Source organism: Bacillus sp. 17RED48 (assembly GCF_019837545.1).
Taxonomy (GTDB): Bacteria; Bacillota; Bacilli; order Bacillales; family Bacillaceae_G; genus Bacillus_A; species Bacillus_A wiedmannii.
The window spans coordinates 287,635-331,660 of sequence record NZ_JADAXG010000007.1 but is presented as its reverse complement, the minus strand read 5'-3'; the positions used below and the strand labels follow the sequence as shown (position 1 = coordinate 331,660).

Here is a 44,026-nt window from a genome sequence, read left to right as displayed (position 1 = left end):
CTGAAGTAAAGAAAGAGGAGGAAGTATCTGAAGTAAAGAAAGAAGAAGAAGTATCTGAAGTAAAGAAAGAAAATGCAACATCTGAATCACAATTAGAATCTTCAGTGCGTTCAATGGTAGTGAAAACACCATTTTCTATTATTTCTGAAGTGTCAAGTTTTAAAATATTTCCAAAAATAAACATAAAAAATCAAGAAGCGTTTGTTTTTCAAAATGAAAAAGATGTAGGTAGGCGTGAATTAGATTCTAAGTTATTAACTACAGTACAACAGTATCATTCGGAGGCTTATTGTGAAATAGTTTCTTTTAATCTTCATGAAAAGAGAGTGCTTATGGAATTATATAATAAAAAAGTTATAGGGAATATTGAAGAGAAAAAGGTAGAGACATCTTCATGGACCCCAATACATAGCATAGTATTAGAGGGTGAAAATGAAGGAGAAATAAATAATGTTATAACAGCCAAGCTACCAATAGAAATAGGAAAATATAAAGGTGAAATTATTTTACGAGAAAAAGTTGTATTTAAAGAAAAAGTCATAGGAATAAAAGAGGTGGAACAGGAGATTGTTTTGACAAAAACTGAATTCTTAGTGCCAAAAGTAATAAAAAATGGACAAAATACATTTACAGTTGAAAAAGGGAGCTTATTTGTAGAAGGCTATATTTATCAATGTATTGAATACATATCAGAACAAAGTACATTTCATAATAATATGTATCAATTAATGCAAAATATTGTACTGGAATTAGTCGTTCAAGTAATACAAGAACAGGAAGTACAAGTACGAATGAAATAAAAATGAATATATTCTCTAAATGCTACAAATGGTTTTTCCTCAATAAATTCAGTGTAATATTTATGAATACTAATTTTTGCTAACGGGGATAGTTACTTTATTATATGAATCTATTTAGGTCTATAAAAAAATAAGTGCTAACATGTTTGAAAACAAACTTACTAACACTTATTAAAAACAGATATAAAATTTGGATTATATGTGGTTTAATTTAAGAATTTAATAAAAAACATTGATAATTACTTGTTATAAACTGATGTGTAAAATAAAGTGTATTCACTTCTTTTTTTACAGGACTCACAATTTAAATAGTAATACATGTTTATCATAATTTTCTAAACACCAATTATATTTTTTTAGAATAATTGGATGGACAATTTCTTTCGTTGTATCAACATCAGTAAAGCCGTATGTTTTATAAAAACTCTCGAGTTCTTCAAAAGGAAGACAATATACGTTTTGTATTTCTAATGTTTTCGCAGTTTGTATTAAGAATGACACGAGCTTCTTAGCTAATTGTAGACCTCTAAATTTAGGAAGAATAAAAATCCCGCCCATTTCTATAGTATCTTCATCTATTTGGACTAATCGACCCATACCTGCATACTCGTTGTTGTATGTAATAATTGCAACTTTATCACTTTTTAAATCACTTCGTACAAATCCTATTGAATCATATTGATTGTTAATCCATTCTAAATCGTTAGATGTGGCCAATTGAATACTCATATACATCCTCCTTCGGAATATTAGCGCTATCTTCATTATATAAAACATAAGATGCTATATCAAAAGAACCTTGATATAGCACATTTATTTAAGTTATTAGTTGAAGGTATGGGTTTACTGGTATTGAAATGATGGCTTCACCAAACAGAGGATAATAATCTTGTGAATTTAGTGTTACATAGTCAAAATGAAAATTAGTTTATGCGTATAGAGATCATAGAGTTATTTTAATTAGCAGCTACTGTATTAATTGAAACTATTAAGGAAATGTGGTAATTGCCAGCCTGAGTGATACAAATCGTATTAAGATTTGGTCAAAAACTCCTCTTGAAATAGGGGAAAAGGAAGAGGGATTTAAATATAAGAGCACTTCGAAAAGTGCCCTTCAGTAATGACTACTCATTCTAAAAAGAAAGGATGCAATATATCATATGAAGTTAAGTGTATTTAATTATGGACCCTTTATATAAAAGATTTATTTTATTCCAAATAAATAGGCGGTTGTTTCCGCAACCTCTTTTCAGTAAAACAAAGCACTACTTTATTGGATTTAGCTTTTAAATTTTAAACAGTATAAATTTGAAAAGATTATCCTAAATTAAATAATTTAAATGCAATTATGTAAAATTCCCATAAAATTATTTGTGTTATAGAAAAAATAACAATAAAAAAATGGTTAAAATGGAATGATTTTTAATAACAGTTCAAGTTTTGAAGAATAGTGCATACAATATAAAGTCTTTTCCTTTCTTCATTTAAGTTTTACGTATATAATTTAAAAGTACTATTTTTATTTTATATTTTTTATATTTATAACAGAATAGAGGTTTAAAAATGGGTGTTAAAATCATTACGGATAGTGCGGCGGATTTACCGGTAGAATTGCTGCAAGCATATGATATTGATTTAATTCCACTCCGTGTTTATGATGAAGCAGAAACAGAGTATTTAGATGGAGTTACATTAGAGTCAGTTACATTATTGCAAAACATGAGAGAAGGCGCTGTTTATAGAACGTCATTGCCTTCACTTGAAACTTTCCAAGAAAAATTTATTTCTTATGCAAAAGAAGGTAATCCTTGTATATATTTAGCTTTTTCATCTGAACTGTCTGGTACATATCAATCGTCAGTTGTTATTAAAGAAGAAGTGAAAGAAACATATGCTGATTTAGATTTAGAAATTATCGATACGAAATGTGCTTCGCTTGGTCAAGGGCTTGTCGTATTAGAAGCTGCTAAAATGGCAAAAGACGGCGCATCAAAGGAAGATATTTTAAAACGTGTTGATTTTCTAATGAACCATATGGAGCACATCTTCACTGTAGCTGATTTACAGTACCTTGTGAAAGGTGGACGTTTAAGTAAAGTAGCTGGTTTTATCGGTGGTTTACTAAATATTAAGCCAATCTTAAACGTGGAAGAAGGAAAGCTTGTACCACTTGAAAAAGTACGAGGGAAAAAGAAAGTACTTGGCCGAATTGTAGATATTATGGAAGAGCGCGGAAAAGACCTTAAAGGTCAAACAATCGCTATGACTCACGGTGATGACTTAGAAACAGCTGAGGCTTTAAAAACATTAATTACGGAAAGATTTGGTTGTGAAGTATTTATTGTAAATACAATTGGAGCAGCAATCGGTGCGCATACAGGACCTGGTGCGTTAACATTGTTCTTCTTAAATGAGGTAGAGTAAAGGATTGGTCTTTTGATCAATCCTTTTTTCTTATTAATCTGTAATAATCGGTCTATATGGTATCGGTGAAGATAATATCATCGAAGTTTTCACCGTGCCAAACGGAATAACGATATCAATTAATTCCTCTAATTCTTTCATAGAGTGAACTGCTACTTTTAAGTAATAGCTACTTTCACCTGTTACTCGATGACATTCGAGTATTCTATATTCTTCGTAGATTTTCTCCTCAAATTTTTTACAAGGAATCTTTAGATTTTCAATTCTTAAAAATGCTTGAATTGATTTTCCAACTGCATCTAATGATATCCGTGCGGTATATTTCTCAATTATTCCTGCATCTTGTAATCTCTTTAGTCTTTCGGTAACACTAGGGCGGCTGAGGTGTAAGTGCTCAGTCATTTCTGTAATTGTCATTCTGGCATCTTCTTGTAGCAATAGGGTTATTTTCTTGTCAATTTTATCCATGAATTATACTCCTTTGCAAAATTGAAAGTAAATTTCTTAAACAAATACATAATATAAAACCTTAAGTTAAATTACATACACTTTTGTATATTGAATAGACTGATAACTTTCTATAATTAAAATATAAATGGAGGTGCTTGTAATGTCTAATCATTTTGACGAAACAATTTCTATTAAAAGGGGAACAGCCTTATATGTCGGAGCAGTTTTAGGATCGGGAATCCTTATATTACCTGGTATGACCGCGAGTGTAGCAGAAGGGAATGCGATTGTTTCTTGGCTTGTTATGATATTACTTAGTATTCCACTTGCATTTACGTTCGCTTTTTTATCGATTGAGTACTCAAGTGCAGGTGGAATTGCCACGTTTGCAGAAAAAGCTTTCGGTAAAAATATAGGTGCTATTATAGGATGGTGTTTTTTTATTGCGGGTAGTGTTGGTCAAATCGTAGTCTCAATGACTGGTGGAATGTATATAGTGAGAGTGTTTGCTTTATCACCATATTTCTCTTACGTTATAGCGCTTATTATTTTAAGTATTTCAATTGGTTTTAATTTATACGGGTTAAAAATGAGTGGTTGGTTTCAAGTGTGTATTGGTGTATTAACTTTCTTTATTTTAATTGTAACGATTATTAGCTCACTACCTTATATTGAAATGAAAAATATAAATGTATATATTTCTATGCAAAAAATAAATTCGATTTTAGATGCATCTTTATTAATTTTTTGGTCTTTTTTCGGCTGGGAAGCCATTGCAAGTTTGGCTCCAGAATTTAAAACACCTAGAAAAAGAAATATTATTTTATCTACGGGATTTGCGATCGTTATTATTGGAGTTTTATATATTGGTATTGCATTATCAGTAATTGGAACGAAATCTTATCATATAAATACTGATAATACGACAGCTCTCGTGCTTGTAATCAAGCAAACATTAGGCGGCCAATTTTCATGGATAATTGGATTTGTAGCTTTTATCATTTGTTTAGGGACGACAAATGCATTTATCGCAAGTATGGGGCGCCTAGGTTATTCACTAGGAAAAGAAGAAGTTGCACCGCGTTATTTAGCACATATTAATAAAAAAAGAGAAACACCAACAAATGCAGTAAAAGTTGTAGGTTGTATTGCAATAATAGGTTTGTTAATAAGTTTCGTTTTCCATATTAGTATAGATAAAATTGTTTTAATACCGAATTCGTTAGGGATTGTTACATACATAGTAGGTACTGCTTCTGGAATGAAATTAATAAAGAATAGGTTAGGTAAAATTTTTTCTATAGTAGCTTTTACATGTTGTATAGTAGTTTATCCTTTTATTGGAGGAGTAATACTGATTCCAGTAGCCGTAGCATTCATATGTTTATGTTATGTGCGTTTCAGTAGCAGAAGAAAAGAATATAAATAAGAATGTGTTTGTATAAATCGAAATATTTAAAGATATTAAAATTTTTACATTTCGTTTATAATTGTGTGGGGAGAAACATCTGTAACTATTTGTAAAAATAGGAGGCGGCTATAAAAGTGAATGAAATTGCTAAGTGGGATTTAGATCGATTGTATCCGATTGAGGATATTCTAACTCCAATATTGGGGCTGAAAGAACAATATTATGCGACAAAAGATGTAGCGATTCTTTCAAAACTTATACAAGCTATTGAAAAAGCAGAATACTTTTTGTATTGCCGATCAGCTGAAGAAAGTGTTTCATCTGATCTTACCATATTGACTGCTACAGTAAAAAATCTGAAAAGAGAAGTGCAGCAAGTAATACAAAAAAGTGAAGTGGAAACTTCCGATAATATTAATACTAGGTTAATAAAAGATGAACTTAACGCATGGGAAAATATGTACATACAATTAAGGAATAAAATAGAAATAGAGCACGATAATAAGCAATTATCATTTGGCCAAGCAAATAATATTGAAATGAATAGTGATAATGAAAAGGAAAGATTAGAAGTATTCGAGTTATTAACAAGTGCCTTACATAAGGAAAAAGAAATCTTCGCTACTGTCTTAAATCAAATAGGGAGATTACGCAATACAAAGAGTAATGAATTAGAAGATAGAGTGATTTTAACTCAATCTCTACATGCGAATGGTATTTCTGAAACTGTATTATTACAAATGTGGAATGCGACAGAAGAAAATCTTGATACATTAGTAAGTGCTTTAAACGTGTATAAGAAGGGGGAATCTTCAATTACATGGCATGAACTTATGACAGTAAAGGAAAATAATGAGGTTAATATCCCTTTTTCAGTAGCACTTCAAAGCATATACGATGCGTTTGAAAATATAGATAAAGAATTAGCAGAATTTGCACGGAATGCAATAGAGAATGGATGGGTAGATGCGGAACCGAGAGAGAATAAACCACCAGGTGGCTTTTGTGCTCCTTTCTTCGGTGAAAAAGAATCACGGATCTCTATGCGTTATGACGGAAGTATTGATAGTGTAAGAGTACTTGCACACGAACTAGGACATGCTTGGCACTTTTATAATATGAGTTTTGAGCAATCCTCTTCTTTTTTAGATGATTATTTGCCAATGAGTACGGCTGAATCGGCGTCTATATTCTTTGAAACCGTGCTTATAAACTATCTAATTCAAACAACAGATAGTATAGATATGAAAAAGTCATTGCTTAGTTGGAAAATAAGAAACTGTTGTAATTATGTAATGGCAATTCGAGCATCATTTGAATTTGAGAAGAATTTTTATGAAAAATGTAAAGAAGGTCCTTTAAGTGCTGATGAAATCGAGAGATTATCTATAGCAGCGCAAGAAAAAGCATACGGGAATGCATTATCAGAATATCAGCCGTTTGTTTGGATGAAATATGTTCAATTTTATATTGTAGATGTTCCTTTTTATAATTATCCATACACATTTGGGTATTTAGCTAGTTTTAGTTTATTAGAAATAGCTCAAGAAAGTAAAAGTACTTTTCATTCGAAATATAAAGAGTTTTTACGAGAAACAGGAAAAGCTCCAGTGGAAGAGCTTATGAAAAAACATTTTGAAATAGATATAACAGGTTATGCGTTCTGGGATAAAGCTTTTAGACAAATTTCTAAAGATATTGATGAATATTTGAGGCTTATTTAGAGTGAAAAAGGGGACAAGATACATGAACAGAATCGGCATTATCGGAGCAATGCAAATTGAAATAGACTTACTTTTAGAAAAACTAGCTATACAAGAGGAACAGACGATTGCGGGAATGCCTTTTTACATTGGCGAATTCATGGGAACTGAAGTGATTATTACAAGATGTGGTGTAGGAAAAGTAAATGCAGCCGCATGTACGCAAACATTAATTCATAAATTTCATGTAGATGCTATTATCAATACGGGTATTGCTGGCGGATTACACCCGGGTGTAAAAGTTGGTGATGTAGTTATTTCAACGAATGTTACCCATCATGATGTAAGTAAAACTCAAATGAAAAACTTATTCCCGTTCCAAGAAGAATTTAATGCAAGTAAGGAATTAATAGAGTTAGCACGTACAGCATGCAATAGTAGTAGTTTACATATAGAGGTTCATGAAGGAAGAATTGTCAGCGGTGAATGTTTTGTTGAAGATTCAAAACTAAAAGCGAAATTAATAGACGAATATGCGCCGCATTGTACAGAAATGGAAGGTGCAGCAATTGGACATGTTGCTTACATAAATGAAGTACCGTTTCTCGTTATAAGATGTATTTCTGACAGTGCAGACGATGAAGCGCAAGTTTCCTATGATGACTTCGCGAAAACTGCCGCAAATTATTGTTCAGAAATTATCGTGGAGATGCTGAAAAATATATCGAGTAATACTTATAGTTCAAAAGGAGAGAATGACATGTTACAAGCATTAATTTTTGATATGGACGGAACGTTATTTCAGACAGATAAAATTTTAGAATTATCGTTAGATGATACATTTGATCACTTAAGATCATTACAGTTATGGGATACGGTAACACCTATTGAAAAATATCGTGAAATTATGGGTGTGCCATTACCGAAAGTTTGGGAAGCTTTATTACCGCATCATTCTCTTAAAGTAAGAGAACAAACAGATGCATATTTTTTAGAAAGACTAATTGAAAACATTAAGAGTGGAAAAGGTGCTTTATATCCGAACGTAAAAGAAGTTTTTACATACATAAAAGAAAATAATTGTTCAATATATATTGCTAGTAATGGTTTAACTGAATATTTACGAGCAATCGTATCTTATTATTCTTTAGACCAGTGGGTTACTGAAACGTTTAGTATTGAACAAATAAACTCACTTAATAAAAGTGACTTAGTAAAAAGTATTTTGAACAAATATGAGATAAAAGAAGCAGCGGTAGTTGGGGACCGTTTATCTGATATAAACGCAGCTAAAGATAATGGCTTGATTGCGATTGGATGTAATTTTGATTTTGCACAAGAAGATGAACTTGCGCAGGCGGATTTAGTAATAGATGATTTAATGGAGCTAAAGGGGATATTGCCTACTGTGCAGAGATTATAAAGTCATTTAACAAATCATATAATATTTTAAAAATCCTTCTTCCACGAACGGAGTAGAATCATTTGTGATAAATTAGTAATAGTTTGATTTTTTTAAAAACTGAGTAGAGGATTATTAAGTGTGTGCAGTTTTTTGCCAATTCCTATATATCTTATTCCACGGAGGAAATATGCTGAAAGATAATTTTAACATTAGTAATATTCCCGCGGTTTTGTGGGGAGATAAAAGTGAAAGAGTTTTTATTGCAGTACATGGAAATATATCAAATAAGGAAGATGCAGTTATTCAAATATTAGCTGAAGAAGCTAATCAAAAAGGTTATCAAGTATTAAGCTTTGATTTACCTGAGCATGGAGACAGAAAAAATGATAATACTCCTTGCAAAGTACAGTTTTGTGTTAGTGAATTATCTATAATTATGAATTACGCAAAAGAACATTGGAAAGAAGTAAGCGTGTTTGCATGTAGTATAGGAGCTTATTTTAGCCTTTTAGCTTATCAAAATGATGTGATAGAAAAGGCATTATTTTTATCACCAGTAGTTAATATGGAACGAATTATCGAAAATATGATGAAATGGTTTAATGTAACACCAGAGCTTTTGCAAAAAGAAATGACTATAGAGACACCGATTGGTCAAAAGTTATATTGGGATTATTTATGTTATGTAAAAGAACATCCTATTAATACATGGAATACAGATACATATATTATGTACGGATCCAAGGATGAACTGTGCGAATTTGAAACTATTAACTATTTTACAAAAAAACATCGTTGTAAATTAGAAGTCATGGAGACAGGTGAACATTATTTTCATACTGAAGAACAGTTCAAGATATTTGAACAGTGGTTACACAAACATATCGATTAACAAATTATAATTTATCATGAACCTGTTAGAGAAGAATAGTGAATATATAAACTAATATTATATTTGAGAGACATTATAAATGTAAAAGTATTCACTTAAACAAACAATTGCCTTAGTTCAATAAGAATTAAACAACTTTATTAATGATTTTTTGAGTACAAATATCTTTATATGTATAGAAATTAAATAACTTTAAAGAGCTTTACCACACACTAGAGTGTAGCAAGGCTCTTATATTTTCATAATAAAATAAAACAACTATATTATCGATTTACATCTGAAGTGAAGAATACGCATGTTACGAATTGAATAAAGTAACAACCATAAAAATGCTCAGAATAAATGATTCTTGAGCATTTTTATGTATTTTCAAATTAAGGGGGAAATCACTTGAAAGATATACATATTCAACAAATAGAAGATTTAATGATATACGAACACGATTACCTTGTTCAAGAAAGCAAAGACGAAGGGTTTTATTTCCTAATAAAACTAATAAGTGAATATGAAAATAAAATAAACACATTTAATAAAAATGGTGAATGCTTATTTGGGATTTTTCAAGGGGAAAAGTTAATTGGAATAGGAGGGCTAAATGAGGATCCATATACAGAAAACAATAAGATTGGTAGGGTAAGGAGATTTTATATTTCAAAGGACTATCGTCGTGTAGGGCTAGGGAACTTGTTATTAAACCGGCTATTATCTCATTCGGAAAAGTATTTTAAAGTGGTTGTTTTACATACAGATACAAAGCAAGGCGATGCGTTTTATACTGTAAATGGATTTGTGAAGGGGGAAGTATATAAAGGATTTAGTCACTATAAAGTATTATATTAGTAAAAAAGAGACCCCAGCTTCGAAAAATAAGCTTATGAAGTCTCTTTTTGCTAATCAATTATGTTTTAACATTCATTTGTTTCAATAGTAATACAGGATCACCTTTCACATAATAAAAATGCGGGTTGTTTTCATCATCGTAAAGCATAATATAAGGCTTTTGATTAAGCGGTAGAAGAATTAGTACTTCATCAATTGTTGTATGTAACCATTGATTTGTAATAGAAACTGGTTTAGATAAAGGGATCTTTATCATGTGACCATCTTTTGGAACGACGTTTAAGTTTTTGAACGGGCCAGTAATGGATTTAGCATATTGAACAGCTTCTTTTTGGATAGCTGGATCTAAAGATTGTTTTTGAACGACCATTTCTTTTTGACAATCAAACACTTCAATTTGTTGATTTGTATTTGCTAACACATTTGTTGATAATAAGAAACAAAGAAGAGTAATGAACCCGATTTTTTTAATCATAGTACAACACCTCGTCTTTACTATACCCTTAAAAAGTTTAAATATTTTTCTGTCACATTTATGTAACAAAGAAGTTATATAATACAATTGGTTTTTGTTTAAAAGCAATGGAGGATAATGTATGAAAGTATTAATAGCAGATGATGAACAAGATATGTTAAGGATTTTAAAAGCTTATTTCGAGAAAGAAGGCTTCGAAGTTTTATTAGCGAAAGATGGAGAAGAAGCACTTCAAATATTTTATGATGAAAAAATTGATTTAGCTGTTTTAGACTGGATGATGCCGAAACATAGTGGTATTACTGTTTGTCAGGAAATAAAAAAGAACTCAAGCGTTAAAGTATTAATGCTTACGGCGAAAAGTGAAAGCGAAGACGAATTAGCGGCGCTTCAAAGTGGTGCAGATGAGTACGTAAAAAAACCATTTCATCCAGGCGTATTAATAACTAGGGCGAAAAAGCTTATACAGCATAATGATGTCATTCAAGTTCAAGATTTGAAAATAGATTTCACTAAAAATAAAGTTTATAAAAATGACAAAGAGTTAGATATTACAAAAACAGAGCTAGAATTAATAAAATGTTTTTTAAATCATAAAGGCATGATTTTAACTCGTAAAAAATTGTTAGATATCGTATGGGGATTTGACTATTTTGGAGAAGAGCGAACTGTTGATACACATGTAAGAAGATTACGTAAAAAAGTAGGAGAAAATATTATAAAGACGCATCGTGGTTTAGGATATAGTTTGGAGGAGCAGAGTGAATAAACTTGGAAAAAAGCTATTTCTCAGCATTTCTTTAACTGTTATTCTTATTTTTACAATCTCTTTATTATTAATTAACTATCTTTTACCGAAATATAATATTTACAAAACGCGAGAAAGTTTAGAAGGTATTACAGCACAAATACAGTCCATACCGAGCAAACAACTGGATGAAGCAATTACTAGTATTGAAAATAAAGGAAATGTTACGATTGCGTATACATTGATTAACAATTCGGAAGATCAAATTAATGATGAGTTACGTATGCAACTTACAAGGAAAAGGGTTGCCCTTAATAAACTTTGGATTACAAAAGAAGAAGTAATGAAAGTAAAGAACTTCGGGCAAGCGAATAAAATATATGATCAAGAAAAGATTAAATCTAGTTTTTTTGTGAAATACATTGCGAAAGACGATATGTTAATTTTGGTAGGAGTTTCGATCGCAAATTCTAATGAAGTAATAAAAACGTTAAATTCATTTTATTTTTATATTTTTGGCATTACGATTTTTCTCATTATCGTACTTGTATGGATACTTTCAACAACAATCACCAGACCATTGAAAGAATTAAGTAATGTTGCAGAAGATATTTCAAATTTGAAATTTGAACGAGCGAAAGTGAAAACAAATGATGAAATAGGGGACTTAGCTAATAGTATTAATATTATGAGTGAGAAACTACATGAAGCGCATGAAGATTTAACAGATCGAAATGAACATTTAAAACGATTTATGGGTGATGTGACGCATGAATTAAAAACTCCAATCGCATTAGTGAAAGCATATTCTATGGGAATAAAAGATGGTTTAGATGATGGTACATACATAGATACAATCATAAAACAAACTGATCACATCTCAAACCTAATTGAAGAGTTATTACGATTTTCTAAACTAGAAAGAGATGTTTTAGAAAAAGAAGAATTCGATATTAAATCACTAGTACAAAGTATATTAGATAAGCATAAGATTGAACTGGAATCGAAAGAAATTAATTTGCATGTGAACTATAATGTTGGCGATGCAGTTGTTTATGCTGATGTAAATAAAATGAGAATGGTGTTTCAAAATTTAATATCTAATGCGATAAAATATACAGCAAATCAAAATATAAAAATTACTTTAGAAAATCGAAATGAAAATATATATTTTCAAATTCAAAATGGTATGAACACTGAGCAAATGAAAGATATCGATAAAATTTGGGAACCTTTTTACGTCTTAGAATCTTCTCGCAGTAAAGACCATTCAGGTACAGGATTAGGTTTAGCGATCGTAAAAAGCATTTTAGAAAGACATGGTTTTGACTATGGAGTATCTACTATAGATGGAGAAATACGATTTTATATTGATATGAAGAATGTTTAATTCAATACTATTAGAAGCATCGTCTATTATTAGGCGATGTTTTTTATTGATTATATGAGAGCAGTAAATCATAAAATATAAACTCGAAAGCTCGTTTGAAGAGTGTTATACAAATTTTTCAAGTTGTTGCATAAAATATAAACTGAATTTTCTGTAATTTTAGTGTATAGTAAAAGGAGAAATATATGGGGAGGGAAGGGTATGGGGAAAAAGAAAATAGCAGCACTATCAGCAATATTATCTTTATCAATTACGTCAGGAGTTTCTAGTATGACTGCGTATGCAGACAGTAAAGAAACAAACTACATAAATGAGAATGATGTGAAGTTAAATGGAAATGTTTCAGAAGCGGTACGTTCAAACACGAAGATAGAATTAGAAAATGGAATGACAAAACCGATTTATTCGCTTGATGAAGCAATTATTGAAAATTTATTTGTAGAAACAGAAGTTGATAGTGATCGAGATGGAAAAAAGGATCGTGTATCAGTAAAAGTTATGCGTCCAAAAACTGATTCGAATGTGAAAGTTCCCGTTATTTATGAAATGAGTCCATATCGATCTGGCTTAAAAGATGTTCCTGTATATAATGTAGATGAAGAATTGTATGCGTATGAAGGGAAACCGTATGGAGCTGTTAATCTTGGTTCATACGGAAATTATTATGTGCCAAGAGGCTATGCAGTCATTTTAGGTGAAAGTATTGGAACTGGTAAATCAGATGGATGTCCGACTACTGGGGATGAGCAAGAAATATTAGGGACGAAATCGGTCATTGATTGGGCGAATGGACGTGCGAAAGCGTATACAGAAAATGGTGAGGAAGTTAAGGCTGATTGGTCTACAGGAAATGTAGGTATGACAGGAGTTTCTTATAATGGTACGTTACCGAATGCTGTAGCGACGACTGGTGTTGAAGGTTTAAAAACAATTATTCCAATCGCAGCGATTAGTAGTTGGTATGATTATTATCGTGCAAACGGTGCAGTCATTGCGCCAGGTGGATACCAAGGAGAAGATACTGATAATATGGCAGAAGCAGTTCTAACAAGAGAAAATCCTGAAGTTTGCGGACAAGTAATAAAAGAGTTAACAGCTGGACAAGACCGAAAAACTGGTAATTATAATGATTTTTGGGATAAACGTAATTATGTAAAAGATGCTAAAAATGTAAAAGCAAGCGTATTTGTTGTTCATGGTTTAAATGATTGGAATGTAAAGACGAAGCAGTTCGCGCAATGGTGGGATGCACTTGGAGAAAATAATGTTCCTCGTAAAATGTGGTTACATCAGGGTGGACATGGTGGAACATCAACGAATGACTGGCAAAGAACACAAAATAAATGGCTCGATTATTGGTTGTATGGAATTGAAAATGGAATTATGAATGAACCAATGGTTGATGTTCAACGTGAAAATAAAACTTGGGATAAAATAAAAAATTGGCCGGATCCAGCAGCTGTACCGTCAAAAGTTCGTATGTATTTAAGTAACAAAGCAGTTAATTTGCCATTAAGTATGGGCTCTGCAAATAAAGTTTTCTCATTCGTAGATGATGCAAAAATGAAATCAAATCAATTAATAGCAAACCCAGAATTAGAAGTAGCCAATCGATTAGTGTATACAATGCCTGTACTTCAAAAAGATACGCGTATAAGCGGTACACCAAAGATTTCAATTAGAGGAAATATTGATCGATCTGTATCAAATTTAACTGCTTTACTTGTTGATTATGGTGGAGCAAAGCCGGAAATTGTAACGAGAGGCTGGATGGATCCACAAAACTTAAAGAGTATAGAAAATTCAACAGCGATTCAACCGGGCAAAGATTATACATTTACATGGGATATGCAGCCTGATGATTATGTATTTAAAGCGGGGCATCAAATAGGGGTCATTTTAATCGCTAGTGACTATGATTATACAATTAGACCGAAAGCGGGCACGAAGCTTACAGTAAAATTAAGTGAAGTAACATTGCCGATTGTGAAATAAATAGTTATGAATAAAGAGCTTACTGCATAGTAAGCTCTTTAAACTTTGAAATGGGGAGTTTATTATGAATTTTTATTAGTAGATACAAAAATGCTTACAACAAATAAAAAAATTGCATTCATGATCAATAGACCACTAAAGGTAAGCCCAGCAAAACCTCCAGCGAATCCATCTCCTACTTTTTCACCAATTACGTGCAAAGTGGCGAAGAAAACAACGGGAGAAGAAAGTATGAAAATACCACTGGCTATTTTCCATATTCGTTGATATTTCTTTGCTATAAAGAAAATCAGTGTATTAAAAGTGATAAGAAGAAAAATAAATCCAATTAATGAATTCATCATATCCTCCTTTCAATATAATTCTGAATTTTCATATGTTCATTTTGAATGGAATATTATACAATATAATTATATTGTATGGAAAGCGAGTGATATATTATGACAGTCAGCTCTTTCGAATTTTTATTAAAAATAAAGGTGCAGGAAGATTAATTGAGTTAAAATCTTCCGTACGTATAAAACGGAGGAGAAAATAAATGTTTAGTTTTTATAGTACACTTTGCACGGAACTTTATGATTACACAAAGCCTGTCGGGTATTCTTTAAATGGTGATATTGAGTATTACGAAGAACGTTTAAAAAATGGTAGAGGAAGAATTCTCGAAGCGGCAGTCGGATCAGGGCGTGTTATCATCCCACTTCTTGAAGCTGGTTTTAAAGTGGATGGGATTGACTATTCACCTGAAATGCTAGAATCGTGCCGTATACGATGTAATGAGAGAGGCTTACATCCTCATTTGTATGAAGGAAGTTTACAACAATTTTCACTGCCGCATAAATATGAGGCAATTATCATTCCTACTGGATCCTTTTGTTTAATTGAAAATCGTGCGGATTCTATAAACGCATTGAAATGTTTTTATGAACACCTTAATCCAGGCGGGCGTTTAATCGTAGATATTATGCTTCCGCATGACTGGAAGACTGGAGAGATTCATACATCGACCTTTTCTTTGCCAAGCGGAGACGGAATTACATTAGAAAATAAATCAATTGAAATAGATTGGTTGAACCAAGTTACTCTATCATATTTAAAATATGAAAAATGGAGTAAGGGACAGTTAGTACAATCAGAACTGCAACGCTTTGCGGTGCGCTGGTATGGAATAGACGAGTTTAAACTTCTGTTAGAAAGTATAGGTTTCTCTAACATTACTTGCTCGGCTGACTATGTTTATGAAAATGAACCGTCAAATGCAAATCAAATGTTTACTTTTGAAGCTATGCGAAATGAAAAATAAAGAATTATTTATGAAAATAAGGCAATCGATACTGTATCGATTGCCTTATTTCAATTGTATATTACTTACATGTTATTACGTTTTCATTGTCCAAGCATTTTTCTACTACCTACATATACTATTTATATTAAAGACAGTTACTATTTTAAATAGAATCGTTATTTTTTGTAAATGATATTTTGGAGAATTAGGGGGATAAATTTTGGGAAACGAAGCACAAGATAGAGTTGAAAATCAAGTGTATTCCAATCGTGTATTAAGATCAGAATTTGATGCGAATTGGGAAACGTGTATATCAAAAAGTGGTTATGTAATTTATGTAGCAACAAGTAACAATGCTGAAGTAATAGTACTTCTTGCAGATGGTTCAAGTAAATTACTGATTTTTGAAAAAGGCGGTAAAGTAGTAGTAGGTGGCGGTGGTACAAGTCATTACAGTAAGCCGCATATTGCAAGAAATATTTAAGGTAGAACATGATAATTGAGAAGAAGCTGGAAAACGGTTAGTCATTCATGTTTAGAGCATAATAGACTAACCGTTTTTTATTTATTTAAATCAATTTAGAATAGGTTAATTTAATACAAATACATCTGTATGACCAGCAAAAATTAGGAGGAAATTGTACGGATAAGAATTCGAAATATAATGTAAGTTTGGAAGAAATATATAAGAAATTTTAAAAAGTATTTCCTATTTCGGGAAATGCTTTTTCTATGTTATAGTATAATAGTGTTTCGAAATGATGTTATTTTAATATACTTCAAATCTTGTTGTGTATTATTTTTATATTAAATTAGTTGTGCAAGTATTTTTTTATATAAGGAGTAACAATTAGAGAAATGAAAAATATAGACTTTATACTAGAAAGTGATGAGGCATTAAAACCGTCTGAACGATTAGTACTATTATTATTAGAGAAGCATAGAATGTTATATACGAACGATCTATTGGCATTATCTAATTTATCATATAAAACATTAACAGATTCATTAACGGCCCTTGTTTTAAAATCATATGTGTTAAAGGAAACTGGTAAGGGAAGAAGACAGAATTGTTATAGATTGGTATGATAAGACTGCTGATTTTAGAGGGTCCATATTGATTTTTTTCAAATGTAAGGAGAAATTATATTTTTACTTTCAAATGAAAAACGAACCGCAATACGTACTTAAATATTTGTATTTCATTTTTGTTAATGTTAATTTCATAATTATCGAAAATAGAAAAATAAAATAAACTGCATAAAAAAGAAATAAAAAAACAATCCGTTTTTAAAATGGATTGTTTTTTATTGGAATAATATTATTTGATATGTTGAAAGTATGAATGATTATTCTACTTCACTTGTATACTTTTCAGGTAATAATTCCATTACGTTACATTTTACAAGTTCACCATTATAAGAAAGTATAACGTTCGTATTTTTTCCGTAATCACTTATTAATTCTCGACACATACCACATGGAGCAACAACCCAACATTTTTCTATGTCTTTATGAGGGTGCGGGTGAGCAACTGCTACAATGGTATCAAATTCATAATCGCCTTCTGAAATAGATTTTCCAATCGCCATTGCTTCACCACATACTGTTATCCTTCCAACATTCGCTTCAACATGTACTGCTGCATAAATATTACCTGTTTTAGTTCTTACAGCTGAACCGATATGATGACGGCCATATTTATATTTTTTTTCAATTACTTTTTTAGCAGCTGTAATTAAATCATAGTCTTCATTATTTAAATGCATTACTTGTAACATATCATATGTTATCCTCCGTATTAAACATGATCATAGTTATTTTGACAGGAAATTTTAACATTTAAAACAAAAGATGGGAATTAGATAGATAATATTATTATGTAAACTTTAGTTTTAACAGGAAAATATCATAATCAATAGAACATATAGAAGAAGGGATACTTAAATATTTTGAAAGATGGGGGAACAGCATTTCATATTGCATTAGCAAAAGGACATGATCACCTTTTACATTATTTAAAACAGGAAGTGAACGTATGATAAATAAATGGAGTGTAGGCATATTTTTATTTAACGAGGTAGAAGTGTTAGACTTTGCTGGGCCATTTGAAGTTTTTTCTGTAACCGAAGCGGATGAAGAAAAACCATTTACTGTCTATACAGTTAGCCAAAATGGAGAAATGATTACAGCAAGAAACGGATTAAAGGTACTGCCGGATTATAGTATTGAAGATTTACCACCAGTTGATATTTTAATCATTCCAGGTGGTAAAGGAGTTCGGGAAAATGAAGTGAAAAATGATATTATAATAAATTGGGTCCGTCAGCAAATGAAAGAAGTAAAGCTAATGACTTCAGTTTGTACGGGTGCGCTATTACTTGCGAAAGCCGGTTTACTGGAAGGCTTAAAAGCAACAACGCATTGGGCTAGTATTCAAACCTTCAAAAAAGATTTTCCGAATGTAGAAGTAATGGAGAATGTGAAATTTGTAGATGAAGGACACATTATTACATCTGCAGGTATTTCAGCTGGTATTAACATGTCATTTCATATCGTGAAAAATTTGTTAGGTGAGGAGAATGCTGAGAATACGGCAAAAAGCATGGAATATGAAATTGAATTGTAAAATAAAAAAGCCCAATTGGGGCTTTTTTATTTAGTAAAGTTTCTTAACAGGTGATCTATGCTCAAAGTCTTAGTTCTAAAACAGTAATTCCAGTTTTATCGAATATACGATAATTTATCTTTTCCCTCCTTGTAAGCATGTTATAACAAGGAGAAATTTTGTGTGTGAAAAAACTCTTCTACAATAGTAGAAAAAGAATAACAGAAACTACTATTTTATGGCAGCATACATAAAAAAATGCAATGTAAATATGGAAATGTCGTCGAATGCTATCTTTAATTGGTTAATTTGTGAGATATTTTTGTGAAGGAGCTTATTTTATAAGAATAGAATTAAAGTTAGTAAGGGATTATGCCGAGGGTAGTGAAAATATATGTGTTAGGGGGATTTCATAATGAGGAAACTCAAGCGAATAAATGTTCCTAATATAGAAGAGCAACTATCACAGCCTAATGAGAAGCGAGCAATTAATAAGAAAAAACTAAGACGATTTATATTCATGTTTATATTTATTGCGGCGGCTACTTTGTACCTTCAATTTATTTTAACGAAACAACAAGAAATAATCGTAGAAAAAAAAGATACAATAACGAATCAAAAAAAACAATTGGTTTCTTTAAAGAAAAATCAGGCTTCTTTAAAGACTAACATAGAAAATTTAACAGACGATGAGGAAGAAATTTTGAAGTTTGCGAGAAAAGAATATCAGTTTTCTAAGTCAAATGAAACTATATTTGTGTTGCCGAAGTAGTGTAATAGAACAGTTAGCGATAGCTAACTGTTTTTTCATGTATGAATGGCATGGTACAAGAAACAATCACATATTGTAAACATGAAGAGTTTGAGCTGTTTTTATAGTTATGGAATATATACCGAAATAAATGTTGTTAAAATTCTGTTAATTATATTATAATACAAGGTAAGCGGATACATTTTTTAATCAACGTTGAGTTTATCACTCATGCGACTATTAAGAAAACCGTTATCCCGTATTAGAAAGGAAGATAGCTGTGTACGCTTCAAATACAATTTATGTCGTAGGGGATGTGAAAGCACCTCAAAATAATCCCATTACCGAAAAGTTTAAAAGCTATTTTGTAGCGTTTGTACTTGTTAAGGAGACTGGGGAAATTGTAGATGCAGATTGCTCAGCGACAATTGCATTAACATCTCAATTCGTTAAATATTTGTTTCTACATAAAAATATTAATGACCCACTATTAGTAACAGAAATAAAAAATAGATACTTCGGTTCGTCTCAAAAAGCACTACTTGTAGCGTTAAAAGATGCGCAGAAAAAATATAATCAAATCGCTGCTTTGTCTACACATTCCTAGACAAAATCCAGCCGTAAGAATCTTCTTATGGCTGGATTTTTTTATTTCACATTAACCTCCTACATGAAAAGCAAGCAAAGGAGGAGATGAATTGTACGTAAAAACATAATTTATTTTTAAATAGTAAGGTTCCACTTTGTTAGACAACGAAAGGATGAACAATATGAAAATCACTGATGTAAAAGTAAATCGTAGACGTGTTAATCTTCACACACCGTTTAAAACAGCGCTTCGTACCGTAACTGAAATAGAAAGTTTAGATGTATATATTCATACTGATGAAGGAATTGTTGGCAAGGGGGCTGCAACCGCAACACCCGTTATTACAGGTGATTTCGCTAACGGGATTGAAGAAGCAATAATTGGGCCGATGCGTTCCTGTTTAATTGGTCAAGATATCATTCAATTTCAGCAGTTACTACAGCACATTCAGATGAGTTGTATTGGAAACCCAAGTGCGAAAGCGGCGGTAGATATTGCTTTATATGATGTGTATTGTCAACACCAAAACGTTCCACTTTACGCATTATTAGGCGGGAAGAAAGATATTCATACAGATATTACGGTGAGTGTAGATGAGCCTTTTATTATGGCGAAAGAGGCAAAGCAACATGTAGAAAAAGGATTTCAAACTTTAAAAATTAAAGTGGGAAAATCTGCTCCTTTAGACTTAGAACGTATTGAAGCGATTCGAAATAGCGTACCAAAAAATACGACGTTACGATTAGATGCAAATCAAGGGTGGAATCCAAAAGAAGCGGTTACGATCATTAAAGAGATGGAAAATCTCAATTTAAATATTGAATTTATTGAACAACCTGTTCATGCGAAAGATTGGGATGGATTAAAGTACGTCAAAGATCATGTGCAAACGCCCATTATGGCAGATGAAAGCATATTTTCAGCGAGTGATGCATTGAAAATTGTTCATGGAGGATATGCAGACTTAATCAATATTAAATTAATGAAATGTGGTGGTATACGTGAAGCGTGGCGTATTGCCGATATTGCTGAAACAGCTGGTGTGAAATGTATGGTCGGAAGTATGATGGAATCCTCACTTTCTGTTAGTGCTGTAGCCCATTTAGCTGCTGCACATCCTAATATTCATTACTTCGATTTGGATGCACCACTTTGGTTAATGGAAGAACCGGAAGGAATGACTTATGCGGGATCAAAGGTAAACCTTCAATCAACAGTGAATAGTAAATCTTAGGAGAAGAGACAAGTAAACTATCTTTTAAGGGGGATATGTATGAAAAAAGTAGGAACTGCATTTTTAACAACTTTATTTATATTTTCATCGTTTACATCAGTACATGCTGAAGAAAAGAAAGATAGTAAGGCGTTTATCGATGTATCTGCCGCAACACTTTGGACTGCACCTGATTCATTACGACCAATTGATGCACCGAGTGCTACAAATCCAGTTGATTTGTGGAAGTGGACGAAATCGATGACGCTTGATGAGAAACTTTGGTTAACAAATGCAAATAAATTAGAAACGCAAGCGCTATTAGGTCAAGAAGTAACGGTTGTTGATAAAAAAGGGGACTGGGTGAAAGTGCTAGTCCGCGGTCAGCCAACACCGCGAAATGAAGAAGGCTACCCAGGGTGGATGCCTGAAAAACAGTTAACATATAATCAAGAATTTGCAGATAAAACAAATGAACCTTTCGTATTAGTAACGAAACCGACAGCCATTTTATATATAAATCCTTCTGAAAAACATAAATCGCTTGAAGTGAGTTATAATACGCGACTGCCGCTACTTAGTGAAGATACGATTTCATATCGCGTGTTGTTACCAAACGGACAGAAAGCTTGGCTACGAAAAAATGATGGAACGGTTTACCGTTCTCAAAATGATATTCCAACTCCGGCGGCCGATGATTTAATAAACACAGGGAAAATGTTTTTAGGATTACCGTATATATGGGCTGGTACAAGTGGTTTCGGATTTGATTGCTCTGGATTTACACATACGATTTATAAATCGCACGGTATTACAATTCCGCGAGATTCAGGTCCGCAATCGAGAAATGGAGTTGCAGTTGATAAAGAACATTTACAAAAAGGAGATTTAATCTTCTTTGCACATGATCAAGGAAAAGGCAGTGTTCATCATGTGGGGATGTATATTGGTGACGGAAATATGATTCACTCGCCGAGAGCTGAAAGATCAGTAGAGATTATACGGCTTAATACACCAGGATATATAGAAGAATACGCTGGTGCTCGTCGTTACTTACCATAAAAAGTAGAGGGGGTTTTCAAATGAAAAAAGTTGTTCGTTACTCATTAGTTAGTACTTTATTAGCCTCTTCATTTTTAGTTGGCTGCGCAAAAGAAAAAACAACGACAAAGCCGAAAGATGAGAAAAAAGTATTACAGTTATTAGAAACAGGTGAAATTCTGTCTTTACATTCAGGGAAAGTAACAGATGCGGTATCGTTTAACGTTTTAAATAACGTAATGGAAGGATTATTCCGTTTATCGAAAAATGATGAAGTGATTGAAGCTGGAGCACAAAAATATGAAGTGAGTCAAGATGGGAAAACATATACATTCCACTTACGTGATGCGAAATGGTCTAACGGAGATCCAGTAACAGCACAAGATTACGTATACGCTTGGAAGCAGCTTATTAATCCAGATACAGCTTCTCAATATGCATACATTGCGTACGATGTGAAAAATGCGGAGAAAATAAATAAAAAACAACTAGGGTTAGAGGAATTAGGAGTAAAAGCAAAGGATGATAAAACGTTCGTTGTAGAGTTAGAACATCCTGTACCGTATTTTACAAAACTACTTATTTTACCGTCCTTCTATCCAATTAACGAAAAATATGCGAAAGAACAAGGTGATAAATACGGATTAGAAGCAAATAAAGCGGTATATAACGGGCCATTTACATTATCGGAGTGGAAGCATGAAGCGAGTTTTACAATGAAGAAAAACGATAAGTATTGGGATAAAAAAGAAGTGAAGCTAGATGAAATAAACTATCAAATTGTAAAGGAAATTTCAACTGCGGTAAATTTATATGAAACAGATAAAGTGGATAGAGCTGTCATTTCTACAGAATTCGTCGATAAATATAAAAATAATAAAGAGCTAAAACAATATACAGATCCGGTTATGTACTTCTTCCGATTCAATGAAAATGTACCTATTCTTAAAAATAAAAACGCAAGGCTTGCGCTAAGTACAGTGTTTGATAAGAAAGGACTTGCGAATTCATTTTTAAATGATGGTTCGGTTGCTGCTAACTATTATGTACCAAAAGGATTTTTAAAAGGTCCAGATAAAAAAGATTTTAGAAGTACAGCAGGTGAGTTTAATAAAACTGATGTAAAACAGGCGAAAGAATATTGGGAAAAGGCGAAGCAAGAGACTGGTACAAATGAAGTGACGCTTGAGTTATTAAACTATGACTTAGAAAACTTCAAAAAAGTAGGAGAATACATTAAAGAAGAGCTAGAGAAAAACTTACCAGGCTTAAAGGTAAATGTAAAATTACAACCACATACGCAAAAACTGGCGTTAGAGAAGAAGAAGGAATATGAAATGTCATTATCACGCTGGTTACCAGATTATCCAGATCCAATGACTTATTTAGAAGTATTCCTTTCTGGAAGCAGTGTGAACAATACAGAATATGCAAACCCAGATTACGATGCGTTAATTAAGAAGATTAAAACAGAATTAGGTAATGATGAAAAAGCTCGTTGGAAAGCAATGCAAGATGCTGAGAAAATATTACTCGATGATGCAGTAATTGCACCGGTATTCCAGCGCGGATTATCATACTTACAAAAGCCGCATGTGAAAGATTTATATGTACATCAATTCGGTCCAGCTACAAGTTTAAAATGGGCAGATGTGCAGAAATAAAATTATGGAGAAACAGACTTCACGTATGTGATTGTCTGTTTTTTTGTACAGTTTCAAATGTATAGACATTTTATATATTTTTTCATGTCTTAAAAATAAAATTATTAGTAAAATTCCAGTGTGAAATTCATGTAGAATCTTGTATAATTAACGTGTTTCTATGGAAACATTTTCTTGTGCTATTTATATAGGACTTAATAGAACAAGGAAAGAAATACATACATGTATATAATAGATAAATAGAATGGAACATGTAAAGAGAAAAAGGAGAGAAATGATGGCGTGTCAAAAACAAGGGTTACAATTTAATAGCGATAGAAAGAGGAAGAGACGATGAAAATGAAGCATGCTTTTGGTCCCATAATTTTAGCGTGTGTGCTTTTTTTCATTATCATACTCATTCCATCGAAAAGTTTAGTATCACTTATTAGTGATAAAAAGGTAGAAGATGCGGCAACTTCCTTACAAAAAGAAAAATTGCAAAGTGTTTTCTTGCAGCAAAAAATGTTAGAGAATTCGCAGTATTTACCGATGTATGGTTCATCTGAATTTTTACGAATGGATGCATATCATCCGTCTAATTACTTTAAAGTAAATCCCGCAGGTTTTACGCCATATTTAATGGGAATTGGCGGTACGCAAAGTTTAGCTCATATATTGAATATGACGTCTACGATGGATGGATTAGAAGGTAAAAAAGTAGTCTTTGTTTTATCGCCACAATGGTTTACAAAGACAGGGGTATCACAGGGGGATTTCACTAACAATTTCTCTAAACAACAAGCATATCATTTTATTTTTAATGATGAAATAAATACTGAAATGAAGAAGCAAATTGCGAAACGACTATTAGACTATAAAGTTGTTCAAAAAGATGATATATTAAAAAATTCATTAGAAGGTATTGTATATAATGATACGAAACATAACATAAAAGCAGGTTTAGTCAAACCGCTTGCTTATATGCATCGAAATATTTTAGATCATAGAGATGTATTTAACTCTTTATTTAAGATTGAACCGATGAAAGAAAAAACAAATATAGGACTACGTTCAATTTCTTGGGTAGATGCACGTAAACATGCGGAGGAAGAAGGGAAATTGGAATCTACTACAAACACATTCGGAATTGAAAATCCGTATTACTATAAACATAATTTGAAGAAAAAATTAAAAGGTTTAAAAAACTTTAGAGCAAATGAATCATATGAAGAATCACCAGAATATGATGACTTACAAATTGTTTTAAATATATTTAAAGAGAAAAATGTTAAGCCACTATTCATTTCTGTACCTGTAAATGGACCGTGGTATGATTACGCTGGTTTCCCTAAAGAACGCCGCGAAGTGTATTATAAAAAAGTTCGGGAACAAGTTGAGAAAGCAGGATACCCAGTAGTTGATTTTTCTGGCCATGAATATGATAAGTATTTCTTAAAAGATACAATTCATTTAGGTTGGAAAGGCTGGATTTACTTTGATGAAGCAGTGCATAACTTTTATACTGAAAAATAAGTGTGGAGAAAAAGGAACGGCTATAAGCTGTTCCTTTTTTTAGTACAGAGGATTTTGATGTGGGCAATTCGGAAAGGCATGTATATCTTGAATTTGTCTAAAATCATAATGCTTCATTGCGAATTGAGCTTGATAAAGGTATTCATACACATATAATTGACCATCATGTGCTGAACATAATACACCAGAAGTTCCGTGCCCATTTATGAAAGAAATACCGATAGGGCGTCCGATTAAGTATTGTATTTTTTGTTGCCAATGCATAGGGAAATCACTCCTTTTTGAGATAATATACGAAATGGACGAGTGAATTGTTGCTTATCCATGTAAATGTTAAACTGAGGGGTTTTCTTGTGATTTCTCAAGATTAGTCAATTTAAACATAAAAAACCGCTATAGTTCGTAATGAATATATAGCGGTTTTTATTTATTATCTTAAGCAAGATTTTTACGTTTTTTTGTCCATTTTTTAATGATGAAGTATAAAAGAACGAGTATGACACCGCCAATTGCGAATGATTTCACATATGGCCCAGCAATATCATTAATATTCTCCCAATTTTGACCTAGTTTTTCACCTAAATAAATGAAAATGATAGACCAAGGGATGATTGCAAGTGCTGTTAATGTAGTGAAACGTAATAATGGCATTTTTGTAATACCAGCAGGAATTGAAATCGCATGACGTACTACTGGAATAAAGCGTGCAGTGAAAATTACACCAGTCCCGTAACGGTTAAACCAATCTTCAGCTGCATCTATATGTTTTTTATGAATGAAAATATATTTTCCGTATCGTTCTAATATAGGTCGTCCACCGTATCGTCCAAGCCAATAAATAAAGATTTGAGCAATAACGCCGCCAATTGTACCGAATACAACGGCGCCTACAAATGAGATACTACCATTGAATACTAAGAATCCCGCATAAGCAAGGACGATTTCACTTGGAATAATCTCAATCATTAGACCAAGCATAATGCCCCAATAACCTAATCCTTCAAAAAATGTTAATACTGAATGAATAAAACTACTTACCATTGTTGCACCTTCTAGTTTATGTATTTTTGAATAAATGTCCCTTTATTTAACAATGTAAAAGGTTCACTATATGTAGATTATACCTTATTTATATAGGGGATTGCTATTTCAATTCTTTTATGTCTCTCATAAGTATTATAGTGAAGGATATAAGCCCAGTTTTCATGAAGAGATAATGAAAAAATTATTAAAAATTTCTCATAAAAAATAGAAGCATTGCTGCTCCTATTTTTTTACGGTTTCACTTCTAAATTTTGTAAAAATAAAGTTGCTGTTACGTAACGTTTCGCTAACATTTGTACATAAGCGGTATGTACAGAAAGTGTCGCAATAATAATAGCGTTACGAATTGCTTCACGTTGTTCGTTGTTAACCTGATCGAACTTGCTTGCGATTTTATCAGCTTTTTCTTTTACGATGTTTTCAATTGTATGAACTGTATCTGTTGCATTTAGTTGTAAGCAATTCCCTTGATTGAGTTCTTCAAATAGGGAAGAGTATGCTCCATATAAATGAACAGGATTGATTAAGTCATCACTTCGATCGGCTGGGTCATTTACGATAAGGCGTAATAGCTTACGAATGGATTCAAAATCAAGTGCTGTTTTTAAATCTTCGACAATGAATAGTAAGGCTGCTTGTTCAATTGAATATTTTTTCCCTTTTTGAGGGGAGCCAATCATTTCTTTAATATCTCGTTTTACCCAGTTTTGCATGGCCGTTACTGAGAAACTTGTATTTTCAATCTGATTTCCAAGCGCAACTATTTCATTTAATGAAAAACCGACGTCTGTATCATCAATTTTAATCAGTTTTTCAAAAATAGGTGAAAGTGCGGTAGTAATAAAAGCAGTTACGCTTTGTCCGCTTTCAATATCTTTTTTATGTGACTTTGCCCACGCTTCTTGTAAAATACCGAGAGGCTTTTTCGTATTCCATCCTCTTAAAGATAGAAGAAGGGTAGCCATTTCGTTTCGTGTGAGATGAAATGTTTCCATCTTTTCACCTCCAAACATATTAAAAAGTTCTTATGAACCTATAATATGTTTTGTTTCATTTAAAGTCAATTCTGTTTTGCTTAATTTTTCCTTTGTCACCAAACTGTTGTAAGTAAATAAAGCTTGCATATTTCGACAAAAGTTCATATAATAAGTTCATAAGAACCTTTAAAATGTTTTTAAAAACAAATCTATCATTCTGAATTTACTAGAAAGGTAGATTTCACATATATCTATATAAAAGGAGAATGGATATAATATGTTGAAAAAACTTGTAGCAGTCATGACAGCATTCATGGTTATCTTTGGAGCTAGTAGCTTCATGTTTGTAGATCACGCAGCAGCGAAGAGTTACAAATCTGGTAAAAAATCATACACACCAAGTTCTGGTCAAAAGTCAAAAGTTGATTTGAACAAAAAAGATACTAACGTGAATTCACAAAAAACAACAACAGATTCAAAAAACAAAGCAACAAACACAGCACCAAAAAGTAATAAAGGAAGCTTTATGAAAGGTTTATTACTAGGTGGTCTTGGTGGTTTACTAATGGGTAGCTTATTTGCAAATATGGGAGCTCTTGGTTCTGTATTAGCGTTTATGGTAAATATGTTAGTAATGGCTGGTATCGTAATGTTAGCAGTTCGTGCATTTAAATACTTCAAAGATCAACGTAAGAAAAAGGCAGATGAAGTAGCATGGAAACAATAAAAATTTCTGAACAAGAATTAATAAATGCACTTTGCGTATATATCGCTGAAAAAAGACAAGTCGGTCCAGAAGAAGTTTTAGTTGAATTAATGTATGACGATGACTATGGTTTCTCTGCTGAAGTAGAGGTAAATGGTCGCAAACAAATTTTAATTCAAGCGAACTTAATCGAAGCACTACGCTTATTGCTTGATAGAGAATATAATGTCAATTCATTTGCAGCAAGGTTACAACTTGAATTAGACGATGAAGAAGGCATTTACGCATTAGCAAAGTTTTAATAACTCAAATGAGTAGAAAAAAGAGCTGTTGAGAGTAATCTCAGCAGCTCTTTTTAGTATGTGCATATGCTAGGGAATAATCACGCCAAATTTCATTCATTTTCCGTCTACCGACATCAATCATCGGGTTAAATTGAATGGCAGCTTGTTGTCGTACGGTATGTACATGTTGGATCGCCTGTTGCAAGTGTAGTTCAACCGAATGGGATTTTGTATTTGCTTGTTTTACGATTGAATATCCAGCAACGGTTCCTTGTGCCATAGCGATTTTTCCGCTTTCAATGCCAGCTATATTGCCGGCTACAAATAAACCGGTAAGAGGGGTTTCCATCGTTTCGGAATGGAGAGGAACGTGCCCGCCTAATTCCGGAATGTAACGGAAAGGACAACCAGCTACAGCGGCTAGCTCAGCAAGAGGGTATAAGCCACCGGCAATACAAACGAAGTCTGCCTCATATATTTGTTCCGATCCAGTTATGATGTTTCCTTTCGTATCAATAGTAGCAACGCGTACACCTTTAACTTGATCTGTACCGATAATTTCAAGAGCTGCTTTTCGAAGGTGAAGCGGTGTGCCATTTATTTTCATACCGTTATTTGGATAGAAGTTTAATCCAGCTTGTTTCGCCCAATTATATTTCATCAATCGACTACCTATACGTAATAAAGGCGAAGGGGCAAGGTGTGCAGCATGTAATAGAGAGTTTAAAACTTCTTCTGGTTCACCAGCCTTTTGACTTAATTCACTTTTTTCAGGAAGTACGATATGTTCCACTTTAATACCTGCTAATTGTAATTCATTTAAAATAGCGAAGGACAAAATGTTAGCACCAATGATTACTCCTTTTCGCCCAACTTGAACGCGATGTACATTTGTCATTACTTGGGCTGCCCCGATTGACATGACTCCTGGAAGTGTCCAACCAGGAAGGGGAATGGAGTATTCAGCAGCGCCAGTAGCAAGTAAAACGAACGGTGCTTCTAACGTACCGATATTCGTATGTACGAACCAAGAACTTTCATCTTTATCTAAATTATAGACGGAAATGCCGCATCGAATATCAACTGAAAGTGATTTTGCTTCTTCGTGAAGGCGTTTTGATTCTTCTATTCCGTTCCACCATTCTCCAGTAGGTTCTTGATGTAATTGTCCGAGCAACCTTCCGCCAGGCTTCATAAATTCATCAATAACAAGTACATTTAGTCCAAAATGAGCACAAGAGATGGAGGCTGACAAACCTGCTGGTCCAGCTCCGATAATAATGACATCGTTCATCGCTTTTTCACCATCTCTCTCACGATATTTGGATGCTGTTTGCCGCTATCAACTACCATATCTTTTTCAACAACAGTTAAGCATGCTCGTACGTTCGTTTGATTGTTTACTGTCACGCGGCATTCAGAACAATGCCCGATATTACAGTAAATACCTCGCGGTGTTCCGCTATCTTCATGCACTCTTAAAGTTCTTATTCCGTTTGCAAGTAAAGCCGCCCCAATCGTTTCATGTTCATAGGCTTCATACTGTTGCCCGTTAAATTGGAAAGTGATGCGCTTCCTACTATTTAAACTTCCTAAAATAGGGTGATGTGTAATTCTATTCATTGATTTTCACCTACCGCTCCAAAGGTAACTGCGCGAACTGGTGGTTGATATTTTAATGGAATTTCATTAGTGTTTACGTCGGGATTTGCACTTTCAATCATTCGATCTATCATCATTCTACATGTGCGGCCACCGCAAAATCCCATGCCAGCACGTGTTCTTAGTTTTAATTCTCTTGCCGAGCATTTATATGCAGCAATTGTCGATTGAAGTTGTCCGTATGTAACTTCTTCACATCGACAAACAATTAAGTGATCTTTATTCGTCATATGTATTCCTCCTCTAGTTCGGTTTGCACAAATTATTATGCAAAAACTATGCCAAAATAGAGAAGGAAGGTTTATTGTAACCCAAGTTTTTTTAGGCGGTTATATAAAGTGGCCCTCGTAACACCGAGCTGTTTCGCGCATTCTAATTTATTCCCATTTAAAATGCGTAAAGCCCTCTCGATGACTTTTTTCTCATGTTCATCCATCTCTTCTTGTAAGGAGAGGATTGTATGATTGTTGCTGAGTAATACGGAATGAGCCGTATGATTGTCTAACGTTTCAGTTGTATGAAATGGTAAATATTCTTGTTTTATAATCCCGTCAGTCGCAAATACGACAAGTCTTTCAACGACGTTACGAAGCTCGCGAATATTACCTGGCCAATTGTAATGAAGCAGTTCATGCATAATGCTAGAAGGTAAGTCACGAATTGGTCTGTTGTAGTTGATTGAAAAATCGTTTAAGAAAGAATAAGTTAATTCAATAATATCCTCGCGTCTTTCTCGCAGCGGTGGAATATGCAAGCTAATTACATTTAGGCGATAGTATAAATCTTCTCGGAACGTACCTTTTCTTATTTCTTCTTGTAAATCACGATTTGTAGCCGCGATAATGCGGAAATTAATATGAATCTCTTTTTCTCCACCAACTCGGTAATATTTTCGTTCTTGTAGTACACGCAATAGTTTTACTTGCATATCGAGCGGCATTTCTCCTATTTCATCTAGAAATAAAGTACCGCCTTGCGCGAGCTCTATTTTACCCTTTTTGCCTTTACTACTTGCACCAGAAAACGCCCCGCGTTCATACCCAAATAATTCACTTTCAAATAACGCTTCTGGAATGGCGCCACAGTTAATTGAAATGAAAGGTGCCTTAGCTGATTCACTTGCTTCATGAATCGCTTTTGCAAATACTTCTTTTCCAACACCACTTTCGCCGAGTATTAAAACAGTTGATTTCACCGAACAAACTTTTCTAGCTAATTGTATCGTTCTTTGTATAACAGGGCTTTTTCCATTCATCGCAAGGAAAGGGTCGGATTCATCTTTGTACTTTGCAACCTCTTGTTCTAAACGGTGCATTTCATGTGACATATTAAATAGTTTTTCATTTAAAGCGACTTGATTTGTTACATCAGTTTCTGAAACGACAGCTCCGATAATTTCATCGTTACAATACACTGGATTTGAATTAATTAATACGAACAAATCTGGACGAGGCTGATGGAACTGAGCAATTATGCTTTTTCCGTCATGTAATGATTGCAAGATTTCCAAATCTTTATAGTCAAAAAAACGAGTGATAGGTTGTCCAATAATTTCAGTATAGTTGACTGAAAAAATCTTTTCGGCGCCATCTGTCCAAGTGCGAACACATTCTTTATCATCGATAACTGTAACAGAAGAATCCGTTGTTTGTATTACGGTGTTATAAAAAGATTGTAGTTCATTGTAAGACTTAATAAGAAACGGAATGATTTGCTGAGACGTTATACAGCATATAGGCTCTTTATTTTTGTTCATTACGATAACGGCCATTTCATTAGAAAACGCGTCAATTAAAGCAGTGAATGAGTCATCTTCATATATAACTGCGCAGTTATATTCTTCTGTAGTAGAAGGGCGGTAATAAAATTTTTCGTTAACTTGCTGGGTAGGTTGCATGCTGTATGTATGATCGATGGATAAAATTTTTAGAAATTCTTTTATTGTGGGAAATGAGAATGCCATATTGTCCTCCTGTTATGTATAAAAATTTTGACAGTGATAAAAAAATAATACACCTATTTACGATAAATTTAAAATATTTTTACAAATAAAAATATTTTTTATAAAAAGTGTATATATGTATAGTTGGCACGTCAATTGCATGAAAGAAAGTGAGGGATTAAAAAGAAGGGAGGGGTGCTACGTGAGGCACTGTGACGTTTTAATAATAGGTGGTGGAATTATAGGCTGTTCTATCGCTTATTACACATCAAAATATGGAAGAGACGTAACAATCATTGAAAAAGGAGAATTTGTCAGTGGGACGTCTTCACGGTGTGACGGGAATATTTTGGCTATTGATAAAGACCCAGGATTTGATAGTCAAATGTCGTTAGTAAGTCAAAAATTAGTAAATGATTTAAGTGAAGAGTTAGAGCACTCATTTGAATATAGGGCGCCAGGAAGTATTCTCGTATGTGAATCAGATGAAGAAATGGCAGCAGCACAGCAATGGGTGAATCGTCAAAAAGAAGTTGGGTTACCGTTCCGAATGCTTGATAGGCAAGATATAAGAGCGGAATCGCCATTTTTTGCGGACGATTTATTGGGTGGTTTAGAATGCGCAACGGATTCTACTGTAAATCCATATCTCCTTGCATTTTCACTTTTAGCAGAGTCGAAAAAAATGGGTGCGAAAGCTTTTAATCATACGGAAGTAAAAGAAATGAAAAGAGATATAGACGGTTCCTTTATTGTAGAAACGACTAACGGGACGTTTACCGCGAAGCAAGTGGTGAACGCAGCTGGTGTGTGGGCTCCAAAAATCGGAGAAATGTTGGATGTAAATATCCCAATTGAACCGAGAAAAGGACATATTATTGTAGCTTCAAGGCAACAACACGTTGGTTGCCGTAAAGTAATGGAATTTGGTTATTTAATTTCTAAATTTGGCGGAAAACGAAAAGTGGATGCTTTAACTGAGAAATATGGGATAGCTCTTGTGTTTGAGCCGACAGAAAGCCAAAATTTTTTAATTGGTAGTAGTAGAGAGTTTGTAGGCTTTCATACGAAGATAAACAACGAGGTTATTAAATGTATTGCAAACAGAGCAATTCGTTTTTATCCGAAAATGGCGGATATGATGGTGATTCGTTCATATGCTGGATTACGCCCGTGGACAGAAGATCATTTGCCAATCATTTCACGCGTGGAACATATCCCGAACTACTTTATCGCCGCGGGGCATGAAGGGGATGGCATTAGCCTGGCAGCAGTTACAGGGAAAGTGATTGAAGAGTTGTTAAATGAAAAAGAAACAATCATTCCTATTGAACCACTTCGTTTGAGTCGTTTTACAGAAAGGGTGTTAAACGGATGAGGTCACAAAGAGTCTTTACGACGATTGATACACATACGGGCGGGAATCCGACGAGGACATTGATAAGCGGACTTCCAAAGTTAATTGGAGAGACGATGGCAGAGAAGATGTTACATATGAAAAAGGAGTATGACTGGATTCGCAAATTGTTAATGAATGAACCGCGTGGTCATGATGTAATGTCAGGAGCATTATTAACAGATCCATGTCATCCTGAAGCAGATATTGGTGTTATATACATAGAGACAGGTGGATATTTACCAATGTGTGGTCACGATACAATTGGTGTATGTACAGCTTTAATTGAATCAGGTTTAATTCCGGTAGTTGAACCGATTACTTCGTTAAAGTTAGACACGCCAGCGGGCTTAGTTGAAGTTGATATCTTTGTTCAAGATGGAAAAGCGAAAGAAGTCTCTTTCTGTAACATACCAGCTTTTTTACTGAAACATATTACTGTACAAGTTGAAGGAATTGGGACTGTAGAAGCAGATATTGCGTATGGAGGGAATTTTTATGCCATTATCGATGCGAAATCAGTAGGTTTAGAGTTAGTACCGGAAAATGCATCTACAATTATCGATAAGGCAATTCATATTAGAAATATCATTAATGAGGAATTTGAAATCATTCATCCGCAGTACTTGTTTATTAGAGGGTTAACCCATATTGAATTTTATACAGATCCTACTCATGAAAGTGCTCATGTGAAAAATACAGTTGTCGTTCCGCCAGGAGGAATTGATCGTTCTCCATGTGGTACAGGAACATCAGCGAAGTTAGCTGTATTATACGCAAATCAAAAAATTGAAGTGGATGAAGAGTTTATTCATGAGAGTATCGTTGGCTCTTTATTTAAAGGGTGCGTCATAAATACAACATCTGTAGAAAATATTGAAGCTGTCGTAACGAAAATTACAGGTTCAGCTTGGCTTATGGGGATGCATAGATTTTTTTATAATGAAAAGGACCCACTGAAAGAAGGCTTTTTGCTAATTCCGCCGATGGAACATGAAACGGAGGATGTAAAATGAACATTCAAAAAATGTATACAACAGTAGACGTACATGTAAATGGTGAAGCATTTCGTGTAATGAAAGATGTACCATGCAAATACTACTACAGTTTAGAGCAATTAAACGAACAAATTTCAGGTGAATTAGCAGAAGGAATGAAGCTTTTATTAAATGAGCCACGTGGTTTTATCGGATTAAATGGATGTATTGTCGTTCCTTCTATTCATATGGAAGTCGATGCCGCTGTATTATTTTTTAATCATGAAGGATCCATGCCGCTTCATTATGGAGGCATTGTCGCAGTAATAACGATGTTACTAGAAAGCGGGTATTTAAAAAAGAGAGAGACGAACCAATACAAAATCGAAACGCTATCTGGTATATTTTCAATCCATGCGTATGTAGAGAATGATGAAGTTGTATCAGTTTCGTTTGAAAGTAAACTATGTTATAGGATTGAGAAAAATTTACAAGTGGGTAATATAAGTTACTCTCTCATTCAAGCAGATAAAGTATATGCAGTTGTAGAAAAAGATACGTATTCACCAGACATTCGTATTGAAAACATTTCTGAATTGAAAAAATGGGGAGAAGCTACACTACAAGCTATACAAAAACAGTCGTTAATAAAAAGGCTTATTTTAGTAGATTCTTCGCAGAAAGATAAGAACTATATAAAGTCGATTACATTTCATGAAGATAACTTTATCGTACGTTCGCCAGGTTTTGTTTCTACTATTGTATCTTATGTTCATGCGTTATTTAAAAATGATTATTTGGCGGATAAACCTTTTATAAATGAAAGTATATTTAATAGCTTTATAACAGTTGAAAAAGTGAAGAAGGAAGAAACGGGTTACATTTTCAGTTTTGAAAGTAGAGGATTTATTACAGGGATGCAGACGTTTCTATTAGACCCTACAGATCCATTTCCGACAGGATTTTTATTAAAATAAAATAGTAAAGGGAGAGATAAATATGAAAAAAATTAAAGGGGCATTTCCAGTATTGATCACACCGATGGATGAGTTTCAAGAAATTAATTGGAACGGTGTAAAACAAAACGTAAACTATTTTATCGATCAAAAGGTAGCTGGCATTATTATTAATGGAAGCACAGGTGAGTTTGTTAGTTTATCAAAAGAAGAACGATTTAAAATGGTAGAAACAGTATTAAAAGAAGTTGATGGCCGTATTCCAGTTATTGTAGGAACTGCAGCAGAAACGACGAAAGAAACGATTGAATATACGAAACATGCAGAAGCACACGGAGCGGATTGCGCATTAATTATTAACTCGTACTATTGTAAGCCGAAAGAAGAGGAAATTTATTTTCATTTTAAAGAAATCTCAAACGCTGTAAATATACCAATTATGTTATACAATAATCCGTTTACATCTGGTATCAATATGAGTACAGAGCTCATGCTACGTATTGGAAAAGAATGTGAAAATGTTACACATATTAAAGAATCTAGCGGAGATATTCGTAAAGCAAGAGATTTAGTAAGACAAGGCGAAGGTGCTTTTCAAGTATTCTGTGGATCTGAAGATTTAGTTATGGAATCTTATTTAGTAGGTGCAACGGGATGGGTTTCAGTAGCAGGAAATATTGTACCGGGACTTGTTACGAAAATGCATGAGCATTTCCAAAATGGTGAATTAGAAAAAGCCTGGGAAATAAACGATGCTATTTTACCTCTTTGCGAGTTTCTTGAAGGATCAGGAAAATATGTACAAATCGTTAAACGCTCAATGGAATTACACGGACAAGCGGGGGGGCCTTCTCGTTATCCGAGACTCGGATTAACTGAAGAAGAAGATCAAAAACTTCAAACGATTATTTCAAAAATTGCAGCTCATGCAGCTGTTTAAATAAGGAGGAGATCATATATGTTAGCGACAAACATTGAGCTGAGACCAAAAGTGAAAGCGTTTTTAAATGAAGAAATTAAAATGTTTATTAATGGTGAATTTGTTCCTTCCATTAGCGGGAAGACATTTGAGACATACAATCCAGCAACAGAAGATGTTCTGGCTGTCGTATGTGAAGCGCAAGAAGATGATATTGATGTCGCTGTAAAAGCGGCAAGATCTGCATTTGAATCAGGACCTTGGGCAGAAATGACTACCGCTGAAAGAGCGCACCTTATTTATAAATTAGCAGACTTAATTGAAGAGCATGGAGAAGAATTAGCGCAGTTAGAAGCTTTAGATAATGGGAAACCATATCAAGTAGCACTGGATGATGATATTGCAGCGACTGTAGAAAATTATCGCTATTATGCAGGATGGGCTACAAAAATTATCGGGCAAACGATTCCGATTTCAAAAGATTACTTAAATTACACACGCCATGAACCTGTTGGCGTTGTAGGTCAAATTATTCCTTGGAATTTTCCACTCGTTATGTCTTCTTGGAAAATGGGAGCTGCACTAGCAACAGGTTGTACAATCGTATTAAAACCAGCAGAGCAAACGCCTTTATCGTTATTATATACAGCGAAGCTCTTTAAAGAAGCAGGTTTTCCAAACGGTGTTGTAAACTTTGTTCCAGGTTTTGGCCCAGAAGCAGGAGCTGCAATCGTAAACCATCATGATATTGATAAAGTAGCCTTCACAGGTTCAACAGTTACAGGAAAATATATTATGCGTCAATCTGCAGAAACAATTAAACATGTAACGTTAGAACTTGGTGGTAAATCACCAAATATCATTTTAGAAGATGCTGATTTAGAAGAAGCGATTAACGGTGCATTCCACGGCATTATGTATAATCACGGCCAAAATTGTAGTGCCGGATCTCGCGTATTCGTTCACCGAAAACATTACGAAACAGTCGTAAATGAACTAGTGAAAATGGCGAATAACGTGAAGCTTGGAGCAGGTATGGAGAAGGAAACGGAAATGGGTCCACTTGTATCTAAAAAGCAACAAGAGCGTGTTCTACATTACATTGAACAAGGAAAGGCAGAAGGTGCTACTGTTGCTGCTGGTGGTGAACGGGCATTTGAAAAAGGATATTTTGTACAGCCGACAGTATTCACAAATGTTACTGATGATATGACAATTGTGAAAGAAGAAATTTTTGGACCAGTTGTCGTTGTACTTCCATTTGATTCAACAGAAGAGGTAATCGAAAGAGCAAATCGCTCTTCATACGGACTCGCAGCGGGCGTATGGACACAAAATATTAAAACAGGACATCAAGTTGCTAATAAATTAAAAGCAGGAACAGTATGGATTAATGATTATAATTTAGAAAATGCAGCTGCACCATTTGGTGGCTTTAAACAATCTGGTATCGGTCGTGAGTTAGGTTCATATGCGCTTGATAACTATACAGAAGTGAAAAGCGTTTGGGTAAATATAAAGTAATAGAGAATCTAACTGTTAATAAATAGAGGGGTGCAATAATAAGAGCTGCGGACAACTGGAAGGTTTAATAATAGTTGTCCGTTTTCTTATATATAAAATAGTTTTCAAAAGAATGTTAAGGGGGATTTGGATGGAGCAATTAGTAGAGTGGTTAGTAGGGCAAGTATGGAGTATTGGGTTAGTTGTTTTTGCATTAGGGGCAGGTGTGTATTTTACAATTGCCACTCGTTTTCTGCAAATTCGTTATTTTAAAGAGATGATTAAACTATTATTTGAAGGGAAGAGCTCGGAGACGGGAATTTCATCCTTTCAAGCATTTTGTTTAGCCTTATCAGGTAGGGTTGGAATAGGTAATATCGCAGGGGTCGCGACAGCTATCGCTTTTGGCGGACCGGGAGCCGTGTTTTGGATGTGGGTAATGGCTCTTTTAGGAGCAGCGAGTGCATTTGTTGAATCAACATTATCTCAAGTATATAAAAGTAAAGTCGGAAATGAATACCGCGGTGGTACACCATATTTCATTGAAAAAGGCCTGAAAATGAAATGGTTTGCAGTCATTGTAGCGGTTGTTGTAACACTTTCATATGGCGTTTTATTACCAGGTATTCAGTCTAGTAGTATCGCAGTTGGATTTGAAAACTCTAATGGCATTAGCAAATATATAACTGGAATATTATTAGTTATTTTATTAGCATCAATCATTTTTGGTGGCGTAAGGAGAATTGCGGGCGTTTCGCAAATGCTTGTTCCATTTATGGCAATTGGTTATGTAATTGTTACATGTATCGTATTAATTGCGAATGTAACAGAAATTCCAAGTATGTTCGCTTTAATTTTCTCTAGTGCTTTTGGTGTAAATGAAATGTTTGGCGGAATCGTCGGTGCAGCAATTGCATGGGGCGTAAAGCGCGCTGTATTTTCAAATGTTGCAGGTGTTGGAGAAGCGACGTATAGCTCCGCTGCTGCTGAAGTATCCCATCCTGCAAAACAAGGATTAGTTCAAGCATTTTCTGTATATATCGATACTATTGTTGTATGTACAGCGACAGCTCTTATGATTTTAATAACAGGTATGTATAATGTTATACCGGAAGGGAAAAGCGCTATTGTAAAGAACATAGGGAATGTTGATGCAGGTCCGATATATACACAACAAGCAGTTGAAACTGTTATGACAGGGTTTGGTCCATTATTTATTTCAATCGCAATTTTCTTCTTCGCATTTACAACATTACTCGCATACTACTATATTGCTGAAACGACGCTTACTTATTTAGATCGTGATCTTAAACATAGCTGGTTAAAACCAGTTTTAAAAATTGGATTTTTAATTATGGTTTACATCGGTAGCGTTGAATCAGCGTCGCTTTTATGGAATCTTGGAGATTTAGGAATCGGTAGTATGGCATGGTTAAACTTAATTGCGATTCTACTATTAAGTAAAATCGCATTAAAAGTGTTAAAAGATTATGAAGCACAGAAAAAAGAAGGGAAAGATCCAGTATTTAATCCTAAAAATGTTGGGATTGAAGGATTAGTTTTTTGGGAAGAGAGAAGTAAAGAGATTGAAAGGAAAAACTATAAGGAACAATCTGTAGTGGATGATAGTCTGAAATTGTAACCTGAATAAACTGAATATTCATTCTTTTAAATGAGGTATATTGCCTTCTTTTCATCACATACTACAATAGGTACACATAATTTGAATGGGGGTAATAATAAGATGGAACACGAACAACATAGTTCAGTAAATGATGTTCTACATCATTATAAAGAAGGTATCGGTAGTTTTACTAACCAAATCCCTGAAATTGCTGAAACATATAATGCATTCACGCAAGCTTGTTTTCAAGAGGGTTCTTTAACAAAAAGAGAAAAACAACTTATTGCATTAGGAATTAGTCTAGCAACGCAAGATGAGTACTGTACCATTTATCATACAAAAGGTTGTCTTGATCAAGGGTGTTCAGATAAAGAAATTCTGGAAGCATGCGGTGTTTCAGCAGCATTTGCTGGCGGAGCTGCAATGAGTCAAGCAGTAACATTAGTACAAGAGTGTTTAAGTGAACTGAAAAATCAAAAGCATTGAATATAAAAGAACGTTTTAAACTTTATGTTTAAAACGTTCTTTTACGTGAGATTAAATTTGAGTATAAAAATTATCTGGTATGTGATGTAATAAAGTAAGGTTTTTAAATTTGTGGGAATGTGAAAGCACAATTATTTATTTAGTTTTAAGATTTTCTAAAAAGTTTTAATTGTTTCATATAATCAATAGCTTTTGTTTTGTTCTTTTGTTTACATACAAATTCTATCGTTATTAAGTTGTATGTAATTTAATATTCCATATTTTTATAAATCGATTTCTCTACGTCAGGAAGAACTCTGTATATACTCTTACTGATTAAAGATTCTAATTCGTTTTTAATTGTGTAGAAACCTTTCCAATGTAAAGAGGAATGAGGGGTTGTTCCATGTCGTAAACCAACTGAAATCAATCTTTTTTCAAGAGTAGTAAAGCCTTCCGCATCAGCAAGTGCGTCACAAAGGGTAATGACCTTACTGTATAAGTCGTAGTCACTATTTTCATTTAATATTTCAATTAATTGGCTTTTCATATAATCAGGAACAAGGCTCCACTCCGCTGCGATATTTAAATGCTCATTTTTGCACGGGAAAGAGTGTGTCACGCAAATAATTGCGTTTCCTGTATACCCTAAATCATTCATATACATATAACCATCATAGGAATGAATAACAGATCTAGTAAAACCTTTATACCTTCCTATATCATGTAGCAGAGCAGCATTATATGCTATGTCAGCATTTAGGTCATACCCATTATTAATAAGTTCTACAACTATCTTTTCAGTTGCAAGGGCAACATTACATGAATGTTCGAACCACGGACCTGTGCTTTGTTTATATGCCCACTCGAGTAATTCTCTTGCATATGTCCTATCTAATATATACTTCATATAGGTATCCTTTCTCTAAAAAATTGTACTTTAAATAATTTCATCTTAGTAATTCATTTTTCCTTCCTTAAAACTTGGTACAATGACATAAAAGGGGGATTAGTAATGCAAAATGTAGTAATTGAAGAAATTAAGCAAATAAAAGATGATGTGGAAGAGCTTTCTAAACTTTTGAAAACGGTTGTAAATGATGGGGCGTCAATTGGTTTTTTACCTCCACTGGAACGGAAAGAATCAGCGAAGTATTGGGAAACTGTATTAGCACCAGAAGTAATCTTATATGTCGCTAAAATAAATAATGAAGTGGCCGGGAGTATTCAATTACATTTAGTTACAAAACTTAATGGGATTCATAGAGCTGAAATTTGTAAGTTAATGACTCATCCAAACTTTAGACGTAATGGCATTGGGCGTTTACTTATGCAAAAAGCAGAGGAGCGAGCAAAGCAAGAAAAAAGGTCTCTTATTGTACTAGATACGAGAGAAGGAGACCCTTCTAATAGATTGTATAAATCATTAGACTATAAAGAAGTTGGAAAAATACCAGAATACGCAATTTCTCCGAGTGGTGATTTAGATGCTACAGTTATTTATTATAAAGTTTTATAAGTTATGATTAAAAAGCTATTATGCTAAAAATAATAAACTCCGATTTTTAACACCGCCTATATTTCTCTAGCGGTGTTATTTGAATGTATCAATAAAATTAATTTAATGTACTAATTGAATTTGAGAAAGTTTTTAGAGGGTTATGTTTGTATAGTCTCTCATCTTATAATGAATGTAGAGGAGATGACTAGGCAACTATAGTTGTTTTCGCTTTATTATGCGAAAGGGGATGTCGGGATGAAAACGAAAGGTTTACAGAAGGTGAAGAAAGTTATGTTAAGTGGTAGCATATTACTTACGGGATTGTTAACTTTCGGTTTTTCAGAGAAAGCTTCAGCTCATGGATATGTTGAATCACCAGCAAGCCGTTCTTATTTATGTAAGCAAGGGGTAAATGTGAATTGCGGACCGATTCAATATGAGCCACAAAGTGTAGAAGGAATAGGTGGATTCCCGCAATTAGGACCTTCTGATGGACAAATTGCCGGAGCTGGCCATTTTCCTGCTTTAGACGTTCAAACAGTTGATAGGTGGAAGAAAGTTACGTTAAACGGCGGGACGAATACATTCAAGTGGAAACTAACGGCACCTCATAGTACGAAAGAATGGAAATACTATATTACGAAAAAAGATTGGAATCCAAATAAGCCGTTAACAAGGTCTGATTTAGATTTAGTGCCATTCTATGTGAAAAATGATGGAGGAACTAGACCAGGAACTTTAGTAACACATGAAGCAAATGTACCTACTGATAGAAATGGATATCACCTTATTTTAGCTGTTTGGGAAATTGCAGATACTGGGAATGCATTTTATCAAGTTATAGATGTTAACCTTGTAAATAACGGTTTAGCATCAAATTTCGCGCTAAATCATGTAGTGCAGGCTCCTACCTTATTTTAAATAAAATATACATTTCGATCATCTAATTCATTTTAGATGATCTTTTTTCCGAAAAACGATGAAAAATATAGAAGAAAGTGCAATTATTTATAAAAAAATGGGCTTTAAATATTGTCATATTTGCTTCTTTAAGATATCCTTTTCATGAAGAGGTGGAAAACATGGAAAAAGTACTAGTTTTCGGGCATAAAAACCCAGATACAGATGCAATTTGTTCTGCAATTGCTTATGCAGAATTGAAAAAAGAATTAGGAATGAATGCTGAGCCTGTACGTTTAGGTGAAATCAGCGGTGAAACTCAATTTGCGTTAGATCATTTTAAAGTAGAAGGACCGCGTTTTGTTGAGACAGTTGCAAGCGAAGTGGACAACGTTATTTTAGTTGATCATAACGAGCGTCAACAAAGTGCTAACGATATCGAATCTGTTCGTGTGTTAGAAGTTATTGACCATCACCGTATTGCTAACTTTGAAACAAGCGATCCTATTTACTACCGTTGTGAGCCAGTTGGTTGTACAGCTACAATCTTAAACAAAATGTACAAAGAAAATGGCGTTACAATTCGTAAAGAAGTTGCAGGCTTAATGTTATCTGCAATCATTTCAGATTCTTTACTATTCAAATCTCCAACTTGCACAGAGCAAGACGTAGCAGCAGCTCGTGAATTAGCGGAAATCGCTGGTGTAGATGCTGATAGCTACGGCTTAGAAATGTTAAAAGCTGGTGCTGACTTAAGCGGAAAAACAATGGAGCAATTAATCTCTCTTGACGCTAAAGAATTCCAAATGGGTAATGCGAAAGTTGAAATCGCACAAGTAAACGCTGTTGATACAAACGATGTTCTTGTACACCAAGCGGAACTTGAAAAAGTTATCTCTGCAGTAGTAGAAGAAAAAGGTTTAGACCTATTCTTATTCGTTGTAACTGATATCTTAACTAACGATTCTGTCGGTCTTGCGATCGGTAAAGCAGCAAACGTTGTTGAGAAAGCATACAACGTATCTCTAGAAAACAACACTGCTACATTAAAAGGTGTTGTATCTCGTAAAAAACAAATCGTACCAGTATTAACAGAAGCATTCCAAGCTTAATTTTATTAAGTACAGATAAACAGCAAGGACAAGTAGTCGGATTGGCTATTTGTCCTTTTCTATCTCTAAAAAACAGAAAATTAAAATTTTAAAACAGGAGGATTGTGTATGCTTAATGATTTGAAGAGTAAATTACAGTCACTTTTAGAGCGAAATATTACTTCTGTTTCAGAATTAGAGAATTGGCTTTTGGATGAACAGAGTGTAACCGCTGAAATAGAAGAGGAGATAACAAGTAGTTTAATCGCCACGTATAGAGATACAAATGACAGAAATAAACGTAATTTACATATGTATAATCAAAATACAATTCAACCACTTTTAAAAAGATACAATGCAAAATTTGACCAGAAATTTATAGAGTCTCCGTTTTCCGACTTATTAGATGAGCAGAAATACGGTTTTATGACAAAAGCAAGATTGATAAAAAGTAAAATGTTTAATGACAAGAACATTGCTCTTACCATTAAAGAGCAAGAGCTTATTACGAAATATAGAGAAATAATGTCTAACATATCTATTAATTGGGAAGGCGAGCAAAAGACGTATGCATATGTAAAAGCAAAGCTAGATAACCCTAATAGAGCTATTCGTGAAAAAGCTTGGTACGCTTTATGTGAAGCAAGAAGTGTAGTGAAAATAGAAATAGATTGTATTATGAATGAACTCGTACAATTGCGGAATGAGACAGCTTTACATGCAGGATTTAATAATTATAGTGAATATGCTTTTAAACAAAAAAATAGAGATTATAGTATTGAAGAGTGTTATAAACTTCATGAATCTATAGAAAAGTATGTTGTACCAATTTGGAAACAGTTGGGAAGTCTTTCTAAAAAGAATCTCGGTGTAAAAACGT

Annotated in this window: 46 protein-coding genes and 1 pseudogene (1 of these 47 cut by a window edge); 34 read left to right on the top strand and 13 right to left on the bottom strand. The window is 33.6% G+C overall.

Annotation, left to right across the window (positions count from 1 at the left end):
* The coding region (locus ILT06_RS24860) for a BC_2427 family protein (protein ID WP_222655629.1) at positions 1 to 800 on the top strand (800 nt) is incomplete at its 5' end.
* A gap of 297 nt (positions 801 to 1,097) precedes the next feature.
* Here the strand turns inward: ILT06_RS24860 and ILT06_RS24855 are convergent.
* Positions 1,098 to 1,529, bottom strand: a complete 432-nt coding sequence (locus tag ILT06_RS24855) for a GNAT family N-acetyltransferase (protein WP_064475549.1) — start codon at positions 1,527 to 1,529, stop codon at positions 1,098 to 1,100.
* An 834-nt stretch (positions 1,530 to 2,363) separates the two neighbouring features.
* Here ILT06_RS24855 and ILT06_RS24850 point away from each other — a divergent pair.
* On the top strand, positions 2,364 to 3,224 hold the full coding sequence (locus ILT06_RS24850) for a DegV family protein (RefSeq protein WP_000538283.1): 861 nt from the start codon (positions 2,364 to 2,366) through the stop codon (positions 3,222 to 3,224).
* A 33-nt stretch (positions 3,225 to 3,257) separates the two neighbouring features.
* On the opposite strand, the gene ILT06_RS24845 is transcribed toward ILT06_RS24850, so the two are convergent.
* Positions 3,258 to 3,692, bottom strand: a complete 435-nt coding sequence (locus ILT06_RS24845; RefSeq protein WP_000357671.1) for an Lrp/AsnC family transcriptional regulator — start codon at positions 3,690 to 3,692, stop codon at positions 3,258 to 3,260.
* A 142-nt stretch (positions 3,693 to 3,834) separates the two neighbouring features.
* Here ILT06_RS24845 and ILT06_RS24840 point away from each other — a divergent pair, with 142 nt between their 5' ends.
* From ILT06_RS24840 to ILT06_RS24820, 5 genes are all read left to right on the top strand, one after another.
* Positions 3,835 to 5,103 carry an APC family permease gene (locus tag ILT06_RS24840; RefSeq protein ID WP_064475548.1) on the top strand — a complete coding sequence of 423 codons (1,269 nt, stop codon included), beginning with the start codon at positions 3,835 to 3,837 and terminating at the stop codon, positions 5,101 to 5,103.
* Positions 5,104 to 5,219: 116 nt separating this feature from the next.
* Positions 5,220 to 6,809, top strand: a complete 1,590-nt coding sequence (locus ILT06_RS24835; protein WP_064475547.1) for a M3 family metallopeptidase — start codon at positions 5,220 to 5,222, stop codon at positions 6,807 to 6,809.
* Between the two features lie 22 nt (positions 6,810 to 6,831).
* Positions 6,832 to 8,211, top strand: coding sequence for a 5'-methylthioadenosine/adenosylhomocysteine nucleosidase (locus ILT06_RS24830; protein ID WP_064475546.1), 1,380 nt, complete (start codon positions 6,832 to 6,834; stop codon positions 8,209 to 8,211).
* Between the two features lie 169 nt (positions 8,212 to 8,380).
* Entirely contained in the window at positions 8,381 to 9,085 is a 705-nt protein-coding gene (locus ILT06_RS24825; RefSeq protein WP_154131823.1) for an alpha/beta hydrolase, read from the top strand.
* 390 nt (positions 9,086 to 9,475) lie between these two features.
* A complete protein-coding gene (locus ILT06_RS24820; RefSeq protein WP_064475545.1) occupies positions 9,476 to 9,925 on the top strand; it encodes a GNAT family N-acetyltransferase in 450 nt (149 codons plus the stop codon).
* A 58-nt stretch (positions 9,926 to 9,983) separates the two neighbouring features.
* Here the strand turns inward: ILT06_RS24820 and ILT06_RS24815 are convergent, their stop codons facing one another.
* A complete protein-coding gene (locus tag ILT06_RS24815; RefSeq protein ID WP_222655628.1) occupies positions 9,984 to 10,400 on the bottom strand; it encodes a hypothetical protein in 417 nt (138 codons plus the stop codon).
* Between the two features lie 121 nt (positions 10,401 to 10,521).
* Here ILT06_RS24815 and ILT06_RS24810 point away from each other — a divergent pair, with 121 nt between their 5' ends.
* From ILT06_RS24810 to ILT06_RS24800, 3 genes are all read left to right on the top strand, one after another.
* Positions 10,522 to 11,169, top strand: coding sequence for a response regulator transcription factor (locus tag ILT06_RS24810; protein WP_098102871.1), 648 nt, complete (start codon positions 10,522 to 10,524; stop codon positions 11,167 to 11,169).
* Entirely contained in the window at positions 11,162 to 12,538 is a 1,377-nt protein-coding gene (locus ILT06_RS24805; RefSeq protein WP_098102870.1) for a sensor histidine kinase, read from the top strand. Before ILT06_RS24810 ends, ILT06_RS24805 begins: the two co-directional genes overlap by 8 nt.
* 201 nt (positions 12,539 to 12,739) lie before the next feature.
* Complete coding sequence (locus tag ILT06_RS24800; protein ID WP_154131985.1) at positions 12,740 to 14,533, top strand: Xaa-Pro dipeptidyl-peptidase; 1,794 nt, start codon at positions 12,740 to 12,742, stop codon at positions 14,531 to 14,533.
* Between the two features lie 62 nt (positions 14,534 to 14,595).
* Here the strand turns inward: ILT06_RS24800 and ILT06_RS24795 are convergent, their stop codons facing one another.
* Positions 14,596 to 14,877: a hypothetical protein gene (locus ILT06_RS24795; RefSeq protein ID WP_098102868.1), complete on the bottom strand. Its 282-nt coding sequence runs from the start codon at positions 14,875 to 14,877 to the stop codon at positions 14,596 to 14,598.
* A gap of 194 nt (positions 14,878 to 15,071) precedes the next feature.
* On the opposite strand from ILT06_RS24795, the gene ILT06_RS24790 reads away from it, so the two are divergent.
* The 3 genes from ILT06_RS24790 (at position 15,072) to ILT06_RS24780 (ending at position 16,907) form a co-directional block, all read left to right on the top strand.
* Positions 15,072 to 15,836 (top strand): class I SAM-dependent methyltransferase, encoded by a 765-nt coding sequence (locus tag ILT06_RS24790; RefSeq protein WP_064475539.1) that lies wholly within the window; start codon positions 15,072 to 15,074, stop codon positions 15,834 to 15,836.
* Positions 15,837 to 16,038: 202 nt separating this feature from the next.
* Positions 16,039 to 16,302 carry a hypothetical protein gene (locus ILT06_RS24785; protein ID WP_064475538.1) on the top strand — a complete coding sequence of 88 codons (264 nt, stop codon included), beginning with the start codon at positions 16,039 to 16,041 and terminating at the stop codon, positions 16,300 to 16,302.
* 374 nt (positions 16,303 to 16,676) lie between these two features.
* A complete protein-coding gene (locus ILT06_RS24780) occupies positions 16,677 to 16,907 on the top strand; it encodes a hypothetical protein (RefSeq protein ID WP_000789031.1) in 231 nt (76 codons plus the stop codon).
* A gap of 260 nt (positions 16,908 to 17,167) precedes the next feature.
* Here ILT06_RS24780 and ILT06_RS24775 read toward each other — a convergent pair whose 3' ends face one another.
* The gene (locus tag ILT06_RS24775; RefSeq protein WP_064475537.1) at positions 17,168 to 17,599 is read right to left on the bottom strand and encodes a cytidine deaminase; all 432 of its coding nucleotides are present in this window, start codon (positions 17,597 to 17,599) and stop codon (positions 17,168 to 17,170) included.
* Between the two features lie 177 nt (positions 17,600 to 17,776).
* On the opposite strand from ILT06_RS24775, the pseudogene ILT06_RS32695 reads away from it, so the two are divergent.
* The 8 genes and pseudogenes from ILT06_RS32695 to dltD all read left to right on the top strand — a co-directional run.
* A pseudogene (locus ILT06_RS32695) lies at positions 17,777 to 17,860 on the top strand (ankyrin repeat domain-containing protein); the annotation flags it as partial.
* Entirely contained in the window at positions 17,857 to 18,447 is a 591-nt protein-coding gene (locus ILT06_RS24770) for a DJ-1/PfpI family protein (protein WP_064475536.1), read from the top strand. The pseudogene ILT06_RS32695 and the gene ILT06_RS24770, both read left to right, overlap by 4 nt.
* Before the next feature lie 394 nt (positions 18,448 to 18,841).
* Complete coding sequence (locus ILT06_RS24765; RefSeq protein ID WP_222655627.1) at positions 18,842 to 19,198, top strand: FtsB family cell division protein; 357 nt, start codon at positions 18,842 to 18,844, stop codon at positions 19,196 to 19,198.
* A gap of 259 nt (positions 19,199 to 19,457) precedes the next feature.
* Positions 19,458 to 19,784: a DUF3870 domain-containing protein gene (locus ILT06_RS24760; RefSeq protein WP_222655626.1), complete on the top strand. Its 327-nt coding sequence runs from the start codon at positions 19,458 to 19,460 to the stop codon at positions 19,782 to 19,784.
* A gap of 154 nt (positions 19,785 to 19,938) precedes the next feature.
* Positions 19,939 to 21,000, top strand: a complete 1,062-nt coding sequence (locus tag ILT06_RS24755; RefSeq protein ID WP_222655625.1) for a dipeptide epimerase — start codon at positions 19,939 to 19,941, stop codon at positions 20,998 to 21,000.
* 39 nt (positions 21,001 to 21,039) lie between these two features.
* Positions 21,040 to 22,041: a C40 family peptidase gene (locus ILT06_RS24750; RefSeq protein ID WP_222655624.1), complete on the top strand. Its 1,002-nt coding sequence runs from the start codon at positions 21,040 to 21,042 to the stop codon at positions 22,039 to 22,041.
* A 20-nt stretch (positions 22,042 to 22,061) separates the two neighbouring features.
* On the top strand, positions 22,062 to 23,684 hold the full coding sequence (locus ILT06_RS24745) for a peptide ABC transporter substrate-binding protein (protein WP_064475531.1): 1,623 nt from the start codon (positions 22,062 to 22,064) through the stop codon (positions 23,682 to 23,684).
* A 333-nt stretch (positions 23,685 to 24,017) separates the two neighbouring features.
* Positions 24,018 to 25,199 carry a D-alanyl-lipoteichoic acid biosynthesis protein DltD gene (gene dltD, locus ILT06_RS24740; RefSeq protein WP_098094607.1) on the top strand — a complete coding sequence of 394 codons (1,182 nt, stop codon included), beginning with the start codon at positions 24,018 to 24,020 and terminating at the stop codon, positions 25,197 to 25,199.
* A gap of 39 nt (positions 25,200 to 25,238) precedes the next feature.
* Here the strand turns inward: dltD and ILT06_RS24735 are convergent, their stop codons facing one another.
* From ILT06_RS24735 to ILT06_RS24725, 3 genes are all read right to left on the bottom strand, one after another.
* Entirely contained in the window at positions 25,239 to 25,463 is a 225-nt protein-coding gene (locus ILT06_RS24735) for a hypothetical protein (RefSeq protein WP_098112136.1), read from the bottom strand.
* Positions 25,464 to 25,634: 171 nt separating this feature from the next.
* The gene (uptA, locus tag ILT06_RS24730) at positions 25,635 to 26,240 is read right to left on the bottom strand and encodes an undecaprenyl phosphate transporter UptA (protein WP_064475528.1); all 606 of its coding nucleotides are present in this window, start codon (positions 26,238 to 26,240) and stop codon (positions 25,635 to 25,637) included.
* Positions 26,241 to 26,473: 233 nt separating this feature from the next.
* On the bottom strand, positions 26,474 to 27,238 hold the full coding sequence (locus ILT06_RS24725; protein ID WP_000447228.1) for a DUF1836 domain-containing protein: 765 nt from the start codon (positions 27,236 to 27,238) through the stop codon (positions 26,474 to 26,476).
* Positions 27,239 to 27,497: 259 nt separating this feature from the next.
* Here ILT06_RS24725 and ILT06_RS24720 point away from each other — a divergent pair, with 259 nt between their 5' ends.
* Both ILT06_RS24720 and ILT06_RS24715 read left to right on the top strand, forming a co-directional pair.
* On the top strand, positions 27,498 to 27,947 hold the full coding sequence (locus ILT06_RS24720; RefSeq protein ID WP_000914488.1) for a hypothetical protein: 450 nt from the start codon (positions 27,498 to 27,500) through the stop codon (positions 27,945 to 27,947).
* Positions 27,935 to 28,228 (top strand): YxcD family protein, encoded by a 294-nt coding sequence (locus tag ILT06_RS24715; RefSeq protein ID WP_103655049.1) that lies wholly within the window; start codon positions 27,935 to 27,937, stop codon positions 28,226 to 28,228. The genes ILT06_RS24720 and ILT06_RS24715 overlap by 13 nt, the downstream gene beginning before the upstream one ends.
* A 40-nt stretch (positions 28,229 to 28,268) precedes the next feature.
* On the opposite strand, the gene ILT06_RS24710 is transcribed toward ILT06_RS24715, so the two are convergent.
* The 4 genes from ILT06_RS24710 to ILT06_RS24695 all read right to left on the bottom strand — a co-directional run bounded on the left by ILT06_RS24710 (position 28,269) and on the right by ILT06_RS24695 (position 31,835).
* The gene (locus ILT06_RS24710; RefSeq protein WP_064475527.1) at positions 28,269 to 29,504 is read right to left on the bottom strand and encodes an NAD(P)/FAD-dependent oxidoreductase; all 1,236 of its coding nucleotides are present in this window, start codon (positions 29,502 to 29,504) and stop codon (positions 28,269 to 28,271) included.
* On the bottom strand, positions 29,501 to 29,833 hold the full coding sequence (locus tag ILT06_RS24705) for a (2Fe-2S)-binding protein (RefSeq protein ID WP_064475526.1): 333 nt from the start codon (positions 29,831 to 29,833) through the stop codon (positions 29,501 to 29,503). The genes ILT06_RS24710 and ILT06_RS24705 overlap by 4 nt, the downstream gene beginning before the upstream one ends.
* The gene (locus ILT06_RS24700) at positions 29,830 to 30,102 is read right to left on the bottom strand and encodes a (2Fe-2S)-binding protein (protein ID WP_000182228.1); all 273 of its coding nucleotides are present in this window, start codon (positions 30,100 to 30,102) and stop codon (positions 29,830 to 29,832) included. Before ILT06_RS24700 ends, ILT06_RS24705 begins: the two co-directional genes overlap by 4 nt.
* 71 nt (positions 30,103 to 30,173) lie before the next feature.
* Complete coding sequence (locus tag ILT06_RS24695) at positions 30,174 to 31,835, bottom strand: sigma-54 interaction domain-containing protein (RefSeq protein WP_154131986.1); 1,662 nt, start codon at positions 31,833 to 31,835, stop codon at positions 30,174 to 30,176.
* A gap of 181 nt (positions 31,836 to 32,016) precedes the next feature.
* Between ILT06_RS24695 and ILT06_RS24690 the strand changes: the two genes are divergently transcribed.
* From ILT06_RS24690 to ILT06_RS24660, 7 genes are all read left to right on the top strand, one after another.
* Positions 32,017 to 33,192: an NAD(P)/FAD-dependent oxidoreductase gene (locus ILT06_RS24690; protein ID WP_064475524.1), complete on the top strand. Its 1,176-nt coding sequence runs from the start codon at positions 32,017 to 32,019 to the stop codon at positions 33,190 to 33,192.
* Positions 33,189 to 34,226 carry a proline racemase family protein gene (locus ILT06_RS24685; protein ID WP_154131988.1) on the top strand — a complete coding sequence of 346 codons (1,038 nt, stop codon included), beginning with the start codon at positions 33,189 to 33,191 and terminating at the stop codon, positions 34,224 to 34,226. Before ILT06_RS24690 ends, ILT06_RS24685 begins: the two co-directional genes overlap by 4 nt.
* Positions 34,223 to 35,164 carry a proline racemase family protein gene (locus tag ILT06_RS24680; RefSeq protein WP_064475522.1) on the top strand — a complete coding sequence of 314 codons (942 nt, stop codon included), beginning with the start codon at positions 34,223 to 34,225 and terminating at the stop codon, positions 35,162 to 35,164. Before ILT06_RS24685 ends, ILT06_RS24680 begins: the two co-directional genes overlap by 4 nt.
* 22 nt (positions 35,165 to 35,186) lie before the next feature.
* Entirely contained in the window at positions 35,187 to 36,083 is an 897-nt protein-coding gene (gene dapA, locus ILT06_RS24675; RefSeq protein ID WP_064475521.1) for a 4-hydroxy-tetrahydrodipicolinate synthase, read from the top strand.
* An 18-nt stretch (positions 36,084 to 36,101) separates the two neighbouring features.
* A complete protein-coding gene (locus ILT06_RS24670; protein WP_064475520.1) occupies positions 36,102 to 37,586 on the top strand; it encodes an aldehyde dehydrogenase family protein in 1,485 nt (494 codons plus the stop codon).
* Positions 37,587 to 37,716: 130 nt separating this feature from the next.
* Complete coding sequence (locus ILT06_RS24665) at positions 37,717 to 39,207, top strand: alanine/glycine:cation symporter family protein (protein ID WP_064475519.1); 1,491 nt, start codon at positions 37,717 to 37,719, stop codon at positions 39,205 to 39,207.
* Between the two features lie 30 nt (positions 39,208 to 39,237).
* On the top strand, positions 39,238 to 39,675 hold the full coding sequence (locus ILT06_RS24660) for a carboxymuconolactone decarboxylase (protein ID WP_139326442.1): 438 nt from the start codon (positions 39,238 to 39,240) through the stop codon (positions 39,673 to 39,675).
* 247 nt (positions 39,676 to 39,922) lie between these two features.
* On the opposite strand, the gene ILT06_RS24655 is transcribed toward ILT06_RS24660, so the two are convergent.
* The gene (locus ILT06_RS24655) at positions 39,923 to 40,564 is read right to left on the bottom strand and encodes an HD domain-containing protein (RefSeq protein WP_098103142.1); all 642 of its coding nucleotides are present in this window, start codon (positions 40,562 to 40,564) and stop codon (positions 39,923 to 39,925) included.
* A gap of 105 nt (positions 40,565 to 40,669) precedes the next feature.
* Here ILT06_RS24655 and ILT06_RS24650 point away from each other — a divergent pair, with 105 nt between their 5' ends.
* The 4 genes from ILT06_RS24650 to ILT06_RS24635 all read left to right on the top strand — a co-directional run.
* The gene (locus tag ILT06_RS24650) at positions 40,670 to 41,173 is read left to right on the top strand and encodes a GNAT family N-acetyltransferase (RefSeq protein ID WP_064475517.1); all 504 of its coding nucleotides are present in this window, start codon (positions 40,670 to 40,672) and stop codon (positions 41,171 to 41,173) included.
* 237 nt (positions 41,174 to 41,410) lie between these two features.
* Entirely contained in the window at positions 41,411 to 42,076 is a 666-nt protein-coding gene (locus tag ILT06_RS24645; protein ID WP_222655623.1) for a lytic polysaccharide monooxygenase, read from the top strand.
* Positions 42,077 to 42,237: 161 nt separating this feature from the next.
* Positions 42,238 to 43,167: a manganese-dependent inorganic pyrophosphatase gene (ppaC, locus tag ILT06_RS24640; RefSeq protein ID WP_000416841.1), complete on the top strand. Its 930-nt coding sequence runs from the start codon at positions 42,238 to 42,240 to the stop codon at positions 43,165 to 43,167.
* Positions 43,168 to 43,275: 108 nt separating this feature from the next.
* A protein-coding gene (locus ILT06_RS24635; protein WP_222655622.1) for a M3 family oligoendopeptidase crosses the window boundary here: on the top strand, positions 43,276 to 44,026 show its beginning. 896 nt of this gene lie beyond the right edge of the window; the window shows 751 of its 1,647 coding nt (coding positions 1–751); it begins with the start codon at positions 43,276 to 43,278; its stop codon lies off the right edge, out of view.

Coding starts and splice junctions, on each gene's coding strand:
- ILT06_RS24855 (WP_064475549.1), bottom strand. CDS start 1,529: ATGAGTATTCAATTGGCCACATCTAACGATTTAGAATGGATTAACAAT.
- ILT06_RS24850 (WP_000538283.1), top strand. CDS start 2,364: ATGGGTGTTAAAATCATTACGGATAGTGCGGCGGATTTACCGGTAGAA.
- ILT06_RS24845 (WP_000357671.1), bottom strand. CDS start 3,692: ATGGATAAAATTGACAAGAAAATAACCCTATTGCTACAAGAAGATGCC.
- ILT06_RS24840 (WP_064475548.1), top strand. CDS start 3,835: ATGTCTAATCATTTTGACGAAACAATTTCTATTAAAAGGGGAACAGCC.
- ILT06_RS24830 (WP_064475546.1), top strand. CDS start 6,832: ATGAACAGAATCGGCATTATCGGAGCAATGCAAATTGAAATAGACTTA.
- ILT06_RS24825 (WP_154131823.1), top strand. CDS start 8,381: ATGCTGAAAGATAATTTTAACATTAGTAATATTCCCGCGGTTTTGTGG.
- ILT06_RS24815 (WP_222655628.1), bottom strand. CDS start 10,400: ATGATTAAAAAAATCGGGTTCATTACTCTTCTTTGTTTCTTATTATCA.
- ILT06_RS24810 (WP_098102871.1), top strand. CDS start 10,522: ATGAAAGTATTAATAGCAGATGATGAACAAGATATGTTAAGGATTTTA.
- ILT06_RS24800 (WP_154131985.1), top strand. CDS start 12,740: ATGGGGAAAAAGAAAATAGCAGCACTATCAGCAATATTATCTTTATCA.
- ILT06_RS24795 (WP_098102868.1), bottom strand. CDS start 14,877: ATGATGAATTCATTAATTGGATTTATTTTTCTTCTTATCACTTTTAAT.
- ILT06_RS24790 (WP_064475539.1), top strand. CDS start 15,072: ATGTTTAGTTTTTATAGTACACTTTGCACGGAACTTTATGATTACACA.
- ILT06_RS24780 (WP_000789031.1), top strand. CDS start 16,677: ATGAAAAATATAGACTTTATACTAGAAAGTGATGAGGCATTAAAACCG.
- ILT06_RS24775 (WP_064475537.1), bottom strand. CDS start 17,599: ATGTTACAAGTAATGCATTTAAATAATGAAGACTATGATTTAATTACA.
- ILT06_RS24770 (WP_064475536.1), top strand. CDS start 17,857: ATGATAAATAAATGGAGTGTAGGCATATTTTTATTTAACGAGGTAGAA.
- ILT06_RS24765 (WP_222655627.1), top strand. CDS start 18,842: ATGAGGAAACTCAAGCGAATAAATGTTCCTAATATAGAAGAGCAACTA.
- ILT06_RS24755 (WP_222655625.1), top strand. CDS start 19,939: ATGAACAATATGAAAATCACTGATGTAAAAGTAAATCGTAGACGTGTT.
- ILT06_RS24750 (WP_222655624.1), top strand. CDS start 21,040: ATGAAAAAAGTAGGAACTGCATTTTTAACAACTTTATTTATATTTTCA.
- ILT06_RS24745 (WP_064475531.1), top strand. CDS start 22,062: ATGAAAAAAGTTGTTCGTTACTCATTAGTTAGTACTTTATTAGCCTCT.
- dltD (WP_098094607.1), top strand. CDS start 24,018: ATGAAAATGAAGCATGCTTTTGGTCCCATAATTTTAGCGTGTGTGCTT.
- ILT06_RS24735 (WP_098112136.1), bottom strand. CDS start 25,463: ATGCATTGGCAACAAAAAATACAATACTTAATCGGACGCCCTATCGGT.
- uptA (WP_064475528.1), bottom strand. CDS start 26,240: ATGGTAAGTAGTTTTATTCATTCAGTATTAACATTTTTTGAAGGATTA.
- ILT06_RS24725 (WP_000447228.1), bottom strand. CDS start 27,238: ATGGAAACATTTCATCTCACACGAAACGAAATGGCTACCCTTCTTCTA.
- ILT06_RS24720 (WP_000914488.1), top strand. CDS start 27,498: ATGTTGAAAAAACTTGTAGCAGTCATGACAGCATTCATGGTTATCTTT.
- ILT06_RS24715 (WP_103655049.1), top strand. CDS start 27,935: ATGGAAACAATAAAAATTTCTGAACAAGAATTAATAAATGCACTTTGC.
- ILT06_RS24710 (WP_064475527.1), bottom strand. CDS start 29,504: ATGAACGATGTCATTATTATCGGAGCTGGACCAGCAGGTTTGTCAGCC.
- ILT06_RS24705 (WP_064475526.1), bottom strand. CDS start 29,833: ATGAATAGAATTACACATCACCCTATTTTAGGAAGTTTAAATAGTAGG.
- ILT06_RS24700 (WP_000182228.1), bottom strand. CDS start 30,102: ATGACGAATAAAGATCACTTAATTGTTTGTCGATGTGAAGAAGTTACA.
- ILT06_RS24695 (WP_154131986.1), bottom strand. CDS start 31,835: ATGGCATTCTCATTTCCCACAATAAAAGAATTTCTAAAAATTTTATCC.
- ILT06_RS24685 (WP_154131988.1), top strand. CDS start 33,189: ATGAGGTCACAAAGAGTCTTTACGACGATTGATACACATACGGGCGGG.
- ILT06_RS24680 (WP_064475522.1), top strand. CDS start 34,223: ATGAACATTCAAAAAATGTATACAACAGTAGACGTACATGTAAATGGT.
- dapA (WP_064475521.1), top strand. CDS start 35,187: ATGAAAAAAATTAAAGGGGCATTTCCAGTATTGATCACACCGATGGAT.
- ILT06_RS24670 (WP_064475520.1), top strand. CDS start 36,102: ATGTTAGCGACAAACATTGAGCTGAGACCAAAAGTGAAAGCGTTTTTA.
- ILT06_RS24665 (WP_064475519.1), top strand. CDS start 37,717: ATGGAGCAATTAGTAGAGTGGTTAGTAGGGCAAGTATGGAGTATTGGG.
- ILT06_RS24660 (WP_139326442.1), top strand. CDS start 39,238: ATGAGGTATATTGCCTTCTTTTCATCACATACTACAATAGGTACACAT.
- ILT06_RS24655 (WP_098103142.1), bottom strand. CDS start 40,564: ATGAAGTATATATTAGATAGGACATATGCAAGAGAATTACTCGAGTGG.
- ILT06_RS24650 (WP_064475517.1), top strand. CDS start 40,670: ATGCAAAATGTAGTAATTGAAGAAATTAAGCAAATAAAAGATGATGTG.
- ILT06_RS24645 (WP_222655623.1), top strand. CDS start 41,411: ATGAAAACGAAAGGTTTACAGAAGGTGAAGAAAGTTATGTTAAGTGGT.
- ppaC (WP_000416841.1), top strand. CDS start 42,238: ATGGAAAAAGTACTAGTTTTCGGGCATAAAAACCCAGATACAGATGCA.